Here is a 57,671-nt window from a genome sequence, read left to right on the forward strand (position 1 = left end):
CGGTCCCGACGGTGACGGGAGAGATCCACGACTGCGACAGCGGAAGGCTGTCCGGGCTGCTGTCGTTCGCGAGGTACCCCGGCGCAGCGACCACGAGGTCTTCGCCGGCGGTGGCTGTGTACCTGTCGGGCGCTGTCACCAGCGCACGCTCCGCGGGCCGGACCAGCACCGTGACGGTCGAGGGGCCGCTGGGCCGCTCGTGGTACCAGTCGTCGGTGGAGAAGGTGGAGTAGGTGAAGGTGTCGACGCCGTTGAACCCCAGGTCCGGGGTGTAGACGATGTGTCCGTTCGTGCTCCCGTCCTCGACCAGCTCGACCGTGCCGTGCGTCGGTTCGCTCACGACGGTGTCGTAGACGGCCCCGTACTTGCTGTCGTTGTCGAGCAGGGTGTGCCCGGTCCGCCGGCTGTCGAGCTGGACGTCCTGGTCGGTGACGTACATGTCGCCGACAGACCACGGCGGTTGCGGCCCCTCGCCGTAGTCAGACGCGCTCGCTGGTCCCGCGAGGACGAGGACGGGTGCCAGGCCGAGAGCTACGGCGAGCAACGCTCTCAGGCCGGTGGTCGTGAAGGTCGTCGCGCGCACGTGGTTCTCCCCTGCTGGTTCAGCCACGCCCCCCGTGCGCTGGGCTCAAGCGTGACACCGGCATCCGCAGGAAACCAGCACGAACAGCGCACTTCACCCGTCGGCAGGTGACCACCGGTGCCTGCTGTCAGGTCCGCGGGGCGCACGAGGTCATCGTGCTGTCGTCACGAACGCATCCAGCCACGGGATCGACGACGGCATCCACCAGCTGCGCCGGAGGTCGACCGTCACCCGCGCCGAGTCGCACAGACCGTCCGGGTCGCACACCGTGACGACGAACGAGTCGTCCCCCGTCGACCACCAGGCTGGGGTGTAGACGAACGTCCTCGCCGCGGGGTCGACGGCGACCTTCCCTCGCTGGGGTGCGCTGGTCACGGCGAAGGTCAGCGTCGGGCTGTCGACGTCGCTCACGGTGAAGGTGCCCTTCACCGCCTTGCCCCACGTGGTCACCACGGTCTGGTCGGCGGCCACCGGCGCGTCGGCGACGCTGCTCACCGTGAGGTCCAGCCTCTGGGTGGCGCACGGCCCGTCCGGGGCACAGACCTCGACGTCGACCTGCGCGAGCCCGACGAAGTCCTGGTCCGGCGTGAACGTGTATGCACCTGTCGACGCGTCCATGACGACCGAGCCGCCCGGTGTCCCGACGCTGACCGCGGTGTAGGTCAACGTCAGCCCGTCGGGGTTGATCGCTGTCACCTCACCCGTCGTCGGCGTGTCCTCCACGGCGGCCACCGCCAGCGTCGGGACCGCGAACGACGGAGGCTTGTCGACCGCACGGACACTCATCGAGACTCCTGTCGGGATGCTCGAGGTCGTGCCGTCGCTCGCCACGTACGAGAAGGCGTCCATGCCGTGGAAGCCTGGATCGGGCGTGTAGGTGAACGTTCCGTCCGGTGCGAGAGAGACCACGCCGTACGACGGTCCGTTCACCAGCGTCGCGCTGAGCGGGGTGCCTGCCGAGCTGACGTCGTTCGCCAAGATGCTCCCCGCGACGAGGGTCGTGTCCTCGTCGAGCTCGTAGGTGTCGAAGTGCGTCACGATCACCTGGGCGGCTGGGGTGACGGTGATCCTCAGCCCCTGCTTGACACACCGGCCGAGGTAGGTGTCGCAGGCCTCGGTCTCGACGTATGTCGCTCCGACGAAGTCCCACACGGGTGTGAAGGTCCACTCGCCCGTGGCGTCGTCCATGACGACAGACCCGCCCGGTGGGTGCCGGTTGATGTACCCGCGGTACTCCAGCGTCAGGTTGTCAGGGTTGATCACCGTCATGCGTCCCGTCAACGGCGTGCCCTGCACGGTCGTCAGGTTGCGGACCGGGACGGCGACGGTCGGGGCCTCGTCGTCCGGGCGGACGGTCAGCATGACGGTCGCCGGGGCGCTCGACGTGGTGCCGTCGCTCGCCAGGTACGTGAACGAGTCGGTCCCGTTGAAGTCCTTGTCCGGGACGTACGTGAAGATGCCGTCCGGCGCGACGGTGACTGTGCCGTGCGCCGGGTCGCTCACCTTGAGGGCAGTGAGCGGCCTTCCGTCCGAGCTGATGTCGTTGTGCAGGATGCCCCAGGTCGCCACGTAGGTGTTGTCCTCCAAGAGCGAGTGGGAGTCGTCGACGGCCACCGGGCTCGGACCGACCATCCGGACCGACATCTGCACCCGCTTCTGCACCAACCCGTCGGTGAGGGTGTAAGCGAACCAGTCGAGCCCTTGGAAACCAGGCGACGGCACGTAGCGGAACGCACCGTCGGCGTCGAGGACGATCGATCCGTGGTCCGGCTGCTCCGCGATCGTGACCGAGAGGGGCAGTCCGTCCGGGCTGCTGTCGTTCACCAGCACGCCCGGCGCAGCGACGGCGAGCTCGACGCCGATCGGCGTCTGGTAGGAGTCCGACGACCCGACCAGCGCACGGTCGGCGGCCCGGACCGTCAGCGTGACCGTCGCGACGTCGCTGTCCGAGCCCGTCCTCGTGAGGTAGGTGAAGCTGTCGGTGCCGTGGAAGCCCGAATCGGGCTGATACACGAACATCCCGTCGGGATGCATGTAGGTCGTCCCGTGCACGGAGCCTGTGACGAGCACCGCGACGGCGGCCACGTCCGTGACGTCGTTGTCGAGGATGCTGAGCCCGAGGTTGCGGATGTTGATCGTCGTGTCCTGCTCGATGGTGTATGCGTCGTCGACCGCGACCGGGGGGAAGTCCTCGACCGGGTCGACCGTCAGCGTCACGGTTCCCGGCGGGCTCGCGCTCGTGCCGTCGCTCGCCGCGTACGTGAAGGTGTCCGTGCCCTCGAAGTCCGGCTCAGGGGTGTAGGTGAAGGTGCCGTCCGGCGCGAGGTCGAGCCCACCGTGCGACGGAGCCGTCACCGTCGCCGCCGTGAGGACGGAGCCGACCGGTCCCACGTCGTTCGCCAAGACGCTCTCGGCGACGAGGGTCGTGTCCTCGTCGAGGACGTAGGCGTCGTCGGTGGCCTCGGGGGTAGCGCCGACCACGCGCACGGTCACCGTCTGCGGGAGCGCGTGCACCGCACCGTCCGTCGCGACGTACGTGAACGATGCGCTCCCCTGGAATCCCGGCGACGGCGTGTAGACGAACGCGCCGTCGGCGGAGTGCACCGCGCTCCCGGCAGCAGCTGGCACCACCGGCGTGACCGACGCCTGCGTCACGGGCAGACCGCCCGGGCTCACGTCGTTGCCGAGGTACCCCGGTGCGGCGACCACGAGCTCGACTCCGGCGGGGGTCTCGAACACGTCCGGCGCCGTCGTCAGCGCCTGGTCTGCGGGGCGGACCGTCACCGTGATGGTCGCCGGCTCGTAGCTCTCCTGCCCGTAGTCGTCGAGCGCCACGTACGTAAAGCTGTCGGTGCCCTGGAAGCCCGGAGCAGGAACGTAGACGAAGTGCCCGTCCTCGACCATCTCCACCGTGCCGTGCGCCGGCTCGCTCCTGACGAACGCGTCGATCTTCTCGAACTGGCTGTCGTTGTCGAGGATGCTGCGCCCGGTCCGCAGGCTCTCCAGCGGGACGTCTTGTTCGGTGACGTACGCGTCGTCCAGGACCCACGGTGGGGGCGGTCGCACGTCGTAGCAGCACGCCTCGACCTGGACCTCGTCGTCTGTCTCGTCGTCCGCCGCGCTCGCGGTCCCCGGGAAGACGAGGACAGGTGCCAGGCTGAGGACCGTGGCGAGCAACGTTCTCAGGCCGGTGGTCGTGAAGGTCGTCGCGCGCACGTGGTTCTCCCCTGCTGGTTCAGCCACGCCCCCCGCGTGCTGGGCTCAAGCGTGACACCGGCATCCGCACGAACCCACCACGAACAGCACACTTCACCCGTCTACGGCATCTCCGGACGTTCCACGAGCAGACCGCCGAGCCGACCTCACCTGCACCGACCCCCGGGAGCTGCTCCGAGAGGCGCGAAGACTTCACCCCTCGTCCGTCACCGACCCGCCGCCGAGCGCCCCGACCAGGTGCTGCGCGCGCTTCGCCCGGTACTGGTGGATCGTCAGCGTCTGTAGCCGCGAGCTGCGTCCCGTCGGGTTGTCGACGTATCCGACCGCGGAGATGAACGGTTCGATGACGTGGATCTTCTGCAGCGGCGTGACGATGAGGAGCTGGAGCCCGAGGTTGCGGAAGAGCTGGAGAGCGAACCGCGTCGACTCGTCAGACCCACGCCCGAACGCCTCGTCGATGACGACGAAGCGGAACGCCTTCGAGCGCACCGCACCCCAGTCGAGCTTGAACTGGTACGCGAGCGACGCCGCGAGGATCGTGTAGGCGAGCTTTTCCTTCTGCCCACCGGACTTGCCGCCGGAGTCGGAGTAGTGCTCGTGCTCGTGGTCGTCGGTGCGGTCGCGCTCCGAGGCGGAGAGCACGAACCAGTTGCGCACGTCCGTCACGCGTCGGGTCCATGCCTGGTCGGCCTCCGACTGCCCCTCGCGGCCACGGAACCGCTCGATGATCTCCTTCACGCGCAGGAAGCGCTGCTCGGAGTACTGCTCGCCGTCCTCCGCGTCGAGCGTGTCGCCCGTGCAGTCGCGCAGCTGGCTCCGGAAGTCGCGGACCTCCGTGTTCGGGGTCGACTGCATCTCCAGGCGGATGTAGCGCCCCGGGTTGTAGTCGATCGCGCGCAGGGAGTCGTTGATGACGTCGATGCGGTCGCGGATGAGCTCGGACTGCTTCTGCAGCTCGGCGCTGAACTGGGCGATGTCCCGGATCGTGTTCGTGTTGAGGTAGTCCTTGAACTTCTCCTCGAACCTAGGCAGGTCGTCCCGGTCGAGCCGGCGCAGCAGGTCCCGGTACTCGTCTGCGGCGCGCACGTCGTCGTCCATCTCGGACGTCTCGACCGGGAACTGGTTGCTGAACCCGTGCATCTGGCGGGCGATGCTCGTCGCGAGCCGCGTCTGCTCGCTGTGGAGCGCGTCGATCGTCGCAGTGAGCGTCGCGCGGACGCGGTGCTCGGCCGCGTCGTGGTCGTCTGGCACCCCCGCCGCACGAGATGCCGCGAACGCTTCCTCGAACGCCTCGCCGATCGCGTCGAAGTGCGTCTGCACGACGCCGCGTCGCGCCTCCGCGAGCACCGACTGCGCGGCGGCGCGCTGGCTCCTCGCCTCGTCGAGCGCATGCTTCTCCCCACCGTTGCGCACGAGGAGCTCGTCGCGCTCGCGCGTCAGGTCGGCGACCTTGCGCGCCACGTCGTCGAGCGTCCGGGCGATCTCGGCGAGCTCGACGGAGTCGTTCTCGACCCGGTGCTTCTCGGCAGTGAGCTCGGCGATGTCGTTGACGACGCTCTGCCAGTCGAGCTCGTTCCAGTCGCGGAACATCTCGAGCCGGTTGAGAGCGTGCGTCCGGTCGACCAGCCCGTCCTTGCGGGCGATGAGCGCGTCGCGTCGCCCGCCGAGGTCGGCGAGGCGTGCGGTGACGCCTGCTGCCTGCGCGAGGAGCGCGTCGACCTTGGCACTGTTGGACCAGCCGAGCACGAACCGGCTGCGGTCGTCGATGCGGTCGCGGTCGTTCTTCTCGTGGTGCGTCGCCGAGTGCTTGATCTGTCCCTGGCGGGTCAGCGCGCGGGTGGCGAGGTGGAAGTCCGCCATCGTCTCGACGCAGTCGAAGGACGCGCGGCGCGCGAGCTCGCGCTCGAGCCACGGGTAGAACGCCGACTGCTTGATCTCGAGCATCTCGACGAGCATCGGCCACCGGTCGCGCTCGGTGCGGTCGAAGCGCCCGCTCACGTGGGCGGGCACACGGTGGTAGACGAGCCGCTGGCCTACGTTGTTGTCGTTGATCCACGTGGAGACGGCCGGGTAGTGCTCGACCGGGACGAGCAGGGAGAGCGCGAAGCTGCGCAGCACGCGTTCGGCTGCGCCCTCCCACGCGTCGTGCTCCGGGCGGACGGCGATGAGCTCGCCGGCGAACGGCAGCTCCTCCTCCGACAGCCCGACGTCGGCGCACAGGCGGGCCCGGACGGAGAGGCTGCCCTGCGGCAGGCTCGTCGTGCGGCCGCGCAGGCTGCTGATCTCGTCCGAGAGCTCCCGGCTGTCGAGCTTGACGTCACGGAGCGTGAAGTCGAGGTCGCCGATGGCCGACTCGACCTCCGCGAGCTCGGTGCGGGCCGTGCCGTGCGCCACGTGGGCTTCTGTACGGCGCAGCTCGAACTCGTGGGCGTCGGTCACCGACTCCAGACCCGCCGTGGCGAGGTAGCCCGCGTGCTCGCTGGCGCGACGCTCCCGGTCCGAACGAGCGTGAGCGAGCCGCTCGGTCGCTGTCTCGATCTGGGCAAGACGGTCCCCGCCCTGGCCGGCCCGCTCCAGCTCGAGCCGGCGACGCTCCCACTCCAGCGAGCTGACCTCGGCACCGAGGATCGTCAGACGCGCGTCTCGCGCGGTGACAGCGGTCTCGAGCTCGGCGATGCGGGCGGTGTGGAGCGCGTCCTTGCGGTGCGCCGTGTAGAAGCGCAGCGCGTCGCGCTGGGCGGTGGCGCGCGCGATCCGGTCCCGCAGGTCGGCGTACGTGTCGCAGTCCGCGACGATCGGCGTGAGGTGGAGGATCTGGGTGCGCGCCCTCGCGACGGCGTCGTGCGCACGCGTGAGGTCGTCGAAGTGGGCGACGAGCTGGTCGGTCCACCGTGCTGCGTCGAACGGCTCGAGCATGTGGTGCCGGACGAACTCGTTGAGGTCTCCGACCGACTTCATCGAGACCGTCTGGTGGAACAGGTCCATGGCCTGGTCGGACTCGATGCCGAGGATGCGGCGGAAGTCCTTGCCGTAGTCGGCGAACGTGTCACGGACCTGCGCACCGGACTCCCGCAGGCGCCGCCGCAGCGTGCTGATGTCACCGTCGAAGTTGGCGAAGTGCTCAGCGATGGTCATGCGCGACGTCGCGGTCACGTAGAACCTGTTGGGCTGGCCCTGGTCGCCGTCTTTGAGCCAGAAGACCTGCGCGAGCACCCCGAGGCCGTCGTAGCCGCGGTTCGCGAACTCCCCGAGGACCACAGAGTAGGTGCTGCCCTCCCGCAGGCCGACCGGACGGGACGTGCCGGTCGCCTCGTTGCGCTCCGACTTGTAGTACCCGGCGACGTACGAGCGCAGGGTGCGCTCGCGCGCCTCGGCGCCCGCAGCCTTGTTGTAGCTGATGCGGTTGGCCGGCAGCAGGAGCGTCGTGATCGCGTCGACGATGGTCGACTTGCCGGAGCCGATGTCCCCCGTGAGCAGGGCGTTGCGGCCCTCGAGGTCGAAGCCCCACGTCCGCTGGTCGAACGTGCCCCAGTTGAGCACCTCGAGCCGCTCGAGCCGGAAGCCTGCCCGACGGTCGACGTCCGCGTCCGCGTCGTACAGCTCGACCGCGCTGAAGAGTCCCTGCATCAGTCGTCCGTCCCTGCGTCAGGTGTGCTGCGGGTGTGAGCGGCGGAGCCGGCCGGCGCCGCGCCGGTCGCGTGCTCGAGGTACTCCCCGAGGCGCGCGTCGAGCTCGGAGAGCCACTGGGCGTCGACGAACGCCTTGAGGATGCGACGCACCTCGAACGCCCCGCCCTCGACCTCGCGGAGGAAGCCGAGCTGGGTCGCACGCCGGACGTGCACGTCGACCTTGTCGACGAGACGCGCCTCGTTCGACGTTGACGGCAGGAACACGCGGAGCATCTCGACGATCTCGTCGCGCTCGAGGACCAGGCGTGTGTCGCCGCCCTCGGAGTCGAACTGCGCGAGCCGCTTGCGCAGCAGCGCGAGGAGGAGGCTCACCTCGAACGGCAGGCTGCGCCGCGCGACGAGGCGCAGGGTCCCCTCGCGGTCCTCGTCGTCGTCCGGCAGCGCCTGGAGGTAGCCGTAGCCCTCGGTCTCGTCGATGACGACGGTCAGCCCGATGGTCGCCACGTAGTCCCGCGCCTGGCTCTGCAGCTGCAGGAGGTCGCGCCACTGCCGCTCGTGAGTGTCCCGGTAGACGACACCCTTCATGAGCGCAGTCACGACGTACGACAGCTCCGGCTCGGAGCGGACGGACTGCTCACTCATCGTTCCTCCTGCGGGTCGGGGTCGGTGTCGGGGTCGGTGTCAGGGGCTGCCAGAGCCGGTGCGGATCCCGCCCGGGCGAAGGTGATCCGCGGGACCGTGGCGACGCGCTCGGTGCCGTCGGTGGTCCACCGGACCTCGTCGGTGCGCTCGGCGTCGAGCACCACGTCGAAGCGCGGGTCCTCGAGCGAGAGGTACGTGACGAGCTCGGCGAGCCCCTGCTCGAGCGGCCGGTCCGCGACGACCTCGACCAAGGACACCTGGCCCTCGTGCTGGAGACGCTCGCGGACCCCGCGGGCGAGGCGCTCGGGGTCGACGTGCACCTGCTCGAAGAGCAGGCTCGTGTCGAAGTCGACGGCGCCGGGCTCGACGTGCTCGGAGTCGATGCGCTCGATGGTGTGGGGCCGGAAGAGCGGGCGCTCCATGGGCAGCACGATGTCGAGGTCCACGCCGTCGATCTCCGTGGCGAGCGCCACGTCGACGTCCGTGCCCGGCGGCGGCACGTGGTCCCGGACCGCGAGGGCGCGGGACTCGATGCTGCGCAGGATATCCATGACCCGGCGGTTCTCGGCCCACACCTGGTCGTCGAGGAACCGGCGCAGGTGCTCGGACAGGACCCGGACGGTGGCCTGCGTCTGCTCCCCCGCGTCGAGCCAGTCGTAGTGGATGCGGCGCAGCCGCCTGTCCGGGCCGCCCGTCGCGCCGGGGGCGGCGACCGCGCTGATCGCGTCGAGCGACTGCACCTTGGCGACGAGGTCGGTGAACTCCTCCTGCCGCTCGCGCGAGAGGAGGAAGTCGTAGAAGGCGTGGAAGCTGCGCCCCTGGTCGGAGTCGGCGATGGAGGTCCGCGAACCGACGACCTGCTCGAGCAGCTCGCCCTTCGAGCCGTCCCAGCCGGTGATGCGCTCGCGCATGTCGCGGTCGAGCGCCCGGAAGTTCGCCTCGACCTCGCGGAAGTCGGAGAGCAGCTCGGCGGCCATGGCCGCGAACTGCTGGTAGCGGTCTCGCTGGGAGGCCGGGTCGAGGACGGTGACCCGCCCGTCGCGGACCTGGGCGATCTCGGCGTCGATCTGCGCGCGACGCGCCTCGAGCTCGGCGAGCCGGACCGCGGGGTCGGACTCGGTGCCGTGCGCGAGCTGGCGCAAGAGGTCGAAGACGGTGTTGAGGCGGGACTCGGTCCCGACGAACGACCTCCCGGCGAGCGACGCGACCCAGCCGACAGCCTTCTCGACGGCAGGCGTCGCGTCGTAGTGCGGCTCGTCCGTCCCAGGGCGGTAGTACTTGCGCAGCCAGCCGGCGTCGCGGTGCGCCCACGCGTCGAGGTAGGCCTTGGGATGACGCGGGTAGAGGGGTGTGTCCGCGTCGGTGTTGAGGGCGTAGAGCTCGTCGTCGAGGAGCGAGACGAGCTCGGTCTCGCCGATGGACCGGATGTTCTGCTCGATGAAGACTCGTCCGAGGAACGTCAGCACGAGTGCGGCGTTGTCAGCGCGAAGGAGCCGCCAGGCGGCGCTGTCGCGGCGCAGCGCCTCGACGTCGTCGTGGTTCATCGTTCTCTTCCGTCTGCGGTGCACCGACCGGTCCCGGCGGCGACATCAGGGTACGCGCTCGGGGTCGCCACCTCGGGGAAGACAGGCCACACTCGAAGGAAGGTGGCCGCACCGCGGTGGCCGCCCGGTGACTGGGGGTAGTCATGAGCAGGTATGTGTACGACTTCAGCGAAGGCAACAAGGACCTCAAGGACCTGCTCGGTGGCAAGGGGGCGAACCTCGCCGAGATGACACGGCTGGGGCTCCCTGTGCCGCCAGGCTTCACCATCACCACCGAGGCGTGTCGCTCCTACCTGTCGACCGGTCTGCTGCCGCCCGAGCTGCGCGTCGAGGTGACGATGGCGCTCCGCCGCCTCGAGGACACCCTCGGCCGCAGCCTCGGCGACTTCCACGAGCCGCTCCTCGTCTCCGTGCGCTCAGGAGCCAAGTTCTCCATGCCGGGCATGATGGAGACGGTCCTCAACATCGGTCTCAACGACGCGTCCGTGCAGGGCCTCGCCGAGTTCTCCGGCGATCCCCGGTTCGCGTGGGACTCCTACCGCCGCCTCGTCCAGATGTTCGGCAAGACCGTCCTCGGCATCGACGGCGACCTCTTCGCCCAGGCTCTCGACGACCTCAAGACGGCGCGCGGCGTCGTCTCGGACGTCGACCTGACCGCCGAGGACCTCGAACAGCTCGTCGACACGTTCAAGGCGATCGTCCGTGACCACTCTGGCCGCGACTTCCCCCAGCACCCCCGCGAGCAGCTCGACCTCACGATCGCCGCGATCTTCACGTCCTGGAACACCGACCGCGCCCGGCTGTACCGTCGCCGCGAGCGCATCCCCGACGACCTGGGCACGGCGGTCACGGTCATGTCGATGGTGTTCGGGAACCTCGGCGACACGTCCGGCACCGGTGTGTGCTTCACGCGCGACCCGTCCACCGGGGTCGTGGGCACGTACGGCGACTACCTCGTCAACGCCCAGGGCGAGGACGTGGTCTCGGGCATCCGCAACACGTTGTCGCTGCAGGACTTCGCGGAGCTCGACCATGCGGCGCACAACGAGCTCCAGGTCGCGATGCGGCGCCTGGAGACGCACTACCGGGACCTGTGCGACATCGAGTTCACAGTCGAGCGCGGCAAGCTGTGGATGCTCCAGACCCGCGTGGGCAAGCGCACGGCGGCGGCGGCGTTCCGGATCGCGATCCAGCTGGTCGACGAGAACCTCATCACGATGGACGAGGCGCTCAGCCGGGTCAGCGGTGCGCAGCTCGACAAGCTCTTGTTCCCGCAGTTCGGTCCGCACTCGAACGAGCTGCTGACGACCGCGATGCCCGCCTCGCCGGGGGCTGCGGTCGGTTCGGTCGTCTTCGACTCCCCCACCGCCGAGGCGTGGGCTGCGGAGGGCAAGGACGTCATCCTCGTGCGGCGCGAGACCAACCCAGACGACCTCTCGGGCATGATCGCGGCGGTCGGCGTCATCACGTCGCGCGGCGGCAAGACGTCCCACGCCGCCGTGGTGGCGCGCGGCATGGGGCTCACGTGCGTGGTGGGGGCGCACGAGGTGAGCGTCGACCCGGTCGCTCGCACGTTCACGGTGGGAGACCGCACGGTGCACGAGGGCGACCGCATCGCGATCGACGGCGGGACGGGCGAGATGTTCCTCGGCGACGTGCCGGTGGATGCGTCGCCGGTGGTGCGCTACCTGAGGGACGGGCTCGAGGCCACGCTGGAGACGACGAAGGACGACCAGGACGTCACCGACCTCGTCAAGGCCGTCCACCTCGTCCTCACGCACGCGGACGAGGTGCGCCGCCTGCACGTGCACGCGAACGCGGACACCCCCGAGGACGCCCACCGGGCCCGCTCTCTCGGTGCCGAGGGCATCGGGCTGTGCCGGACGGAGCACATGTTCCTCGGCGAGCGGCGCGTGCTCATCGAGCGCATCGTCCTCGCCGACGAGGACGCCGAGCGCCAGGCGGCGATGGATGCGCTCGTCCCGTTGCAGCGGACCGACTTCTTGGGGCTCCTCACGGAGATGGACGGGCTGCCGTGCACCATCCGGCTCATCGATCCGCCGCTGCACGAGTTCCTCCCGGACTACACCGACCTCGCGGTGAAGGTCGCGCTCGCTGAGGCTGCGGGAACGCCGAACGCGCACGACGTCACGGTGCTCGCTGCCGTCGCACGGATGCACGAGTCCAACCCGATGCTCGGGCTGCGCGGCGTGCGGCTCGGTCTGCTCCTGCCGGGGCTCTTCGCCCTGCAGGTGCGAGCGCTCGCCGAGGCTGCGGTGGAGCGCATCAAGGCGGGCGGGGACCCGCACCCCGAGATCATGGTTCCGCTCGTCGCGTCGGTCATGGAGCTGCACCTCGTGCGGGACCAGGCGGAAGCGATCGTCGCGGAGGTCGCGGAGCGGGAGGGCGTGACGCTCAGGATCCCGGTCGGCGCGATGATCGAGCTGCCCCGTGCGGCGCTCACGGCGGGGCGCATCGCCACGGCGGCGGACTTCTTCTCGTTCGGGACGAACGACCTCACGCAGACCACGTGGGGGTTCTCGCGGGACGACGTCGAGGCGGCGTTCTTCTCGACGTACCGGGCCAACGGCGTCCTCACGGTGTCCCCGTTCGAGACGATCGACGCGCTGGGTGTCGGTGAGCTCGTCCGCATCGGGGTCGAGCAAGCACGCTCGACCCGGCCGGACATCACTCTCGGTGTCTGCGGGGAGCACGGCGGGGACCCGGAGTCGATCGCGTTCTTCCACCGGGTGGGCCTGGACTACATCTCGTGCTCGCCGTTCCGCGTGCCGGTCGCGCGGCTCGAGGCGGGCAGGGCTGCAGTGGCGCCGCCGGACGGTGAGACGTCGTGAGGGTGACGCTCAGGTCCAGGAGCCGCTGACCCAGGAGAACGTGACGAGCGCGACGACGACGACGACCTCGAGGACGAACAGGACCGCGGTCCACCGCCGGACCTTGCGCGGGGCACGACCGATCGCGCTCTCCTGGGTCTGCGTCTCGTGCTGCATACCCCTCCATCGGCACCCCCCGACCGAACATGAGTCGAGGCTCGTGAGATCGCCCGGTGGTCACCCAGCGGGCGTCGGGAGCGCCCCAGGTAATGTTCAGCCATGACCACCGACGCTCTCGACGGGAACGTGCTGGACCGTGCGTCTGGCGTGCTCCTCGGCCAGGCGTGCGGAGACGCGCTGGGCGTTCCGTACGAGTTCGCGTGGCCGCCGGAGGGCGACGCGCAGATGAGCGGTGGCGGCCTCGGCCCCTATGCGCCGGGAGAGTGGAGCGACGACACGCAGATGGCCGTCTGCATCGCGCGCGTGAGCGAGCGCGGCGGCGGCCTGACGAGCACGGACGAGCTCGACGAGGTCGCGGCGGCCTTCGAGGCGTGGCTCGCCGAGGGTGCGACCGACGTCGGCACCCAGACGGCCAGCGTGCTGCGCGCGGCAGCGACGCTCTCGGGCGGGGCTGCGGAGCGTCTGGCGACAGCGTCGTCCGTGCTCCACGAACGGACGCAGAAGACTGCTGGGAACGGTGCCCTCATGCGCACGGGCGTCGTCGGGCTCGTGGCGCTCGACGACCGCGAGCGCACGGCGCGCGCTGCCCGTGCGGTCGCTGAGCTGACGCACGCGGACCCGTTGGCGGCGGAGTCGTGCGTCTTGTGGTCGGAGGCGATCCGTGCGGCGGTCACGCGCTCGGTGCTCGACGTCCGGGCAGGGCTGGACCTCTTGCCGGTGGACCGGCAGTCGGTGTGGGAGGCGTGGATCGCGGATGCTGAGCGTGCGCGGCCAGAGGCTGACCTGCGGACCAACGGTTTCACGGTGACGGCGTTCCAGGCGGCGTGGCACGCGATCCGGCACTCGCCGTTCTTCTCGGCGGGCGAGTTCACGGAGTACGACGCGACGGTGTCGCACCTGCCTGACGCGTTGCACCGGGCGGTGCGCATCGGCGGCGACACGGACACGGTCGCGGCGATCGCCGGTGCGCTGCTCGGCGCTCGGCACGGGACGCGGTTCATCCCGCGCGAGTGGTCGCTCGCGGTCCACGGGTGGCCGGGGATGCGTGGCATCGACCTCTCGCGGCTCGGCAGGCTCACGGCCCAGCGCGGCCTGGGACTGTTCGAGGGCGCGACGCGGTGCCCTGTCTGCGGCACGGTGGGCAACGCGAGCGCGCGCTATCCCGACCGGGTGTGCACGTGGTGCGCTGCGTGGGTGACGGACGAGCAGGGGGTCCCGGTGTCGTTGTACAACGTGAGCTTCTCGGGTGGCTTCACCGCCCAGTACGACGACGGGCGGGCTGCTGAGCAGGTCACGCGCGCGGGCCGTGTCCTCATCGGGGGCACGGAGTTCGCTGCGGGCGAGGCGCACATGGGCGGCACGGTCGTGCATCCTCTGCGGGAGGGCACCCCGGCGTGACGTGACGCGCTCCTCGACTGCTGTCCGCTCCTCGAGATGCGGGGTGGTCCTCGACGAGGCACGGTAGTTCTCTCGGTGCAGTTCTCTGGAGGACATCATGAGCAGCACGTCGCACGCCGGGAGCACCAGCTCCATCGACATACCCCAGGGGCTCGAAGACGCGCCCCTGATGAGTGACCTGGACGAGATCGCTGCCCTTCAACGGGCGGTCGGTCCCCTCTATCTGCGGTACAGCCCCGGGCCGGTGGTCGACGCCCGCACGGGGAGCCACGACCAGGAGAGCGGGTGCGACCTGCCTGGTCTCGCGGCCGCTCCCCTGACCCCTGAGCCGTGGTGGGACCGGCCCGAGGAGGAGTGGATCGCACGTCAGCTGTGCCAGTACACCCACATGTGGGTGCGTCCTCGCAACGCGGGCTGGCTCTTGACGGGAGACGTCATCGGGCGGGGGTGCAACTCCGAGCCTCTGCTCGCGAACGCCCGGCCGGTCGCGCTGGTGACCCAGCGGTGCGTCGAGCACGCGGCCTCTGTCTACGAACGAGCCTTTCACCCTGGTCGATCCTGACCGGTACGGAACATCTCCCCCCCCTACACACGAAGCAGGTGCACGCATGACCGAGCACACGACCTCTGACGCGACGACCGTGAACCCGTCCGAGCTGCCGTACGACCCGGCGACCGACCCGGACGCCCAGCCCGAGAGCCTCAGCTCGAAGGCTCCGACGCAGCCGAACCAGGCCGAGGGTGCCGACGTCGACGAGGCGCCAGAAGAGCTCGAGGGGGCCTGACCCTCGAGCTCGTGGGACAGGTCGCCGACGCTCGGGGATTCAGCCCGTCGGGAGCGACTCGCGCAGGTGGCGGGCGTACCCTCCGGGGGTACGCCCGTCCGTCCGCCCTGAGGTGAGCACCCAGCAGGCGTCGGTCGCCACCTCGCGGGCTCCGACGGCGCGCGCTGCCGCCACGAGCTCGACGTCCTCGTGCTCGGCGATCGCCGGGTATCCCCCGACCGCGCGGTACACCGACGCGCGGATCCCGAGGTTGGTCCCGTGCACGTGACCGTTCGCGACGCCGGGCGTGTGGGTCGCTGACCAGGCGGCCTGCTGCGCGGGCGTGAGGTCGCGGGCGTCGGGTCGGACCGTCCCGACGAGGAGGTCGACGCCGCTGCGGGCGACCGCTGCGTGCTCGGTGACCCAGTGCGCCGGGACCTGCGAGTCGGCGTCCGTGCTCGCCACCCACACCGACGAGAGACCGACGCCTGGACGACGGGCCGCGAGGTCGGCCAGGGCGGCCTCGACACCCGCTGAGCGGGCTGCCCCGACGGTGTGCTGCGCGACGCGCACGATCCGGAACCCGTACCGCTCGGCGATCTCGGCCGAGCCGTCCGTGCAGCTGTCGAGGACGACGGTCACGGCGACGTCGACGATGCCCTCGGCCGCACGGGCGGCGACCTCGAGCGCGCGCAGGCTGGCATCGAGGAGGGCTTCTTCGTCGTGGACCGGCACGACGACGAGGACGGCATCGACCGTGTCGACCACCGCCGGCTGCGGTGGTTCCCACGACTCGGGCGCGTCGGGCACGCACGCGGTGCTCATGCCAGCCCTGCCCGGGTTGCGACAGACACGGCGGGCGGGCGGACGAGCACGTCGAGCAGGAAGTCCTCCTCGACGTGCCGGGCGAGACGGGCCAGGTCGGTGCGTGACTCGAGCGCGGCGTGCACGGTGTCGCCGCTCGCCGGGTACTCCGCCACGGGGTGACGCCAGTGGCAGGCGACGACGACGCCGTCGGGCGTGAGAGAAGCCACGACCCTGTCGATGAGCGCAGCGAGGTCCGCGGGGCCGTAGTAGTAGCCGACCTCGGAGAGGACCACGAGGTCGAAGGAGCCGGGCGGCCACTCGTGCGGGGTCGCAAGCTGGAGGAACGTCGCCCGGTCGCCCACCCGGGCGCGCGCGGCCTCGAGCGGCGCGGCCGCGATGTCCACAGCGACGAGCGTGTCGCACCGCTCGGCGAGCTCAGCCGTGAGGACGCCGGTGGAGCATCCGACCTCGAGACCGGACCCGAACCGCGGACGAGGCAGCGACGCGAGCGTCACCGCGCGCTTGCGCTCCTCGTACCAGCGCGTCTCGAAGCCCCACGGGTCGGAGCGTCCCGTGTAGAAGTCGTCGAAGAAGCTCTGCGGGAGCGTCGCGCGGTCGGGTGCTTGGGCGCGGGTCTGGGTCTGGGTCTGGGCCACGACGAACACCTCGACCGGCCGGTCGAAGTGACGGAGCATCTCGGGGCCGAGCATCGCCTCGTCGCCGGGCGCCGAGGACAGGGGCGCGGTCTGGGAGGCGTGCTCCCCCAGCGCTGCGGCCTTCGCGGCCCGTTCAGGTCCGCCGAGGTCGAGGTGGGCGAGCCGGTCCCACGGGACCGCCGCGTCGTCGGGCGCTGCCCAGTGCCACATCCACACCGGATACTCCACGAGACCGACACCGCGGCTCGCGGCGACCTCGCGGGCCACCTCGCCTGCGGCACGGTGGTCGCGGTGCCGGTCCCCGGACCACGGCGCGGCGAGCAGGACGCCACCGACCCCGCCGACCCCGCCGACCGCGCCGTCGCGGGCGGAGTCGCGGGCGGAGTCGAGCACCGCGCCGAGGGCGTCGCGCAGGCGGTGCGCGTTCTCGCGCAGCCCACCGTCGGGGAGCGCGAGGAGGTGGACCGCGGCGCCGGGGGCGACCGTGCCGAGCGCGCGGAGCAGCTCCGCGCGGCGCACCCGCACGAGGTCGGCCGGCGTGTGCGTGGGTGACCCGGGGTGCGACGCGTCGCCGTCCGTCGCGACGACGACCGTGACTTTCACGCCCCGCCGGGACAGGTGCGCGACGAGGCCCGCGGCCCCGAGCGTCTCGTCGTCGGGGTGGGCGGCGAGCACCACGAGGTGCGTCACGTCCTCGACGTCGAGAGCGGGCAGCGCCGCGTCGTGCAGGGCGCTCGCCCAGAGAGCCTCGCTCGTTCCCGCGTCGCGGTGGTCGAACACGGCGCGGCCGTCGCTGGCACCGCCCGCCTCGTTCACCACGGGAGCGTCCCGCCGGCGACGAGGTCACGCCCCAGAGCTGCGTCGTCCCGCTCGCCGTGGTGCTGGCGCACGTAGAGCGCGAGGTCCGCGACGCGCCGTGCGTAGGTCTCGTCGTGGGCCATCGGCCCGGGCCCGAGGGCGTGCGCCGCCCGCCCGAGCGTCTCCTCGACCGCACGGGCGACGACGGTGCGCGTGCGCCGCGCGAGGACGCCTGGAGGTAGCTCGACGCCGTGGGACGTGCGCGCGTCGACGGCCGCGCTCGCGTCGAGCAGGGCTGTGCGGGCTCCGGTGAGCGCGGTGTCGACCGCGCCGAGGTGGGCGAGCGCGATCTGGTCCGGCTCGCGTGCGGTGCACGCCGCGAAGACGTCCCGCGCGACGCCGACGGCGCCTCCCCACCAGCACGCTGCGACACCGATCCCGCCCCACGCGAAGCCGGGCCGTGCCAGGTACCAGCCGGTGTCGCCGACAGGGACGGCGGGTGCGCGGTCGAAGCGGACGGGTGCGCTGACCACCTGCGAGAGCCCGCGGGCGACCCACGGACCAGCATCTGCGGTGACGGCAGGATCGCGGAGGTCGACGGCGAAGAGCCTGCGGCCGTCGTCGGTCCAGGCCGTGACGAGAGCGTGCGAGACCGACTGTGCGAGGGAGCACCACGGCTTCACGCCGTCGAGGATCCAGCGGGCGCCGTGCTGCGTCGCGGTCACCCGGACGCCCGGGCCCTCCGCCGCGTACACGCCCCACGTGCTCGCGGGGCCGGCTCCGAGGTGTTCGAGGTCGACCTCGCCGGCGGCTGCGAGGATCGCGAGCGCGTCGAGGTGCGGCTCGAGGATCCGCGCGACACCGACGTCGAGGGCAGCCGTCGACGCGAGCGTCTCCCACAGCAGGGCCGTCCGGCCTGCTCCTGGGAGCGGTGCGTGGCGCCCGACCTCGACCGCCCAGGCGAGCGCCTGCTCGACGTCGCCGTCGAACGACGCGACCGGGTCGACGAGCCCGAGGAGGTCTGCGTCCTCGACGGGCTCGCTCCCGTGGGTGGCATGGAGCCGCACAGTTGGTGCGCCACCGCTTCTCGTCGCCTGCATGTCCGCCTCCTGTGCCACCTGCTCGAACCTCGGGCGAGACTATGGGAGAGACCGCGACCTCGCACCCGATCGCGCACCAGGCCGTGCGGGCTGTCGTGCGCACGTGCGTGCGGACGGCCGCCCAGGTGCGATCTCAGATCCGGGTGTTGACTGGTCGCATGACGAAACAGAACATCGGAACACGCATCCTCGGAACGGCCTCGCCCCTGACCGTGTCCACCCTCGGGCTCGGCTGCATGGGCATGTCGGAGTTCTACGGCACGAGCGACGAGGCGGGTGCGATCGAGACGATCCACCGGGCGCTCGACCTCGGCGTGACGTTCATCGACACCGCTGACATGTACGGGCCGTTCACGAACGAAAAGCTCGTCGGCCGGGCGATCGCCGGGCGCCGCGACGAGGTCCAGCTGGCGACGAAGTTCGGCAACGAGCGGCTGCCCGACGGCACGCGCCTCGGCATCAACGGACGTCCGGAGTACGTGCGGGCGGCGTGCGACGCGTCGCTCGAGCGCCTGGGCGTCGACCACATCGACCTGTACTACCAGCACCGCGTGGACAAGACGGTCCCGATCGAGGAGACGGTCGGCGCGATGGCCGAGCTCGTCGCGGCGGGCAAGGTGCGCCACCTCGGGCTGTCGGAGGCGTCCGCGTCGACGATTCGCCGGGCGCACGCGACGCACACGATCACGGCCCTGCAGACGGAGTACTCGCTCTTCACGCGTGACATCGAGGACGAGATCCTGCCGACGCTGCGCGAGCTCGGGATCGGCCTCGTGCCCTACTCGCCGCTGGGCCGCGGGCTGCTCACGGGTGCGGTGGCTCCTGAGTCGCTCGACCCGAGCGACTCCCGCCTCTCTCCGTACTTCCCGCGTTTCCACGGCGACGCGTACGACGCGAACATGGCGCTCGTCGCGAAGATCACGGCGATCGCCGAGTCGAAGGGGCTCACTCCCGGACAGCTGGCGCTGGCCTGGGTCCTCGCGCAGGGCGACGAGGTGGTGCCGATCCCCGGCACGCGTCGGGTGCGCTACGTCGAGGAGAACGCGGCGGCCGCCGCGGTGACGCTGACTCCTGAGGACCTGGCCACGCTCGAGGTAGCGGTCCCCCGCGATGCGGTCGCGGGGGCCCGCTACGGCGACATGACGTCGATCGACGCCTAGCTCGCCAGCCCGGTTCGCTAGCCCACCAGGGCCGGGCTGTCCGCCTCGTCGGGGGTGCGCCGCGTGCGGCGCCCCTCGACGAGGCGGTAGAGCACCGGGACGAGGACGAGCGTCAGGGCGGTCGAGGAGACGAGCCCGCCGATGACGACGATCGCGAGGTCCTGGGAGATGAACCCGGCCGAGCCCATGATCCCGAGCGCCATGGGGATGAGCGCGAAGATCGTGGCGAGCGCGGTCATGACGATGGGCCGCAGACGTTGGCGGGCACCGTTGAACACGGCGTCCTCGACGCTCTGCCCTTGTGCCCGGTACTGGTTGACGAGGTCGATAAGCACGATCGCGTTGGTCACGACGATCCCGATGAGCATGAGCATCCCGATGAGCGCGGAGACGCCGAGCGGGGTGCCTGAGGCCAGGAGGAGCAGGATCGCCCCGGTGGCTGCGAACGGGATGGACACGAGCAGGATGAGCGGCTGCACGAGCGACCGGAACGTCCCGACCATGAGCAGGTAGACGATCGCGATCGCGACGAGCATCGCGAGGCCCAGCTGCCGGAACGAGTCGCCCTGGAGCTCGGCGACGCCTCCGAGGGAGGCGCTCGCCCCGCTCGGCAGGTCGAGGGCGTCGAGTCGTTCTTGGACGTCTGCGGTGAGCGCCCCGAGCTCGCCCTCGACGGGTGTCAGGGAGATGGTCGCGACGAGCTCGCCACCCTGGCGGGCGATGGTCGTGGGGACCTCGACGCGCTCGACGGACGCGACGTCGGAGAGGGCGAGCATGCCGGCCGCGCTGGGCAGGACCATCTGCTCGATCTCGGCCGTCGTGGTCGGCGTCGCGCCGGTGTCGACGAAGATCTGGTACTCGGTGTTCTCGATCCGCAGGTCTCCGACGCTCTGCGGCGACAGGGTGCCGGCGACGATCCCGACGACCTGCATCTCGGTGAGTCCGCGCTCGAGGGCTGCGGTCCGGTCGACGACGATCTGCAGCGTGGGCTGCTCGGCGGCGCGGTCGGAGCCGACCTCGGTGGCGTCGTCGACGTCCTGGACGGCGGTGAGGACCTGGTCGGCGGCCTCGGCGAGGGACGCGTCGTCCCCGGCCTCGACGATGATGTCGACGGTCGAGGAGAACCCGCCGCCGTTGTCGGGCAACGTGATGGTCCCGGCGTCGGTGAGCGCGGCCATGGCGTCACGGACGGTGTCCTTGAGCGCGACCTGGTCGGCGTCCTCGTCGGTCGTGACGATGAACGACGCGGTGCCGCCGCCTCCGCCGAGCATCGCGGCGAGGCCGTCGCCGCCGGAGCCTGCCGTCATCATGACGGCGTCGATCCCGTCGATGTCCGCGAGGGCGTCCTCGACCTTCGTGGCGCCCTCGCTCACGGCGTCGAGGTCGGTGCCGGGCTCGAACTCCTGCGTGATCGAGAGCGAGTTCTGCCCGGTGCTGCCGAGGAAGTCGACCTTGAGGAGCGGCACGAGGGAGACGGTGACGACGAGGAGGAGCACCGAGGCGACGAGCGTGATGACCGGGTGGCGCTGGGTGGAGCGCAGCACGGGCTTGTACGCGCGCTGCAGCGGACCGTTGTGCTCTTTCTCCTCGGCGTCGGCGCGCGCCTGCGCGGCCAGCGCGGCGGCGGCCGGGTCGGCGGTGGTCGTCGCGGTGGCGTTGGCCGTCGTCCCGAGGAACCAGTAGGAGAGCACGGGGACGATCGTCAGTGCCACGACGAGCGAGGAGAGCATGGCGATCGCGACGGTGATCGCGAAGGGCCGGAAGAGCTCGCCGACGGTGCCGCTCACCAGAGCGATGGGCAGGAAGACGGCGATGGTGGTGAGCGTGGAGGCGGTGATGGCGCCGGCGACCTCGCGGACACCGGTGAGGATCGAGGCCGTCTTGGGCTCGCCGTAGCTGAGGTGTCGCTTGATGTTCTCGATGACGACGATGGAGTCGTCGACGACGCGTCCGATGGCGATGGTCAGCGCACCGAGCGTGAGCATGTTGAGCGTGTAGCCGCCGAGGTACAGGCCGACGAACGTCACGAGCACGGACAGCGGGATGGAGATGGCGGTCACGAGCGTCGAGCGCACGGACATGAGGAAGACGAGGATGACGACGACGGCGAAGACGAGGCCGAGCAACCCCTCGATGGCGAGGTGGTTGATGGACTCTTCGATGAACGGCGCCTGGCTGAACAGGACGTTGAGCTCGACGTCGTCGAGCTCGGTCGCGAGCGACGCGAGGACGTCGTCGACGCCGTGGGAGACGGTCACGAGGTCGGCGTCGGTCGTGGCGGTGATGGAGAGCGAGAGGCTCTCGACGCCGTTCGTGCGCGTGATCGAGGTGATCTCGGAGGGGACGAGCGAGACGTCGGCGATGCTGCCGAGCGCGACGACGGCGCCGGGCGTCGTGGCCGACGCGAGCGGGAGGGCCGCGAGGTCGTCGAGCGTCGTGAGCGGGGAGCCTGCCTGGACGGAGAGCTCTTCGCCGTCCTCGGCGATGCTCCCGACCGGGAGCGTGAGCCCGTTGGCGTCGAGCGCGGCGCTGATGTCCGTGACGGAGACGCCTGCGGCAGCGAGGTCGGCCATCCGCGGGGAGATGACGATGCGTTCGGTCTGCGCGCCGGAGACGGTCGCGGCGCGGACGCCGTCGACGGCTTCGAGCTGCGGGACGGCCACGGCGGCGAGCCGGGCGGAGAGGTCGGTCGTCGAGCCGCCGGAGGATGCGGTGATGAACATGATGGGGAACTCGGAGAAGCCGCCGGAGAGGACCTCGGGGGTGGCGTCGGCCGGGAGCGACGTGACGGAGTCGAGAGCGGACTCCAGCGCTCGCGTGAACTCGACGGAGTCGGTGCCGAACGCGTAGTTGACCGTGATCATCGAGAGGGACCCGGAGGAGCTGGCGACGACCTGCTCGACGTCCGGGACGGCCGTGATCGCCTGGGAGAGCGGGGCGCTGATCTGCTCGTCGATCACCTCGGGGCTGCCGCCTGGCAGCGTGGTGATCACCGTGGCCTGGGGAAGGTCGATCGAGGGGATGAGCTCTTGCTTGAGGCTCGTCATCGAGTAGAGACCGAGCCCGGCGATCATGAGCGTGACCAGGGCGACGAGCGCCCTGTTGGCCAGGCTCAGTCGGGTGAGGCGAAACATGGGGACCACCAGGGGTGTAGGGGCTGCTAGCGTAAGTACTTAGCGTCACACAAACGTTAGTGTGAGGCTAAGTAACCTGTCAACGCGGATCGCCGACAGGTCGACCCGAACCGGGAGAACAGACGCATGGCACCCGTGGACACCGCCGCCCGCGACGACGATCACGCCGACGAGCGCGCCGACATCATCAAGCAGCTCTTCGAGGCCCAGTGTGAGCTGGAGACCACCGTCATGCCCCGGATGGCCGAAGAGCTCATGACGATCCCGCTGACGATGCAGCAGCTCAAGGTCCTCGCAGTCCTCGTCACCGAGACCGACGACAACACCGTCCACGGGCTGGCCACCACGCTCAACGTCTCCCTCGCCACGATGTCCGGGATCCTCGACCGCCTCACGACGCACGGCATGGCGACCCGCACCGAGGACCCCACAGACCACCGGGTGCGGCGCATCCTCGCGACGACGGAGGGCCGGAACATCATCCGACGCCTGCTCGTCGCCCAGCCCCAGGTCGACCACGCCCCCGTCGCGCTCCTCGCGCTCGACGACCTCAGGGCCCTCAACCAGGGCGTCCAAGCACTCGTGCACGCGACCCGGGCAGCAACACGCGACGAGACGTCAGAGACTCCCTCCTGACCCGTCCGACGCGCGCGACCTGCCCGTTCGTCGCAGACTGGGAGACGCCCACCGCCATCGCACCCAAGGACGTGACACCGTGAAGCACCTCGCCTCCAGGCTCCGCTCGATCATCGTCGTGAGCGTCGTCGCCTGCATCGCGCGCGCCATCGGCCGACGCATCTCCGACCAGTCCGTGAAGAACAACCACGGCCAGGCGACGAGCCTCTCGCAGACGCTCGACTCTCTCACGGCGAAGCGTGGGGCGACCGCGAAGCACTGACGCTGGTCCGCCACCTCACCCCCGACGCGCGGCCATCTTCTCGTAGCGCCACGCGAGCAGCTCCCGGTCTGGCCGGTCGGCGGAGCGTTGCGACGTCGAGATGGTGCGCCCGTGCATCTCCTGGAGACCGTGCTTGAGCACGGGGCCGTCGGTCTCAGCAGGAAGGTCGCTGTCGATCTCGACGCCACAGTCGGGCGTGATGCCCATCATGTTCTGGTCAGAGGCCCGGTACTGGACCCCGTCGATGATGCGCAGCCGCAGGGCCGCCTCGACCAGGGTGTCCATGGGCTGCACTCACCTCCACGACACGCCGAGCGCAGTATCTGAGCGTCTGCGGGCACTTCTCCCCATGGCGGCAGGGCGACCTCGTCGTCAGAGTAGGTGGAGCATCTGCCAACCCGACAACGGAGCCCCCATGTCCAGGCGCCGCCGTTTCACCTCCGTTCCCCGCCGTATCGTCCGAGCAGCGGTGCGCGTGCTCAAGGCCTTCCTCGAGCTGAACGGCTGAGAACGGCGCAGCCGAACGCGTGCTGAGCCCTGACCTGCGTGGCTGGGACGACTTCGTCACGGAAGCCGAGCTGATGGAGCCCGCTCGTGAGTCCGCGGAGGACGTGCGGGCACTTCTCCCCATGGCGGCAAGGCTGCGCCGGGGTCACAGTGGGTGAAGTTTTTTCACCCGCCCGACTACGGAGCCTCCTATGCCCACGCGCCACCGTCCTGCCTCTGCTCCACGCCGCGCGACCCAGGCCGCGGTGCTCGCGCTCACAGCGCTCCTCTCGCTGAGCGCCTGAGACCGCGAGTCCTCCTCGGAGGGCGCCTCTCGAGGCCTCTACGCTGATGGGGTCCTGGCCGTCGTCGAGAGGCGTCGCATGTCTGATCGCCCCGCGTTCCTGCCTGCCGCCTCGGTGGGTGCGCCTGGATCTGAGGTGGCGTCGGCCCCGGTGCGCCGACGCCCCCGGAGCCGGCCGTGGTTGATCGGCATCGTCGCGGCGCTCGTCGTCGTGCTCGCTGCGGGTGCGGTGGTCGTCGGGTTGTTCCTGGTCACCGAGGCACGCAGGTCGGTGGCGGCGCGGGACATCGACGACATCCTGGGTGCGGCTCCCGGGGTGAGCGTCGTGGACGTCTCGTACTCCTCCAGCCCCTTCTCGTCGGGGCGGACCTTTCTCGTCACTGTCCGCGTGGACACTGGGACGAGCACCTCGGACCTCTCAGCAGCACTGGTCGCCTGTCAGCAGCGCTGGCGCGACTCACCTCTCGGGGACGACGCGGTCCAGACGGGTATCGAGATCGTCGCGGCCGACGATGCTGAGGTCGATGCTGAGGTCGATGCGTCGGACGCGCAGGCGTCTCTCTCCTTCAGCGGCTGGCACCTCGCCGAGGAGCAGACCGCCGCCCACGTCGCGTACTGGGCGATGCTCCGCGAGGTGCTCGGCCCTGTCACGGTCGGGGTCTCCTCCTACGTCGACGAGACGACGAGCTCGCTGTTCGTCGACGTTCCGCGGGCGACCGTCGCGACGCCGACGGACCTGGCCGACCGGATCGACGAAGCCGCTTCGGCAACGCCTCCCGCTGGCCGGTGGACGTGGTCGGTCAGCACCGTCGGCTCCCCTGGTGACGACACGTCGCGGTATGCGCTCGATACGCTCGGGAGCCGCCCCGATGCTCGGGTTCTCGAGCTGTGGCGAGGTGCCGCCGCGCTCGCGTCGAGCAGCCCTCGCACGCCGGGGCTGTGGCTTCGGACCGGGACGGGGGTCGATCCCGCAGCCACGCTCCTCGTCACGTTCCCGGCCGGAGAGGGCCTCGACGGCCCGGACGGCTCCGACGCCGCGAGCGACGCCTTCGTCGGCGGCCCCTCCTGGGACGACGCCGTCGGGTTCGCCGAGCTCGTCGCCGCCTCGGAGCACGGCACCCGGCTGTGGATCCAGGTCGAGGGGACGTTCGTCGCGGAGATCTCGTCAGGCTCGTGCGCCGCAGCCCCGGCGCAGCAGGTCGTCACGCAAGCGCTCCTGGAGCACCTGAGAACGGCTCGGCCGGACGACTGCTGAGACCCGACCCGCGACGCCGCCGAACTCGCCGTCGACCTCAGGCGAGGTAGCGTCCGGGCCGGTGGTTCATGGCGAGGATGACGTTGAGCACGACCACCCCGAGCACCGAGGCGAGCACCACCTGGGCGTCGACGACGAGGAGTGCGGCAAGCACGATGACTGCGTCGAAGCAGAGCTGGACGAGCCCGGCGCTGAGCCCGAACCGTTCTTGGACGAAGAGGACGAAGATGCCGAGGCCGCCGGCGCTGGCGCGGTGACGGAAGAGCACGATGAAGGCCAGGCCCATGAACATCCCGCCCATCGCGCACGCATAGAACGGCGTGATGAACGTGATGGTGATGTTGGCTGCGTGCGCCTCGGTGAGCACGGAGATGAGACCGACGACGGTGAACGTCTTGAGCGTGAACACCCACCCCATCCGCACCACGGCCAGGACGTAGAACGGCAGGTTGATGAGGAAGAAGACGATGCTGAAGCTCCAGCCCGTCGAGTAGGTGATGAGGAAGGCGATCCCGGCGAGACCACCGGAGACACCACCGACGTCTTTGAGGAGCATGAGCCCGAAAGACAGCGCCGTCGCACCGACGAGGAGCGCCACGACGTCCTCGCTCGGACGGTGCGGTCGCGCGGGGACGGGTGGTGCGGCTGGCCGCGCGGGGCTGGTAGTTGTCACCGGTGTAGCGTGCGGCCAGACGCTCGCCATGCACAACAGAGCGGCCGTCGGTTGCGCATAGTGCGCACTCAGATCACCGCGCGGGCGTAACGTGCTCAGCATGACACCGATCGACGCCCTCGACGCCCGTATCCTTCTCGCGCTCGACGACGACCCGGACGCGACGACGCTCGGCCTCTCGCGGGAGCTGGGAGCAGCCCGCAACACGGTGCACGCGCGGCTGCGACGGCTCGAGGAGTCCGGGGCGCTGCGCGCGCCGAGCCGGCGTCTCGACCCGCGTGCGCTCGGGTACGAGCTCCTCGCGTTCGTCACGCTGTCGATCAGCCAGGCGTCGCGCGAGGACGCCGTCGCGGGGCTGGCCCGCATCCCGGAGATCGTGGAGATGCACGCGATCTCCGGCGAGGGCGACCTCATCGCACGCGTCGTCGCGCGCGACACCCAGCACCTCTACACGGTGACGAGCGCGATGCTCACGATCGACGGGATCGCCCGCTCCAGCACGACGATCGTGCTCGCCGAGGAGCTCCCGTCACGGATGGGACCGTTGCTGCGCTCGCTCGTGTGAGGTGCGTCCGCGGCCCTGCGGGTTGACATGGGAGCGGTTACGTTCGGGTGGTGGCCCACGACCCGAACGACTCCTTCGTCCATGTCCGCGGAGCCAGCGAGCACAACCTCAAGACGATCGACGTCGACCTGCCCCGGGACGCGATGGTCGCGTTCACCGGCGTCTCCGGCTCTGGCAAGTCGTCGCTGGCCTTCGGCACGCTCTACGCCGAGGCGCAGCGCCGCTACTTCGAGTCGGTCGCTCCGTACGCACGTCGGTTGTTGCAGCAGGTGGGTGCTCCGCACGTCCAGGAGATCACCGGCCTGCCGCCGGCGGTGGCGTTGCAGCAGCGCCGCGGCGCACCGACCTCTCGCTCGAGCGTCGGCACGCTGACGACGCTGTCGAACCTCGTGCGGATGCTCTACTCGCGCGCCGGAACCTACCCGGACGGTGCAGCGCGGCTGGGGGCGGAGGCGTTCTCGCCGAACACTGCGGCCGGCGCGTGCCCGCGCTGCCAGGGCCTGGGCGAGGAGCACGACGTCAGCGAGGACCTGCTGGTGCCGGACACGTCGCTGAGCATCCGCGAGGGTGCGATCGCGGCGTGGCCGGGCGCCTGGCAGGGCGCCAACCTGCGCAGCATCGTCGCGGGCCTGGGCATCGACGTCGATGCTCCGTGGCGCTCGCTCACGCCCGAGGACCGCACGTGGCTGCTGTTCACCGACGAGCAGCCGAAGGTCCTCATCAAACCGGAGCGCGACCGCATCGACTACGGGTACTACGGGCTCTTCTGGAGCGCCCGCGCGCACGTCCACCATGTTCTGGCGACCTCGAAGAGCCAGATGATGCGTGACAAGGCGATGCGCTTCGTCCGCACCGCCGAGTGCTCGGTCTGCCGAGGCACCGGGCTGCAGCCGGACTCGCTGACGGTCACCTTCCGCGGGCTGGACATCGCGGAGGTCAACGCGTTGTCGTTCACCGAGCTGGTCACGCTGCTGCGCCCGGTGGCTGAGCTCACCGAGGCGGGCGCCGCGACGTCGTCGGCTGCTTCCGGCGAGGCGACCGAGGTCGCGGTCCGCCTCTGCGCCGATCTCGTCGCGCGGGTCGAGGTGCTGCTCCGGCTGGGGCTGGGCTATCTCTCGCTCGGGCGCAGCTCGACGACGCTCTCGCCCGGGGAGGCGCAGCGCCTGCGGATCGCCACCCAGCTGCGCTCGGGCCTCTTCGGGGTCGTCTACGTGCTCGACGAGCCGTCCGCGGGCCTGCACCCTGCAGACGCCGCGCCGTTGCTCGACGTGCTCGAGTCGCTCAAGGGCGCGGGGAACTCGCTGTTCGTCGTGGAGCACGACCTCGACATCGTGCGGCGGGCCGACTGGGTCGTCGACATCGGTCCAGGTGCCGGAGAGCACGGTGGGCAGGTGCTCTACTCCGGGCCGGTCGCGGGGCTCGAGCACGCTGAGGGGTCGGTCACGGGACAGTATCTCTTCGGTCGTGCAGAGCCTCTCGAACGGCCCCTGCGCACGCCTCACGGCTGGTTGCACCTGCACGGGGTCAGCCGGCACAACCTCGACGACGTCTCGGTCGACGTGCCGCTGTGCGTGCTGACGGCGGTGACCGGGGTGTCGGGGTCGGGCAAGTCGACGCTCGTCACGCAGGTGCTCGCGGAGCTGGTGCGACGCCACCTCGGCCAGGCGCCTGACGACGCGGAGGACGACGACCTGGAGATCGATGTCGACGACGCCACCGGGCTGGAGGCCTTCGACCGGCTCGTGCGCGTGGACCAGCGCCCGATCGGCCGCACGCCCCGGTCCAACCTGGCGACCTACACGGGCTTGTTCGACGCGGTCCGCAAGCTCTACGCCGCAACCCCTGAGGCGCGCGAGCGCGGCTACGGCGCCGGCCGCTTCTCGTTCAACGTCGCGGAGGGACGCTGCGAGACGTGCCAGGGCGAGGGGTCGGTCTCGGTCGAGCTGCTCTTCCTGCCCGGGACGTACGCGCCGTGCCCCACGTGCCACGGGGCGCGCTACAACGCGGAGACCCTCGAGATCGAGCACCGTGGCAAGACGATCGCTGACGTGCTCGCGCTCTCGGTCGACGAGGCTGCCGACTTCCTCGCCGAGGTGCCGTCCGCGGCACGCAGCCTGGCCACGTTGCGCGACGTCGGGCTGGGCTATCTCCGCCTGGGCCAGCCCGCCACGGAGCTGAGCGGCGGCGAGGCGCAGCGGATCAAGCTGGCGACCGAGCTGCAACGGGCCCACCGCGGTCACGCGCTCTACCTGCTCGACGAACCGACCGCCGGCCTCCACCCCGCCGACATCGCCCTGCTCCTGCGTCAGCTGCACCGCCTGGTCGACGCGGGCAACACCGTGGTGCTCGTGGAGCACGACCTCGACACGATCGTCAGTGCGGACTGGGTCATCGACCTGGGGCCCGGCGGCGGGGACCAGGGTGGTCGCGTGGTCGCTACCGGCACGCCGGAGGAGGTCGCCGGGGCGGTAGGGAGCGTCACGGGGCCGTACCTGGCGGCGCGGCTGGCGGGTCGTGGGGCTGACGGCGACGATGCTGAGCGCGCTGTGGGCGGCTAGCCTCGCCGGTCATCTCGCGTGTTCTCTGACCCGCCGCTGGATGTCCTGCCGGTGCTCTTCCCAGTGGATCGCCAACCATCCGACCTGTTCCTCCCGGAGCCGCAGAGTCATCGGTTGGTCGTGGAGCCGCGCGTACTGGGGATAGTCGGCAAGACTCGGCGCAACGTCGATGCGGTGGGTCGAGGGCTCCACCGCGAGCAGCCCGTCGTCGAACAACCGATGAATGTCCCGCCGCAGCATCAGGCCGCCATGGTTGAAGTGCGTACCCAGCTGCGCGTAGCTGTACAGGTGCCCCGCTTCCAAGACTCGTGGAGGAGCACCACCCGTGAAAGCGCACATGTTCCCCTGCGCTGCGAGGATCTGTTCACGAAACTGTTGTTGTCCTCTGCGCACGCGAACGAGCGCATGGTTGAAACCCTGCGGAGAATCGACAAGAGAGATTGCCTTGTCCTGCCAGCCGAAGTCGATGCGCGCGGCCACACGATCACCTGCGCGGCCAGCTCCTTTCATGGCAAGCGCCTCACGGAACGGAACCCAATCGAGCGGACGCATGGCATTGATGTCTCCTGCGTTGACCGCGAAGGACCGGGTCTCGCTCTCGTCCAGGATCCCGTCGAGCGATGTCCATGCCGCGTCGTACCGGGCCTTGTAGTGCTGCACCTCGATGGTCTCGGCACGCGGGACCTCAAACTCGTGATGGCATTTCATGCAACGGAACTGCGGTGTGGCCCTCTTACGTCGAGAGATCCGAGTCGTGGCGCAGTGTGGGCAGCGACTGAGCGTCTTCTGACCACGCGACGTCTCAATCTCCTCGATGACCGAGACGCCGAGCAATCGCGTCTTGTCCCACAGGGCGATCGGATCCCCGACGGCCAGCTTCTTGTGGTTCGGAACGTTGCTGTCCCAGGAGTAATAAGCGTCGACCTGGTCGTCATACCCAGAGTTGCCACCGTGTCCGCGGTTGTCCCCAGCCGCCATCAACAACCATGCGTGCTCGGGACGACTGCTCTCCATAGGAGACAGCTTGGCACGGTGTCTCAAGGAACGACAGCGAACACGGCAGGATGGGAGCCGATGGCCTGAGGCTGGACAGGGTGCGCGCTATCGGTTGTTCCGCGCCTGCCCTGGAAGCTGACCGAAGCCCCCGCGCGACGTCGTGTCCGCCCTCGGCTGCTGGACCGTCGGACGGCTGCCTGCCCGAGACAGCGCCAGACGCGCCCGTGCAAGGCCATCGTCTGCTCCGGACACTGCTCCGAGGATCCTCGGAGTCTGCGCCAGTGTGCTGAGCGCCGTATCGAGGTAGCGAAGGTCGCGCGCCGTCGCGTCTTGGAGCCGGTCGGCCGGTACGACGAGCGTCAGGAGAACAGCCAGGTCCGCGAGGTGACGATCCCTTCCTGTGTCGAGTGGGATCGTGAATGCAGCAGACTTCGCCACGAGGCTGCCCAGCAAGGAGGGGCGACGCACCGTGCCGGTGCGTCCCGCAACCTCGACTACGACATCCTCGGTGCGATCCAAGGCTTGTTGAGCGGCCTTGGTCTCGAGCGTCGTGCCGCCGCCGACCCCACGTCGAGAGCTCGCCCGCTCGCCGAGATGGCGCGGGATGAGTATGTCGATGACCGCCTCTCCGCTCACCCAACGTTGCTGATGCCCCTGCCAGCTCTCTCCTGCCGAAGTGAACCCCAACCCAGCCAGCATGCTGGTGACGTTCCACAGCACCTGCGGCTCAGCACGAACGTCAAGAACCGTGTCGATGTCGTCGGTGGGTCTCGTCGGACTGGCTCCCCGCTCGGCGCAGTGCAGGTGCACCATCTGCCCGCCGACGAGAGTCCATCCCGTCGGCTTGCGGTCGTAGAGGTCAAGTACAGCGTGCCAGCCGACGGTCTGGGCATCAGTCATGACCGGCATGACGACGCTCATGCGCCGCCGTCGTTCTGGTGCGCCGCGAGCCATGCACGGAGGAGCTCGCGCGCGCGACCCTCCTCGCGAGGACCGTCCGCGTCAGCCAGGTCAGCGATCACCAGCAGCTCGGGCACCGGGGCCGGCGGAAGGACGAGGGCGACGTGGAGCCTGACGTTCGCACGAGCACGTGGCACCGGCACGAGGAGATGATCGACCAGAAGGTCGTCGGCATCGTCCGCGTGCACGTATACCTCGGCGAACGAGGCCGCCGACATCCCCGAGCGGGGGTCAGACACCCCGGAGGGAACAACCCGCCCGTCTGCCAGCAGGCCCGGGATGTCTTGCGCCTGCAGATGACGCACCTCTGACCTGCCCGGCACCCATGCCCGCACCACCGCGAGCGCGTCAGGCACGAGGCGGAGCCTGTCCATGCGACGTCGTATCCGGTAGGCCTCGTCGGCACGCAACCATCCGGAGGGCTCGCGGTCAGGTCCGAGCAGGAGCCCCCAGGCGATCCGTGCGCTCATCGGTCGGCCGGGCAGCGGTGCACTGCGGCGCAGCGAACCAGGATCGACCACCCAGCGGCCCGCGACCTGCTGCGCATCGAGGTTCCCGGCAAGGATCATCTGGCGTACTCGAGCCGGGCTGACGCGCATCGCGACGGCAGCTTCGGCGACAGAGAGCAAAGACATAGGCACAATGCTACGCGCGGAGCAAGGATTGTGTCTATCGAGCCGCGTGCGGCTGTTGTCCTCTCGCGCGCGAGATCACGCGAGGCCTCCCCGAGCCAGTGCCGCGATGAAGCCACCGACGAACGTGTCTCCCAGCCCGACCGTCGTCGGGAGGTCGACGTCAAGGACGAGTGCGGGCACGCACACCAGCGCCGGCACGGCACCGCCCCGTGGACCTGCGGACTCGAGCGTCTCGGCGACGCGGGCGCCACCGGGATGCACGGGCAAGGTCGCGACCCGGGCGTAGTCGTCGGCCGTGAACCCGTCGCCGACGACGTACCGGGTGCTGGCCATGGTGATGCCGCCGACGAGCCCCGCGCGGACCTCGTCCGCCCGGACCCCGCGCGCCAAGGACCAGTACTTCGTGTGGACCACGGTGGTCGACGCCGGGACGATCGCCGCCAGCTCGTCGAGCGCACGGAGCACGTCGTCGGCGTCGAGCAGGTCGACCGGGCGCTCGACGTAGGCCTGGAGCTCGTCCTCGTTCATGCTGAACACGTCGATGACGTCAACGAGCCGGTCTCGCACGCGCAGGTTGAGCCCGGGCACGTGGAAGCCGGAGTCTTCGTAGAAGACGAGCGCGCCGGCGGGGAGCTCGGCGATGTCGGTGCGGATGCGCGCGAGGCGATCCTCGAGGACTTCCTCGTCCTGGATGACGTTGAATCCCGCGACCATGAACACGCTCGCCCGGCGCAGCGCCGGGCCGAGCTCGTCGCTGATGACGAGCTCACGGTTGGGCGGGTCGTTGGCGTAGATGATCCGGTTCGGGTGCGGCGAGCGCAGGTCGATGTCCCCCGCCTGGACGCGCACGCCTTCGGCGAATTGGACGATGAGGTGCGGGTCGGTCGTGTCCTGCTCGGCCGAGCACATGTACGCGCAGCCCTCGGGCAGGAGTCGCCGGACGTGGTCGTCGATGCTCACCAGGTGCAGCGTGCACACGACGCCGAGGGCACGCATGGCGATGGCCGCGCGCACGCACGTCCCCCGAGGGTGATGGCTCGCGTGAAGCGGGCGGCAAAGGTCTCGACGATCTCGGAGGAGACGACGAACCGCTCTCCCCCGACGCCGTCGCGCACGAACGCCAGCAGCGTCACGACGAGGTCCCGCTCGGTCGAGACGGCGACCGCCGTGGAGAGCTCCGCCGCACGGATGTCGTACTCACGGACGAGTCCTTCGAGGACCGCGGAGTCCCAGACGATCTCGTAGTCGACGGTCCCGCCCAGGCCCAGCACCAGCGAGTCGTTCATGGTCGTCCTCCCATCCAGGGTTGGTCTGTCGTTCATGAGCGGTGCGCTCCGGTGACGGTCCGGGGACACCGCGCTGCCCGGGCCGGAACTGCTCCGGCCCGGGCCTGTGCGGATCAGTACAGCGAAGCCTTGCCTGCTGCGTTGAACAGGTCGATCTTCTGCGCAGCGACGACCTTCATCGCCGCGATGGACGGCGGCTGGATCGTGTTGGGCTCGCGAGCACCGGCGTCGGTGAGCACCTCACGCATCTTCTGGTGGTAGGCCGCCTTGATGTCGCTCGAGATGTTGATCTTGTTGATGCCGATCGTCACAGCCTGACCGATCTCGTCGTCAGGGTTGTTCGACCCGCCGTGCAGGACGAGCGGGATCTCGACCTTGGCCTTGATCTGCTCGAGCAGGTCCAGGCGAAGCTTGGGCTTGAGCGTCGAGGGGTAGAGGCCGTGGCTCGTGCCGATCGCGATGGCGAGCGAGTCGACGCCGGTCTCGGCGACGAACCGGACCGCCTCGTCGGGCTTCGTGTAGATGATCTCTCCGCCGGCCTCGGCCTCCTCGTCGAGCTTGCCGATGGTGCCGAGCTCGCCCTCGACCGAGAGACCGACGGCGTGCGCCGTCTCGACGACCCGCTTGGTGAGGGCGATGTTCTCCTCGAGAGGGAGCATGGACCCGTCGATCATCACCGACGTGAACCCCGCCTGGATCGCTGTGAGCACCTGCTCGTAGCTCGCGCCGTGGTCGAGGTGGATCGTCACCGGGACGGTGGAGCGGTGGGCGCGGGCGATGATCGAGTGGAGCATGTCCGTGCCGATGTGACTGAGCTCGTCAGGGTGGATCGCGATGATGACCGGGGACTTCTTCTCCTCGCTGATCTCGAAGATGCCGTTCATCATCGCGTAGTCGCTGATGTTGAAGGCGGGGACCGCGAAGTCGTTGGCGTTCGCGACGTCGAGCAGGGCCTGACCATTGATCAACATGCGGGAGTTCTCCTTCTGGGTGTGCGGACAGGATCGAGGGGACGACGACACAGGCGTCGCCAGGGATAGGGGTTTGCGGTGCGCCGGAAGCGGCGCCTGGGGCCTGCCTGGTCGGGCGGCGTCAGCTCTTCACGGAGCCGGAGGTGAGCCCGCCGATGAAGTAGCGCTGGAAGAAGAGGAAGAGCACGAGCACCGGGATGCACCCGAGGATGCTCATCGCCATCATCTCGTTCCACTCGTACGAGTGCTGGCCCATGAGCAGCTGGATGCCGATCGGGACCGTGCGCATGTCGTCCGTGCGCGTGAGGGTGAGCGCGAAGAGGTACTCGTTCCAGGCGATCATGAACGTGTAGATGCCCACCGAGACGATCGCCGGGATCGAGATCGGCACGAGGATGCGCCACAGCGCGGTCATCGGGCCTGCGCCGTCCACCTTGACGGCCTCGTCGAGCTCTTTCGGCAGGGTGTTGAAGTACCCCGTCATCATGATGATCGCGTACGGCAGCGTGAACACCATGTACGTGAGGATGAGGCCCTGGTACGTGTTGTAGAGCTTGAGCGTGACCATGAGACCGAAGAACGGGATGAGCAACGTGATCGGCGGGACCGCCTGGATGCTCACGATGAGCATGTTCAACGGCCGCTTTCCCTTGAACTGGTACCGGCTGAAGCCGTACGCCGCGAGGAGCGCGACGACCAGCGTCAGGGCCGTGACCGACAGCGACACGATGTAGCTGTTGATGAAGAACCGGACCTTGGTGGGGTCGGTGAGGATCGTCGTGTACGCGTCGAACGAGAAGTTGTCCGTGAGGATCCGGGGCGGGAACTCGAAGATCTCCGAGTTGGCCTTGAAGGAGCTCGCGAGCATCCAGAAGACGGGGAACCCCGCGAAGACCGCTCCGGCGAGGAGCGCGACGACGACGCCTGACGTCTGGAGGCGACGGTTACGGATCTGCTGTGTGGTGGTCATGTCAGTCCCGCGCATTCTGGTGACGGGCGTAGAAGAACGCCAGGACCATCGAGGCGACCAGGACGATGACCGCGCTCGCTGAGGCGAGCGAGAACTCGTACCGGCTGAACGCCAGCTTGTAGGTGTAGGTGCTGACCATCTCGGTGACGTCGAGCGGGCCACCACCGGTCGTCATCCAGATGAGCGCGAACTGCTGCGACGTCCAGATGATGTCGAGCATCGCCATCGAGACGATGATCGGCTTGATCTGAGGCAGCGTGACGTTGAGGAACTGCTTGAAGGCCCCCGCACCGTCGACCGTCGCGGCCTCGTAGAGGTCCTTGGGGACGCCCTGGAGCCCGGCGAGCAGGCTGATCATGAAGAACGGGTAGCCGGCCCAGATGTTGATGAACGTCACGGCCAGCAGCGCGGTCGACGGCGAGGAGAGCCACTGGACCTGCTGGTCGATGATCCCGGCAGCCTGCAGGAGGTAGTTGATGACGCCGTTGGGGTTGAGCAGCAGGCGCCACAGGACCGCGATGATCGCGACCGTGAAGAGCCACGGCATCACGTAGATCACGCGGAAGATCGCCTTGATGCGGTTCGCCAGGAGCTTCGTGTTGAGCAGCATGGCGAAACAGAGACCGATGAGCAGGTGCGCGACGACGCTGGTGATCGTGAACACGAGGGTGTTGCGGACCGCGACATGGAAGGTGGGGTCGGTGAGGATCTCCACGTAGTTGGCGAGGCCCACGAACACGGGGTTCTTGTTCGTGATGACGTTGTCCATGGTCGAGTAGCCGATGACCATGACGACGGGGACCACGAGCAGCACGAGCATCAAGACGCCCGTGGGCGACAGGAACCCGTAGGGGACGAGCTTGTACCGCAAGGACGACTTGCGCCGAGACTTGCGCACTTCGGGGTGAGGGGCCACGTCGTGGCCGGTCGGTGCGGCGCGCTCTGCGAGGGCAGGCTTCATCGCGCTCTCCTCTGGGGGTAGCGGTCGCGCCACGACGGGGGTCGTGGCGCGACCTGGCAGACCATGCTGGGTGGCTAGAACTCAGCCATCCACGCGTCCTGCGACGCCTGGAGCATCTCCGGGACGGACTGCTCACCGGTGAGAGTCATCTGGAGCTGCTCATCGAACAGACGCATGAGCTGCTCCGCCACGGGGAGGCCGACGAACTCGTTGGCCGGGTATCCCGACGTGTAGATGTCGAACGCGTCCTGGAAGAGCTCGTCGCCCTCGACGAAGTCCGGCACCGCGGAGGTGTTCCCAGGGAAGGCGTTGGCGAGGGAGGAGAGCTCCGAGTTGGTCTCCTCGCTCATGAGGAACTCGACGAGCTTGAAGGCCTCGGCCTGGTGCTCCGAGTTCTCGGCGACGCCGATGCCCCAGGAGGCGTAGGGGATGCCGCGCTCACCGGTGAAGGAGTCCTCGGCCGGGATCGAGGAGACCGAGAAGCTGAGGTCCGGGTTGCTCTCGCGGATGAGGTTGATGTGGGCGAGGGAGTCGATCATCATGGCCGCACGGCCGTTGGTGAACTCCTCGACCTTGTCCTGCTCTTTCATGGTGAGGGATCCCGGTGCGACGACTCCGGCGTCCCACAGGCTCTGGACGTAGTCGACGGCGCTGGTGACGTCGTCGTTGGTGAGGTCCGGCTGACCGTCGTCGAGCATCGTTCCGCCGGAGGCCCACGCCCAGGACATGACGTCGTTCTGGATGCCGTTGGGCGCTTCCATCGACAACGGGAGGATCCAGCCGTACGTGTTGTCGCCCTGCGCTGTCACGGCCTCGGCCGCGTCGAAGAACTCGCTGCGGGTCGACGGCGGCGCGGTGACGCCGGCGTCGGCGAGCAGTCCGTCGTTGGTGAAGAGGGGGTAGACGAAGTTGATGACGGGGACCATGTAGGTCGATCCGTCGATCTGGATCTGGCTGGCGAGCTGGTCCTCGTCGTAGCCGGCGTCCGTCATGAGCGCGGACATGTCGGCGAGGGATCCTTGCTTGGCGAAGTCGCTCACCCAGGCGCCGTCGAGGCCGACGACGTCGGACATGGTGCCGGTCGCGGAGCCTGCGACGACCTGTTCCTTGGTCGAGGCGTAGGGCCCGCTGAGGAGCTCGACAGTGATGCCGGGGTTCTCGGCCTCGAAGGTGTCCATGAGTGCGCGGAGCGCGCCGTCGGGCAGCTCTGGCTCCCACCACTGCGTGAACTCGAGCGTCACGTCGCCGTCCGCGGTGGAGTCGTCGCCACCGCCGCTGCAGCCCGCGACGAGGAGTACTGCTGTCGTCGCGCCTACGAGGGCGGACCACTTCTTGTTTCGAGCGTCGTTGCTCATCGTTCTCCCATCAGACACATGCTGGATTGCGCCGACTTCTGCGTCTTAGTGCGCGAATAGTGGCATCGTAGCCACGGCGGAACGCAGCCGTCAAGCGTCGATCTGGACACGAGGACGGCGAGAACTGGGCACTTTCAGCCGGAAAGTCGCCCTTGAGGGCAGTGCGGGACACTGCACATGTCGCATCTCTCGATACGCGCTACGCTGTTCTAACCAGCACTAGCGCGCAGATCTGCGTCAGAAGAGGCACAAATATGCTAGAAAGTTCCCATGCTTGAGACGCCAGCCCCCGGCACCGACCGCGCGAGCACCGCCCGCAGGTTCCCCGCCGGCCGCAAGGCCGAGCTCGCGGCCTACGTCTCGGAGGCTGGGCAGGTCACGGTCGCCGAGATCGCCGAGCGCTTCGACGTCTCGACCGACACGATCCGCCGCGACCTGGACCACCTCGCCGCCGAGGGCGTGCTCGTGCGCACGCACGGGGGCGCGATGAGCAAGAGCGCGCTCCCCCAGATCAACACCGGCTTCGACACGCGCCTCGGCTACCAGGCCCACGCGAAAGAGAAGATCGGGAGCCTCGCCGCGACGCTCGTCGACGACAACTCTGTCGTCATGATCAACGCCGGCACGACGACCGTCGCCCTCGCGCGCGCCCTCAAGGACCACCACGGGCTGACGATCGCGACGAACAGCCTGCGGCTGCCGCCCGAGCTGTCGACCGACTGCTTCCGCGGGCTCTATGTCTTCGGCGGAGCCGTCCACATCGCCGACCAGAAGACCATCGGGCCGGTCAGCTTCCATTCCTCGAGCGGGCACCACGACCTCGACGTCCAGTGCGACCTCGCCCTGCTGGGCGTGGGAGCGGTCTCAGCCGAGACCGGGTACTCGACGAGCAACCTCGAGGAGGCGGCCATGATGAGCGAGATGATGGCTCGCGCCTCGCGGGTCGCGATCCTCGCGGACTCGTCGAAGTTCGGGAGGCGGCTGTTCGCGCAGATCGCGAGCCTGGGGCGGGCGGACTACTTCGTGACGGACGCCGAGCCCCCGGAGGAGCTGGCAGGGATGATGCGGGAGAACGGGGTCGAGATTCTCGTCTCGGGAGCCTGAGACGCGGTCGGCAGACCGCCCCGGACCCCGTTCCCGCAGGTCGTCCTGCTAGTCGATGAGCTTGTGCTCCGTGAGCAGCACCCCGATCTGGGACTTCTTGAGCTTGCGCTCGATGCGCTTGCTCATGAACGACGGGCCCGGCACCTTGAGCTTCTGGCCGTCACGCATCCGGCTCATGGCTGCGAGCATCTTGCGGACGTCGTACGTCGAGCTGAACACCTCGGGGACACCGCGGTCGATGCCGACGAGCTGGTAGACAGCCTCCATCGGGGTGCGCACGGAGTACTCGGTGGTGAAGATGCAGTCACGACCGGTCTCGGCGAACTGCCCGATGAACGCGAAGTTCACCGCGCCTGCCGGGACCACCTGAGGCCGGTCGCCTGCCTGGCGGGGCATGAAGAACGACGTCACGTACGGCATCATCACCGGGACGCACGTGGCGCCGTTCGCAGCGAGGTCGGGGATCTCCTCGACGGGAACGCCCATGTGGAAGAGCCACTCGGCGGTGATCTCCTCGCCCGTGCACTCCTGCATGGGCTTCTTGATGTAGTCACCGGGACGGTCGACGAACAGCGAGTAGACCCAGACGACGATCTGGTCCGCGGACTGCTCCTTGAAGTGGGGCTGACGGTTCACGGTCCAGCTGAGGAGCCAGCTGGAGTCCTTGACGGTCACGATGCCGCCGGTGACGACCTTGCCGCTGAACGGGTCGCGCTTGCAGATCTTCTCGATGTAGGCCGGGATGCGCTTGTCGAGCGTCGTGACCGTCGCCGACTCCCACTTCGTCTTGGCGATGTGCGCGCCGAAGACGTCAGGCCGCCCGAACGACGGGTCCTTCGCAGCGATGCGGCGCCACAGGTCCCAGGCGGGTGCGGGGCCTTCGTCGAGCCGGGCGGGCGTGTGCTGGTCGCCGCTGTTCGAGTTCTCCGTGAGCGACCCGATGGTCATGAACAGGAGGTCGTCCGGGCCGAGGTCGGTGCTGCCCGCTGCGCCTTCCGCGAGCCAGTGCAGACGGGTGGCCTGCTTGCGGTCTGCGGCGATGTCGAAGTCGACGTCGGTCACCTCGGTGCCGAAGCGGAAGGTGACGCCCTGGTCGAGCAGCCAGCGGTACAGCGGGAGCACGAGGGACTCGTACTGGTTGTACTTGGTGAACTTCAGCGCGGAGAAGTCGGGGAGACCACCGATGTGGTGGATGAACCGGTGCAGGTAGAGCTTCATCTCGAGGGCGCTGTGCCACTCCTCGAAGGCGAACATCGTCCGCCAGTAGAGCCAGAAGTTGCTCGAGAGCACCTCGCTGGTGAAGACCTCGTCGATCCGCTTGTTCTCCATCTCCTCGCGGGTGGCGAGGAAGATCTTGACGAGCTCTTTCTGCCCCTTCTTGCTCAGGGTGAAGAGACCGTCGGTGTGCCCGTCCTGCCCCTGCTCGACCGTGGCGCGCTGGAGCGAGTAGTTCGGGTCTTCTTTGTCGAGCCAGTAGAACTCGTCGAGCACGCTCGCACCCTCGACCTCGATCGAGGGGATCGACCGGAAGAGGTCCCACAGGCACTCGAAGTGGTCCTCCATCTCACGACCACCGCGGATGACGAAGCCCTTCTTGGGCTCCTTGATGCCGTCGAGGGCTCCACCCGGAAGCGCGAGCCGCTCGAGGATCGTGATCTTCTCCCCCGGCATCTGCCCGTCACGGATGAGAAAAGCGGCGCCTGCAAGCGAGGCCAGGCCTGAACCGACGAACCATGCGGTCTTCTCGTCCACGCCCGCGGGCTTTCGCGGCCGGGCGAACGCCTCATAGTTGCCGTTGCTGTAGTACATCGTGCCTCCATGTGTCCTGCTGGTGGGTGTGGAGAGAACGGCGTCCTGGGTCCGACGTCAGGGCCGCTCGTCGACCGTCACGAGCAGGCCTCGGACGATCTGGGCCGTCTGCTCGCGGAGCTCTTCGCGCACGTCGCTGCCGGGGTGCGCGCTCGTGCACGGCTGGACGAGGAGGAGGTTGAGGACGGCGAAGACGCTCCGGGCCGCCCGCATGGCAGCCTGTCGAAGCATCGGGTCGACGGTCTCCGTCCCGCGCGCCGTGAGGACGGCGACGACGAGCCGGTCCGCGACCGCGTCCTCGAGCCCGGCGACGAGAGCGAGGCCCTCCGCCCGGTACTGCTCGTCAGGAGAACCGAAGAGCAGCTCCCGCTGGTAGACCACTGCGCTGTCGCGGCCTGTCGCCGCGACCATGATCGGCTCGACGAGCGCGCACACCGCGTGCGAGACGTCGGTCTCGCGCCGGGCACGGTGGGCACCGTCGGCGATCGCTGAGCGCAGCTGCTCGTTGTAGACCATGAGGAACAGCTCGCTCTTGGACGAGGCGTACCGGAAGAGAGTGCCTGCTGCGACGTCTGCCCGGTCTGAGATCTCCTGGGTGGTCACGCCCTCGAAGCCGTGCTCGTGGAACAGGTCGGTCGCGGCCGCGAGGATCCGCTCGCGCTTGTCCTGCATGCTCCGAGCACGTCGCCCTACGGTCTCGCCTACGGCGTCATCACGCATGTCAGCCTCCCAGCCGGAGTGTACTCATTACTGAGGCTACTCAGTTGTGGGCGATGTGCAACTATTTGTACTACAAAGGCACTGGTCAACGGCGTGACGGCATCTTCACCCACCCCAGCAGGAGCGCGACACCTGCGCCGTGCCGATGAAACAGGTGCAACCTCATCGAAGGGACCCGACCATATGGCGAACGCATCTCACAAGCTCGTCACCCATGACCGCTCCAGGGCGGCAGTGCGCACCGGAGTGCTCGCAACGCTGACGGTCGCACTCGTGTGGACGTCGACGTCCGGTTCAGCGCTCGCCGACGTGGACACCGACGTGACCACGACGACGGTCGCCGGCGACCACGAGACAAGCTCCGCAGCCTCACGTTCGCTCGAGCGCACACCTCTGCCGGTCACGGCCGCACCCGAGGGAACCTGGGACACGCAGGAGCCAGAAGACAGCATCACCGTCGTGTCTCGCGCCGAGCGCGAGGCGGCAGAGAAGGCTGTAGCCGACGCGATCGCCGCAGAGGAGGCGGAACGCGCTGCCGAGGCACAGGCGATCCTGGACGCTGAGGCGAAGGCCAAGGCCGACGCGGAAGAAGCAGCACGCCCCGCCGTCGTCGCGAGCACCTCGTACGAGATCAGCGAGATCAAGGCGTACGCATCCGGCCTCGTCGGCGGCGGCGACCAGTTCGCGTGCCTCGACGCCCTCTGGACCAAGGAGTCCGGATGGAACTACACCGCTGACAACCCGTCGTCGAGCGCCTATGGGATCCCCCAGGCGCTCCCAGGGTCGAAGATGGCATCAGCTGGCGCCGACTGGGCGACGAACCCCCAGACGCAGGTCCGCTGGGGCGTCTCCTACATCGCCGGCCGGTACGGGACGGCGTGCGCCGCGTGGGCGCACTCGCAAGAAGTGAACTGGTACTGACGGTCGATCCTCGTCCGCCGCCCGCCGCGCCCCAGCCGGGGCACCTACGCCGACGGGGCCGCCCGGCGGCCCCCGCGCGACGGCGGGTCGTGGCGGTGGACGAGGAGCCCGCAGGCCCGCTCTGGCGTGAATGTGCGCCAGAGTCAGCACCCCCAGCGCTCCGGCGTCGAGTCGGGCGATCCACGAGTCCCGCGCCTCGACGCCGTCGAGCCGCGCCGGTGTCGGGTGCTGCAGATCGACGGCCACTGCGCGCAACGCTCAGGGAGCACGCAGGCCCTTGATAGGACGACCTGAAGGTTGACAGACTTAGCCCAGAGACACCCTTCCAGGTTGATCCAAGTGCACATTCCATGAACCTCTAGGTTGTCAATCTAGGGATATCTGACAACCTGCACGTTGTGACTACACCCGTTCTCCGCGCACAAAGGGCCCGTCGCTCTCGACAAGCGGCTGGATCACCTACGTCCAGTCGCCACGTCGGCCTCCGTTCCGTTCCGGTCGGGGATGGGTGCGAGCGATCCGCGACGCCCTCGGATGAGCGCCGCCGATCTCGCCGCACGGATGGGCACCTCGGCGGCCGCAGTCAGCAAGCTGGAGGCCTCGGAGCGGAGGCAGACCGCGCGGCTAGAGACGCTCCAGCTCGAGAGATGTTCAGGGACATGGTGAACGACCTCCTCGACCAACGGGGCCTGTGGCGTGACGGATCACCTGTTCAGCGACTCCGACGGGGCGCCCCCTCTAGATCGCGGTCGAAGTCTCCGGTCTGGTCGCAGACGCGGCCTGCTGGCTCGCACCTGGCGTGGCGTGGATCTCGCGTGACCAAGCCGTCGCCAAGGTCCACCATCGACTCGTCGCCATCTATCCCTTCCCGAACGGCAACGGGCGGCACGCTCGCGCCTGCTGCGATCTCTTGATGAAGGCGCTGGGTGGCCCACCGTTGACCTGGGGCGGTTCGACCGACCCGCCAGATCATCGACGGCGGCAGCCCATCGCCCGAAGCGCCTCGACCCCGCCCGTCGTCACTGTGCACACGCCACGTACCCCTGCGAAACACGCCGGGGCTACGCGTACAGCGTTCCCCGGAAGCCCTCGTACGGCTCGACCAGGTCGTCGCCGTCACGCCTGACAGCGACAACGGCGGACAGCCCCTCGCCCGCCACGTAGTACCGTCCCTTCGTCTCCCCCACGGGGCGTAGCAGCCCGACGTCGGTCAGGCGTCTGAAGCCGCGCGTCGCTGTGCGTTCGTCCACCGCCGCGGAGCGCACGTACGACGAGCGCCGGAGCCGGAAGCCGACGACGGCCGAGAACAGCAGGTCGAGCGTGCGATCGGGCAGTCCGTGCTGGTCTTCCAGATCGTCGAGCTAGATCATGAGTGTCTCGATGTCTCTATTCTTGGGACAGGAGCTCTAGCTGTTGTAGGTCATGACGTTGTTGACACGCCGGGGAGTGTGGGCGTGAGGAAGGGGTAGGTCCCCGAGTGCAGGATGGAAGTACCTCTACATCCGCCTGCGAGAAGGACCTACCCCTCATGACACACGCTAACGCCCCGTTGACCCCAGCCGGAAGACTGCGCGTTGTCCAGCGCTGCCAATCTCGTCCGATTGCTCACGTCGCGGCCGAGGCTGGGGTTGCTCGTGCGACGGTGACGAAGTGGGTGCGCCGCTACGCCGAGCACGGCGAGCTGGCCTTGGTCGACGTCTCCAGCGCCCCGCGGTCTCAGCCGACCCGCACCGCGCAAGAGGTGGTGGAGCGGATCGAGGACCTGCGCCGGACCCACAAGTGGACCGCCCGTCAGATCCACCTCGAACTGGTCCGCGAGGGCCACCAGATCTCCCCGGTCACGGTCTCGCTGTGGCTGCGCCGGTTGGGGATCTCCCGCCGCCGCGACATCGACCCGTCCGGCGCGACGAACCGAGTCGTCAGGAAGATCGTGGCCCGGTATCCCGGGCATATGGTCCACCTGGACGTGAAGAAGGTCGGGCGCATCCCTGACGGCGGCGGCTGGCGCACCCACGGGCGCGGCTCCGACCAAGCCAAAGCAGTCGAACGGGCCAAGACCAAGGGCTCCCGGGCCGGCTACATCTACCTGCACTCAGCCATCGACGGCTACTCCCGCCTCGCCTACACCGAAGCCCTGCCCAACGAGACCGCCGCAACCACGATCGCCTTCTGGGCCCGCGCGAGGGCGTTCTTCACCGCCCACGGAATCACCCGGTTCACCCGCGTCGTGACCGACAACGGGTCGAACTACCGCGCCCGCGACTTCCACCGCACCATCGCGGGCACCGCCGCCCGCCACCAGCGCATCCGCCCCCACACGCCCAAGCACAACGGCAAGGTCGAACGTTACAACCGCACGCTCGCCGAAGAGCTCCTCTACGCCACCGAATGGACCTCAGAGACACAGCGGGCCAACGCGATCACCGTCTGGAACATCCACTACAACTACCATCGACCCCATACTGCAATCGGTGACCGACCCCCAGCCTCACGCATGCCAGCACGTGTCACCAACGTCATGACACAGAACATCTAGCCTGCCAGGCCTGTCGCAAGAATCGGGACATCGAGATACCTCGGCTTCGCGCCGTTCCACGGAGGGCGATCTGCTCTGCACTCCCTACAAGGCACGGTCAGATGTCACGCATCCGCGCCCCGCGCCGAACTGCGAGCAGCCGAGCCCGTCCAGCTCGAGCAAGCTGAACAAGTCGCCGCACGACTGCTGCGTGCGTCGGCATTACGCTGGTTGGTGTGTCATGACCAACTTGGCATTTCTCATTCGTTTTCGATGACAGCGCTCGCACCGAGCGGCGCTCATAAAGCAAGAGATTCCGAGAAGCACTTCCGGTCGAACCGGATCGCAATGACGATGTGACCGAACCTTCCCGCTCTCGGTACTTCTCAATGGCGGCCGCCGCCCGGATACCGTCCTCGTGCGCTCGCCGCATGTCGCACGCGGGTCGACGAGCGGGATACAGCGATGCCGTCCGAGTTCGAATCACCGTTTGCCCTCCGCGAACCGAAACGCCCTGAACCCCGCTATCGCCCGCGGAGCCGAGGCGGAAAGCCTTTGCTCGACTCCCTCAGGTACCGCTCCGGCGAAGAGTTGACGATGACGCCGACGTGCGCGTGCTCGCCTTGGCTCAATACGGTGGTGCAGCAGGATGGTCGTCGTGCTGGGCCGCTCAGACCTGCAGCGAACAACCTCTCGAAGCGAATCCAGCAGTCTGGCCTCGGGCTCCTGAGAAGAACTCGGCGCTCACCCCGGAAAGAGTGCAGCTCCCGGAAACTCCTGGCTTCCAACTACGCAGACCCTGTCGAGGAAGACGTTCCGGTTCTCGCAGCTCGTCTCTGGCAGCAGGACGCATGCGTGGCAGGCCGCCAGGTTGAGGTTGTCGGCACCAGACCCACGCGACTCCGCGCACACTGGGTCCGAGGAACACCACCGGCCGCGCTCGATCGCTGCCAGAAAGATCTCCTGGAAGAGTTCCTCCTGCGCCAGGGCAGACAGTCCCCCAAGGCTCCCGGCCGAGTCGGAGGATGCCGTGTAGATCAGGATCCCCGCTTGGCCGGGCGCCGTGTAGGTGCGTTCGCGCAACGACGCAGCCGGATAGCCCGCATGCAGGCTCAGTTCGTCGAGCAGCATGTGCGAAAAGGTGTGCAGCGCAAGCGTGCGCGGCGAGACCGGCGACGCGGGCGGTCGATCGAAGTCGGCGTCCCGTCGTTCTTGGGCGGCGTTGATGGACCCCGCTCGCCTCGACGGCTCCGGCCGATCCTCCTCCCACTCCGCCACCAGTTCCTCACGAAGGCGTACGAATATGCCCTCGCCGTGCACCTCGATGGCAGGCAGCCATCCAGGAGTGCCTTCGCTGAGCGGGGCCAGCGGTCGCAGGTCGTCCGGAACGTGTGGAGTCACGCGAGAGAACCCCTCGAGGGCGCGCACTTCCCGGAGGCGTCCGACGGCCGAGACCTGTTCGACGAGGTCGGCGATGCCCGAGCCGATTCGCTCCGGCTCACAGATGAACGTGTCCAGGGCGGAGCCCTGGCCAGTGCCAGTACACAATGCCGTGTACTCGTCAGCTCGTAGTTCCGCGTCGGTCGGCACGCTGCGACCCGCAAGACCACGCCGTTGTGCCATCACTGCCTGAACCGCCTGGGCAGTGACCCCGCGATGGTTCTCAACCATCGGGCCCAGCACATCCGCCAGTGCGGCATCTGCAATGTGCTCCAGCACGACCCAGTGCTTCTCGACGAATGAGGACGCTGCAGTGGACCACGGGGGGATCGAGATGGTCGAGCGCATCGAGCCGAACCAGACGTTGGACGAGCCGCGCTGAAGGGTTCTCAGGGGACGGTCACACTCCGGGGAGTCCGTCTCGAGCCACGGCCGATGTCCGCTGCAGGACCTGATGCCCATGAGCGCTGCTTTACCGAACGAGCCGTTCAACGACTTGGGCTTCACGCCGCACGAGCAGCCGATGACGATGTCGGAGAGAGAGGACGACCGCCCCCGGATCCGGAGCGACAGCTCGTGGGACTTGGCGTCGCGGCCATCCTCGTCGCGAGCGTGGACCCACTGCCAGTAGGGGAAGTCCTCGATGTGCCCGGCGTCGCAGCACGCCACGAAACGCGATGGAACCAGGCGGGTCCCCGGGCACCGCTTGCAGAACATCGTCTGCTGGTCCTGGAGCTTCTGGATCGCTCCGAGGCGATGGCAGTTGGGGCAGTAGTGCGTGAGGGGGAACCTCATCACTGGCATGTCCCCCGCGTCACGACCGACGGACGGCGTCCTGAAGTGGTGAACGCCGAGCGCCCGGGCAAGGCGCGGTTCATCGAGCTGAGGGGAGGTCCTGGGCCAGTAATCCGTGCCCATGACCATGAAGCTCTGGTCCACCGACGGAAAGAGGCTTCCGACCCCGTAGGTCGTGACGAGCTGGCTCTGGCGCGCTTCGCCGATCTTCTTAGCGGACACGGTTCTTCCTCCTTACTTGGAAGAGCGAGCTCGTGGCGTCGACGTTCCGCAGGCTCGTCAGGGTCGGCCAAGGTGGTTCCGAGACCGGGAACTGGTCGAGCGGGCTCTCGTGCCCGTCGACCCTGCTCCCCGCCGGGACCACGAGGGCGCCGGCGGGAGCGCGCCACGCGACGTAGTGATCGACGCGGTTGTCGTCCACCGCGTCGCGCCAGTACTCGACCAGAGCATCGAAGGCTTCGAGGACCCGCTCCGTCTCGCGGGGCGCGACCGCGACGACCCGTCGGTGGATGATCTCCCGGACCGTTTCGATCCCGGCGTCGCCCGCAACGGATGCCACGGCGTTGGCCCCCGCGGCTCGGGGTACAAGAAGCCGCACCAACGACACGAGCACGCCGTGCAGCCCTCGGTCCACCGCGCGCGGGGCGAAGGGGGTGGCCCCCGTCGCCTCGACCTGCCGATAGAGCGCCCGGTGGTAGGGAAGGAAGGTCTCGTAGTGCGAGAGATCTCGCGTCCGGGCCGAGTTGTAGAGCGTCACGACGAGCCCCGGATGCCGTCGGCCGACGCGGCTGGTTGCTTGGATGTACTCGGACGTCGTCTGTGGCTGCCCCATGACGACCATGAGGCCGAGCCGGTCGACGTCCACACCTACCGAGATCATGTTGGTGGCCAGCATCACGTCCTGGCAGTCCTCCCCGCCAAGGGCCGTCGCAAGTTCCTCGAGGCGCCTCGGGACCTCGTCAGAGGGGACACGTGAAGTCAGCTCCTTCGGTTCCTTGATCTCTCGCACCTGCGACCCGAAGCGGCGAGCAATGACCGGGAGCCGTGCGGGGACGTCATCGATGGTCTGCATGAAGGCCGCTCCGAGAACACGGAGACTGTTGAAGTACCCGAGGAGCGTCCAATACGCGTCCTTGACCTCGTCGGGCGCGTCGAGGTCCTTGCCTGCCTGGAGCAGAGCGGCGTACGTGCGGACGAGCAACGTGGCGTGGCTGGTCCCTGGAGCCATAACACCGACGTACTGGCGCGACGGCAGTTCCTCGGCCGGCGCTTGCACGGCAAAGAAGCTGTCCCCTGGGTCGATGCCCGGGGGCGGAAACTGGCGAGACGCCCGGTCAAAAACCGCCTTCACCTGTCCTTCGGCCCGCCGGATCGTCGCGGTCGAAGCCACCACCTTTGGGCGGGCGACGCCGGTGGACGCAGCGTCCACCGCGGTCTCGTACAGACCGACCAGGGTGCCGAGCGGACCGGAGATGAGGTGCAGCTCGTCCTGGACGATGAGGTCGGGTGGCGTGACCGCGCCGTCGGCGCCGAAGAGCCGCCGCGCCTCCTCGCGCCAGGCCATCATCGCGAACTTGTCGACCGTTCCGATGAGCAGCGAAGGACGCTGCTCGTACACGTCGGCATCAACGAGCAGGACCGGCAGACCTTCCCTGAACTCGCAGGTCGCTTCCGGGCAGCGCACGACCAGGCGCTCCGGCCGCCTCTCGACGCTGTAAGCCGACACCGGCAGGCGGGCGCCGCACCACGGGCACCTGAGGAGCTGCTGAGGGTTGCCCGAGGCCCCTGGGGACTGCTGGTTCTCGAGCGCCCGCAGGGCCGTACGGGCTTGGTCGTGGGTGTTGGGCGTTGCCGACTGTCCGACCCAGAGCCCGACCGTGACGGGAGCTGCCGATGGCAGGTGCCTTCGTCTCCATGACTCGAGCGCGCAGACGAGGCCTGCCGCGCGTTCGAACTGCTGCAGCGTCAGGAGCCGCAGTGTGTAGCGCATGATCACGCCGACGCCACCTCCGTCGCCCGTGGCGCCGCGCAGCCGCCGCAGCACGAGAGTGAAGGCGATGAGGCCCAGATACGCCTCGGTCTTGCCACCGCCGGTGGGGAACCAGAGAAGGTCGGCGATCTCCCTTTCGTCAGATTGGGGGTCGGCCAACCCATCGAGATTGAGCAACACGAACGCTATCTGGAACGGGCGCCACTGCTGCTCGACGTCCGAGGGCTCGGGAGCCTGGGAGCGGATCATCTCCTGGCGTGCACGCTGCTCCTGCATGACCTCGTTCATCACCCGGAACGCCTGCGCCGCCTGTGGATCACGGTCGAGTACAGCGATGCCGCCGCGAATCCTCTCCGCCGCGGCACGGGCGGCGACGAGGTGGTCCTCCGCGGTGCCGCGGACGCCCTCCGCCAGATCGCCCAGGAGGCCCTCCTGGTCCGAGATCCACTTCTCGTACTCTTCGGCCAGTGCTATGAGCACGCCACGATCGTCGGTGCCAGCGAGCGTCGACATCCCAAAGCGCCCGCTGAGTTCCTTACGTTCCGCGCGGGAGACGAGAACGTCTTGGCTTGGCAAAAAAGTGGTCTCGAGGCGGCGCGTAGGCACTGTGTCCCAGGTGGCGGCGCACCCGTGGCCCGCCGCGATACTCACGGCCTCGCGGTACAACAGTTCCGAGCTCGCCTCGTCCGTGCCTCGGGCGGATCGGGCGCCGGACGGGCGCTCGCTGAAGGTGCCCTCCACAGTTTCCACCGCGATGACCGGGCGGAACCAACAGAACTCGTCGGAACCGTTCGGTGTCTCACGCCGGAATGTGTTGACCAGGGCGATGGTGATCGCCGCTGTCCCGTCCACCGGGGGCCGAACCACGATCCGCAGATCGAGTCCCTCCACGATCGGGATCGGTTCGCGTTGACGGGCGGTGGTAGGGACCGTGATCTCGAAGGTCAGGCCTTCGACGATGCTCCAGATCTTCGGCCTCTTGCTGACTACACGCTCCACCACGCGCGCGTCGTCCTCGGCGTCACCATCGGTCGGGCCCTCGAGCGTCTCGTCGGCGAGCTGTCCATCAATCTGCGGGACGTACCGATCGGCGCGGACCGAGACCGTGATCTGCGACGTCACGACAGGATCCACGGCGAACGTCAGGCCCATGGACGAAGGCCGACGCATGTGCGACAGACTCACGCCGGGGTCGTATTCCGAGTCCGCCTGCGTGCCCGTCTCAATATCAGGCCGGTCCGTGACGTCCTCGACAGGATCCTCGCTCGGCGGATGCAGGATTCCCACCACAAAGCGGTCTAGGGGTGGCTCGTCAAGGCGCACGTCCTCCGAGGACCCCATCAGATCCCGTGCCAGAGCGCGCACCATCGCATCGCGGGCCTCGTACCAAGGGCTTAGGTCGTTCATTCCTCTGCCTTCCATTCGCGGCATGCGAATCCCACCGGTCGCACGCCCAGCCACAGCCCATAGCGACCGATGCCGCCGGGAAGATCTTCTGTCGGTTCACCTCCGACAGTCTCGATGCACTCCACATGCACGTCCTTGAGGTCAAGGTCGATACGACCCCACAGAAGACGCTTCGCATCCTGCCCGAACCCCTCCGTCGTGCGGCCCACCGTGACGCCCTCGTGTTGCAGCCGCCAGTACGGGACTTCACCGCTCGTCCAGTCGTACTCAAGGTGCAGCCGGTCACCCGTCGTCACGGCCGTTCGCAGATGGTGTTGGACCGCCAGCAAGTCGTCGTCGCCCGGCGGACGGCTGCGGTCGACGTCGTCACCGGAGATCTCCAGGGCCTTGACCCTGTTCTTCTTCACATAGCTCCGCAGCCAGCGGCGCGACTTATGGTCTCGATGAAGAATGTGAGGATAACGGTTCCGCTCGATCCGGCTGAGGCGGAACCGTGCGCGCGTCAGCCCGACGTAGATGATCCGAGTCACCTCGGCAGGCTCGCGATCACCGTCGACCGGCGGGGGATACTGGGCCATCACGACCGTATCGAACTCAAGGCCCTTCGCCCGATGAATTGTCGAGACCACAGGCACATCAGGATCGGAACCGACGAGCTCTGCAGGAATAGCCGCCCGCTGCAGCCGACGAGAGATGTCCCTCGTGGCGAGCGACCGAGAGCCGGCCGGCAACCAGGACCGGAGTCCACGCCACCGGTCGGTCGCCAACGCACGATCGCCGACTGAGGCAAGCAGATCCTCGAACGACCAGTTCGGCCGATCAGCCAGGACCTCAGCGACCCATCGGTCCACCACCGGTGCGGTTGCGGGGCGCCGAACGATTGCGGGGACCCTCGCGCGCCACAGGTCCTGCACCTCCATCAGCGCCTCCCCGTTGGTCGCGGTCAGGATGGCGAACGTCCGCCCGTGCGAGCGCGCGAGAGCGGCCAGGTCCTCGTCGACGATCGGGGTCAGCTCACTGACGAAGTCGGCCACCTCATCGACCGCGTTCTCGAGGCTCGAACCGGCGCCGTCACGCAGAGCCACCGCGGCACGGGCCTCCCGCGTCCCGGCGCGGTAGGAGCCTGTGAGATCCCGCCGCACGACGCCGGCGCCTGCGCCAAGTCGTGCGAGGACTTCCGCACTAGTGGTCGGGTGCTCAGGGGAGAGCTGAAAGTCGTAGATCGCCTGTGCAAGGTCACCGAGCAGGGTGAAGCCGGCGCCCTCCGGGAGCGACTCGATGAGGGCCTCCAGGAACTCGGCACGCAGACCCACGACATCCTGCACCTCGTCGACGACAAGGTGGGCAACATCGTCGACGGCGTCCCACGCACCAGCCCGGAGCGCCTGGATCGCACGTTCAATTCGCCGATCGAACACGCGGTAGCTGGTAATCTCCTCGCCGAACGCCTCACGAGTGACCTGCTGCGCCAGAGAGTCGAGCGTCCGGACGGCTGCAGATGCTTGGATGTCGCCCGCCTGGAGGCGGCGGTTCACGGCGTGAACCGCCGCCCGGGAGAAGCTGACGACGAGCAGCTCGAACTCGGGATCGAGCCCCTCGTCCTGCACGAGCCGAGCTACCAGCCCGGAGACGACCTCCGTCTTGCCCGACCCCGGACCGGAGACGACGACCTGCCGCGACGACGGCTCGATCTCGACCGCCGCTCGCTGGCTCGCGTCCAGTTCCGGCGAACTCACTGCTTCCACAACCGCTCGAAGCCGCGGAAGGCCAGCTGATCGCCGTACTTGCTGAGGTTGTCCTCGACATCGACGATCAGGACTTCTTCCGAACCCCCGTTGAGCTTTCCGCGCAGCCCCCGGCCCACCATCTGCTGATACACGTTGGGACTGAAGGTCGGCCGGCAGACGTAGACCGCCTTGACCGCGGGCGCATCGAAGCCCTGGGTGAGCACCTGGTAGTTGGTCAGGACACGAATACCACCCTTGCGGAATTGATCGATGTAGTGCCGACGCGCGGAGGATTCGGTGCCGCCCGAGATCGACACCGAAGGCGCCCCCCGATGCGAGAGCAGTGCTGCAATCGAGCGAGCGTTCTCGACGGACGGAGCGAACAGCAGAACCGGCCAGTCGTCCGGTAGGTCGAGGATTGACTGCACGATGCGTTGGTTCCGGTCGTGATCGTCGCCGAGCGCCTGCTCACGACGTTGCGGGAACCGCCCCATCTGATCGATCTCCGCGAGCTCCTGATCCGTGAAGTCGACGGTCGCACCGTCGAGCCTGCGCTTCTCCACATTGGCCAGGACACCCATCTCCTGAAGCGTCCGGTACGGGTCGGGGCCCAGCACGCCTTCGTCGAGCAAGTTGCTGTCATAGCGCTTGACCAGGCGCTTCGTCTCCTCGTCCGACGTCCCTCGGAACGGCGTCGCGGTGAGCCCGATGAGGGGACGCGCCTTCTCCGCCTGCGCGCCACGACCAAGCCACTCGAAGATCGCCGTGTACCGCGGGCTGACGGACGTGTGCGCCTCGTCCACGATCACAACGGTCGGCTCCCGGAGCCAGGCGTAATCCTCCGATCGCGACGAGATGATCGAGTCGAGCTTGGCGTCGGTGGCGACGACGACCTGGGTTCCGTCGGGCTCTTCCTCGATCTCGTTCGATCCCCACAGCCGCCCGAGGATCAGCTGGCCGGCCGGGCCCAGCGAGCGCCAGACGTAGGTCCAGCTCTCGGCCGCCTGCTCGCAGAGTTCGTCCGACTGAGCGATCCAGACGATCGGACCCGTCAACCGGCCCCGGGCGATCTCCTCGACGAGCGCCTGGACCGTCACTCGAGTCTTCCCGGCCCCCGTGGGCAGCGAGACGATGCCGCGCTGACGTCCGATCCCGACGAGAAGCGCCCTGATTTTCTCGGTGACGCGGATCTGGTAGTCATGCAGTGGCGACAGCTCGATCGGGCCATCGACGACTTCACGCGCTGGCGACTGCCGCGACGGAAAGCCTGCCCACTCAGCTGGCAAGCTAAGATCCGCGACCCACTTGCGTTCTTTCTGCCGCCCGGAGAACTCCCGGGGCGGCTCGAGCCCACGCTCGTTGAGCACCGACCGGAGCGACTTGAGGACACCGACACCGTGCACCGAGAGCACCAGCCGGGCCAGGTCCAAGTCTCCGATCTCCCCGTCGCGTGAGAGCAGCTCGAATGCCTGACGCGGCACCTGAGCACGCAGGCTATCCACACCGACGGCCGCAACGAGACCGGCCTCAGCACTGACCCTCGCCGCTTTTCGAACGTCGTTCTTGAGCTGAGACGCCCGCTGGTCCTCCATCGACTGCAGGACGCGATTTATTTCGGCCGACGTCAGACCCAGTTTCAGGGCGTCGGACACTTGAGTGAGCACCTTGGCGGGTTCAGTGGCCGTGACGAGAATCTGGCCCGGCTCGCGCCCGTACGGCAGGGTCCGCTCAACTTGTCCCTTCGGTGTGGCGACCAAGCGACCGATTCGGCTGCACAGCTGCAGGCGCAGGTCGAAATCGTCGGGCGTCATGGCCGGGTGGTTCTTCAGAGGTGGGAACTCGTCGGTCAGGAAGACTGACTCGCCGACACGCTCCGGGATGACCTCTTCGCACAGGAACTCCTTGCCGTCTCGCATCTCCCAGCTCTCGATGAAGAAGACGAGGTCCGCCTCGTCAACAAGCATCGCCGGAACCTGAGCCTCAAGCATCGCCTCGTACACCGAATCGGAACTCGTGACCCCGACGTTGACGGCGGGGACCCGCTCGGATCGCTGTCCCACCCGCACCACGAGGTCGGTGGCCGGGATCCGGCCGGGCAGGTACGTATAGAACTCGAACCTCAGCGGGTCGTCCGTCCATGCGTCGGCAAGCGTCTTGAGCCGCTGCCACTGCTCCGGAGTGAAATTGTCGGTGCTCTCCAGGACCGCCAGCCTCGCACAGACCTCTGTGGACAGGTCCAGCGCAACCGGGAAGAGATCCGGTCTCTGGTCCTCGCCCGGGATGAGCGCGTCCCGCGGTCGCATCGGTCCCATAGACGTGTCGATCAACCCATGTTGACGAACCAGCCACACCTCGGGAGCCAATACCGAGATCGGTTTCGACCGACTGTCCGTGGCGCGAAGAACTCGCCAAGCTGGCATTGCACCCTTGTTCAGCAGGAGGCGCGACAGCTCGAGCCGACCTTCGTCGGACAGATCCGCGAAGAACCCAAGTGGCCACATAACCGGGCGCTCTTCGATCCGCAGGTCGACGGAGGTCGCTTCGCTCTCCATTTGTTGGCGGACGTGATCCATCATCGCATTGCGATATGTAGAAAGCCATGGCTCGGGAGCCGCTACGCCTCGCAACTGCGGCTCGCTGACGGCGCCGAGCTCGCGCAGAAGCTCAAGATCCGTGGCATGGAACTGTGGGTCGATGAGCCTGCCAGCATCACGCCGAGCATGGGTGGGAATAACCGTGCCGCCGAGGAATGCCTCACTGAGGCCAACCCAATTACCGCGAGCTGTCCGTACCCGGACGAAATCAACAGCCCTCTTTCGCGTCCCGGTCTCGAGGACGTCGAACGCAACGTCCTTCGGCAGCTCGCGCGCCGCAGCCCAGACGCTGCCCCAAACATCCTTGCCCTCGCTCGCCTGGAGGACCAGCCCTTCGAGTTCCGCGCGCTTGTCTAGCACCGTCACGCCAAGCTCTGAGAGTGCATCGATGACGCCCGGAAGAGCGACGATCCTCGGGTCGACGAACACTCCACTCGAGTCCTGAGGGCCCGAGCGGATGAAGACTCGGCCCTTGACGGCTTTGGCAAGGGCGCCATCCTCGAGCGGGATGATCCGGGCTGTCTTAGCCGAGTCGAGTACCTGCTGCTTCAACGGATTCCCTGGTGCGAGGCGCACCGACTCACGTTTGATCCGGGCCGAAAGCTTGATGGCGGCAGCGCATGCCTCGATATCGCCGGGATGTACGAGCGCCTCGAGCCAGTCCTTGACCGTGGCTGTGGAACCAGCCCTCGGATCAACGAGCCTACGCACCTTGAGGCGCCGTTCCGGGGTCGAGAACGCCTGCGGGTGAACCCATTCGTCCTTCGGCGCGCCTGGGGCCTGCGACCACTCACTGATCCATGTCGACTCTATGCCTTCCGGTGCGGAGTTCAGCTCGGATGCCTTGCGGAGCACCCCCCGTACGTCAGGCAGGCAAGCGATCGTGCGCAGGACGCGGAAGACAGGTTCGTTGATGGTGTCGTCCGCCCAGCCGCGGCCTTCACGTCCACGTGCAGGCAAGAGATCGAGTAGCGATGCCGGGTCATCGTCTCTCACGAATAGTCGCACATTGGACGCAAGCAGTTGAGGAAAGACGTCTTCAAGGATGCCCTCATTGAAGGCACCCTGAAGAAGGTTTGCTCGGTCGTCGCTCAAACGCCATGGCGCGTTGATCAACCCCGCCATCGTGGTTCGAGCTGCAGTAGGGAAGTACGCCCAGAACTCGCCGATCTTCAATCGGTCCCTGCCTGCCAGTGGGACTGCCCAGTCGAGCCGCACGGACGAACGATCGGCCATGCGTCCGCCGTCGAGACGTGCGGCGGGGCCAGGTTTCCAGTTCGAAGAGAGGACTCTCCAAGTCGACTCGGCGGCTCCTTCCATGAGTGCAACGGTGCCGTCAGCTCGGGTCGTCGTCGAGATGTGGTGGTCGATACCGTCGTCGACCGTGAGTCGGACGGACTTCACATGTGGAGAGAAGAGCAGGAACTCTCCACGGAAGCCGACAAGGTCGCGCAACAACGACCCGCGGGAAGTGAGGTCCGGCAGGACGATCACTGTACTCGCCCAGGACATCAGACCATCGAGGATCGGGTCCTCCATCGCGGCCCGTTGTGGGTCTACCGCTCGCGCAAGCCGCATCGTCGGGTATCTGAGAGCAGAGAAACCCGCATCGCTGATCGCCCGTTCGGCCCACTCGCTCTCGAAGACCAAGGAGATCGAGCGGCTGAAGATGCGCGGCTCGGCGGTGACAGCCAGGACAGACTTGAACCCGATGCCAAAGCGACCGATCCGGTCGTCCGTCTTCCCCGAAAGATCGGAAGCCATCACCGCCTTGATCCCGGTCTCGTTAAAAGGCTCACCATCGTTGGCGACGTACAGCGTGTCGGCTGTGAGACGTATTTCTATCCGACTACCGCCGAGACTCGCGGCGTCAACTGCATTTTGGAGCAGTTCGTGGAGCTGCCGATCGCGGTACCCACCCTCAGCGATCCGGCGCTCGTTGTTGGCGTCTTCCTCGATCCGCTTCGGATCGCGTCCGTACACTTCCAGACACGCCTGTGTCTGCTCTCTCACGACGCTCGCGAGGATTCCGTCCCCCGCCTCCCACGTGTTCACTTCGCCGCTCCAATGCCCACGTGCGCAGAACCGAGGAGGCGTGGAGCCCACCGCAGGTGAGGCGTGGACGGGTGACCGTAGCGGATCGACTTCCCCCGAGCGGACCCGCGGGTGATGTCCTCCCGAGGGAGCGAATCCTCGGTGAGCTTGCGACGGGGAATCGCTGGAGGGTCGATCGATGCTGCCGACGGATCTAGGACATTCATGAACGCGCTCCAACTCGCGAAGGCCGGCCTGATGAGCGTCGGAGCTTTCCGCGAACGGGCTGACGCCTTGAGTGTCGCTGTCGTCCACAGGTGCACCGGCCCGGACCGAACGGGTAGTTGCATGGTAGCGGCGCGGCCTCACCCTTTGTGGGCACCTGACCAGGTCAGCGGGTGAATTCAGCGCGTCGTGTGAGCCACGCGTCCGTGACCTCGACGGCAGTGCTCGTCATATTTTTGTGCGCCCAGAACCACAGCACGGTCCACTGCAGAGTGTGGAGGTGTGCATCGGTGTCGTGGTCACGAGCGACGTCCTTCGTCAGCTTCTCCTGCCTCCACGCTCCGTTATTGACCGGGGTCGTGCCATGAAGAGCGCACGAGTGCTAGAAGCAACCGTCCACGAAGACGGCAATGCGGGCGCGAGTCATCGGACGTCGGCTCGTCGTCACGCCATTCCCGGGAGCGGTGCGTCAACTCAGTAGCGGAGCCCGAGCCGGTGGAACTCACGGCGCGGGAGCGGTTCCGGCACTGCATCCCGTCCACGCTGCCGCGCCATCCGGGCAGACGTCACCCCCGCGACTAAGTCCGTCGGAGGCTTCGCCCGCGTGCCAGTAGGCCGACGTGCCACCAGCCGGCTATCCTCATGTACTGTGACCATCCCGCGAGTGTCTACCCACGACGTGCCACGCGTCCGACGCTCGCGGGCCGCGATCCGCACGCTCGATCTCTTCGCAGGCGCAGGGGGGCTGACGACCGGGCTGCGAACAGCGTCCAAGCGATTCCGGCCGGTCACGGCCGTTGAATGGGACGTCGCGGCAGCAGGTACATACGCTCTCAACCACGGGGGTGCCCTCGTCGAGGGTGCACTGAGCAGCGACATTGTCTACGCGGGGGGCATCGCCGACTGGCTGGAGCTAGGCGAAGTGCCATCGGTGGACCTCGTCGTCGGCGGGCCTCCCTGCCAAGGTTTCTCTACGCTCGGAAAGCGCGATGTGGACGACGCACGCAACCTCATGTGGCACGAGTACGCCAAGACCGTAAACAAGGCTGAGCCGAAGTACTTCGTCCTCGAGAAC

The 57,671-nt window shown here is 68.4% G+C and carries 43 protein-coding genes (2 of these 43 running past the window's edge); 15 read left to right on the top strand and 28 right to left on the bottom strand.

Annotated features, from left to right (window positions below; genetic code table 11):
- From ATL42_RS11740 to ATL42_RS11760, 5 genes are all read right to left on the bottom strand, one after another.
- Positions 1 to 610 carry the start of an Ig-like domain-containing protein gene (locus tag ATL42_RS11740; protein ID WP_098455503.1) on the bottom strand. 1,943 nt of this gene lie to the left of the window's left edge, so the window shows 610 of its 2,553 coding nt (coding positions 1-610); its start codon is at positions 608 to 610; its stop codon lies beyond the left edge, outside the window.
- Between the two features lie 123 nt (positions 611 to 733).
- The gene (locus tag ATL42_RS11745; protein ID WP_098455504.1) at positions 734 to 3,826 is read right to left on the bottom strand and encodes an Ig-like domain-containing protein; all 3,093 of its coding nucleotides are present in this window, start codon (positions 3,824 to 3,826) and stop codon (positions 734 to 736) included.
- A gap of 165 nt (positions 3,827 to 3,991) precedes the next feature.
- A complete protein-coding gene (locus ATL42_RS11750) occupies positions 3,992 to 7,426 on the bottom strand; it encodes an ATP-binding protein (protein WP_098455505.1) in 3,435 nt (1,144 codons plus the stop codon).
- The gene (locus ATL42_RS11755) at positions 7,426 to 8,070 is read right to left on the bottom strand and encodes a DUF4194 domain-containing protein (RefSeq protein ID WP_098455506.1); all 645 of its coding nucleotides are present in this window, start codon (positions 8,068 to 8,070) and stop codon (positions 7,426 to 7,428) included. The genes ATL42_RS11750 and ATL42_RS11755 overlap by 1 nt, the downstream gene beginning before the upstream one ends.
- Positions 8,067 to 9,614 (bottom strand): DUF3375 domain-containing protein, encoded by a 1,548-nt coding sequence (locus ATL42_RS11760; protein ID WP_098455507.1) that lies wholly within the window; start codon positions 9,612 to 9,614, stop codon positions 8,067 to 8,069. The genes ATL42_RS11755 and ATL42_RS11760 overlap by 4 nt, the downstream gene beginning before the upstream one ends.
- 143 nt (positions 9,615 to 9,757) lie before the next feature.
- Between ATL42_RS11760 and ppdK the strand changes: the two genes are divergently transcribed.
- On the top strand, positions 9,758 to 12,466 hold the full coding sequence (gene ppdK, locus ATL42_RS11765; protein ID WP_098455508.1) for a pyruvate, phosphate dikinase: 2,709 nt from the start codon (positions 9,758 to 9,760) through the stop codon (positions 12,464 to 12,466).
- Between the two features lie 9 nt (positions 12,467 to 12,475).
- Here the strand turns inward: ppdK and ATL42_RS16445 are convergent, their stop codons facing one another.
- Positions 12,476 to 12,622, bottom strand: a complete 147-nt coding sequence (locus ATL42_RS16445) for a hypothetical protein (RefSeq protein ID WP_169925412.1) — start codon at positions 12,620 to 12,622, stop codon at positions 12,476 to 12,478.
- A gap of 102 nt (positions 12,623 to 12,724) precedes the next feature.
- On the opposite strand from ATL42_RS16445, the gene ATL42_RS11770 reads away from it, so the two are divergent.
- The 3 genes from ATL42_RS11770 to ATL42_RS16455 all read left to right on the top strand — a co-directional run bounded on the left by ATL42_RS11770 (position 12,725) and on the right by ATL42_RS16455 (position 14,808).
- Positions 12,725 to 14,023 (top strand): ADP-ribosylglycohydrolase family protein, encoded by a 1,299-nt coding sequence (locus ATL42_RS11770; RefSeq protein ID WP_098455509.1) that lies wholly within the window; start codon positions 12,725 to 12,727, stop codon positions 14,021 to 14,023.
- Between the two features lie 97 nt (positions 14,024 to 14,120).
- Positions 14,121 to 14,585, top strand: coding sequence for a DUF6098 family protein (locus ATL42_RS11775; RefSeq protein WP_098455510.1), 465 nt, complete (start codon positions 14,121 to 14,123; stop codon positions 14,583 to 14,585).
- 46 nt (positions 14,586 to 14,631) lie between these two features.
- On the top strand, positions 14,632 to 14,808 hold the full coding sequence (locus tag ATL42_RS16455; RefSeq protein WP_169925413.1) for a hypothetical protein: 177 nt from the start codon (positions 14,632 to 14,634) through the stop codon (positions 14,806 to 14,808).
- A 39-nt stretch (positions 14,809 to 14,847) separates the two neighbouring features.
- Here the strand turns inward: ATL42_RS16455 and ATL42_RS11780 are convergent, their stop codons facing one another.
- From ATL42_RS11780 to ATL42_RS11790, 3 genes are read right to left on the bottom strand one after another with little or no spacing between them, the layout of a single operon-like run.
- A complete protein-coding gene (locus tag ATL42_RS11780; protein WP_098455511.1) occupies positions 14,848 to 15,612 on the bottom strand; it encodes a glycosyltransferase family 2 protein in 765 nt (254 codons plus the stop codon).
- Complete coding sequence (locus ATL42_RS11785) at positions 15,609 to 17,066, bottom strand: bifunctional PIG-L family deacetylase/class I SAM-dependent methyltransferase (protein ID WP_245862480.1); 1,458 nt, start codon at positions 17,064 to 17,066, stop codon at positions 15,609 to 15,611. Before ATL42_RS11785 ends, ATL42_RS11780 begins: the two co-directional genes overlap by 4 nt.
- Entirely contained in the window at positions 17,063 to 18,148 is a 1,086-nt protein-coding gene (locus ATL42_RS11790) for an acyl-CoA dehydrogenase family protein (RefSeq protein WP_245862482.1), read from the bottom strand. The genes ATL42_RS11785 and ATL42_RS11790 overlap by 4 nt, the downstream gene beginning before the upstream one ends.
- Before the next feature lie 158 nt (positions 18,149 to 18,306).
- Here ATL42_RS11790 and ATL42_RS11795 point away from each other — a divergent pair, with 158 nt between their 5' ends.
- Positions 18,307 to 19,308: an aldo/keto reductase gene (locus tag ATL42_RS11795; protein ID WP_098456537.1), complete on the top strand. Its 1,002-nt coding sequence runs from the start codon at positions 18,307 to 18,309 to the stop codon at positions 19,306 to 19,308.
- A gap of 17 nt (positions 19,309 to 19,325) precedes the next feature.
- Here ATL42_RS11795 and ATL42_RS11800 read toward each other — a convergent pair whose 3' ends face one another.
- Positions 19,326 to 22,442: an efflux RND transporter permease subunit gene (locus ATL42_RS11800; protein ID WP_098455513.1), complete on the bottom strand. Its 3,117-nt coding sequence runs from the start codon at positions 22,440 to 22,442 to the stop codon at positions 19,326 to 19,328.
- A 126-nt stretch (positions 22,443 to 22,568) separates the two neighbouring features.
- Here ATL42_RS11800 and ATL42_RS11805 point away from each other — a divergent pair, with 126 nt between their 5' ends.
- The gene (locus ATL42_RS11805) at positions 22,569 to 23,078 is read left to right on the top strand and encodes a MarR family transcriptional regulator (RefSeq protein WP_098455514.1); all 510 of its coding nucleotides are present in this window, start codon (positions 22,569 to 22,571) and stop codon (positions 23,076 to 23,078) included.
- Between the two features lie 79 nt (positions 23,079 to 23,157).
- The gene (locus tag ATL42_RS11810) at positions 23,158 to 23,340 is read left to right on the top strand and encodes a hypothetical protein (RefSeq protein ID WP_098455515.1); all 183 of its coding nucleotides are present in this window, start codon (positions 23,158 to 23,160) and stop codon (positions 23,338 to 23,340) included.
- Between the two features lie 15 nt (positions 23,341 to 23,355).
- On the opposite strand, the gene ATL42_RS11815 is transcribed toward ATL42_RS11810, so the two are convergent.
- Positions 23,356 to 23,625: a hypothetical protein gene (locus ATL42_RS11815; protein ID WP_098455516.1), complete on the bottom strand. Its 270-nt coding sequence runs from the start codon at positions 23,623 to 23,625 to the stop codon at positions 23,356 to 23,358.
- A gap of 584 nt (positions 23,626 to 24,209) precedes the next feature.
- On the opposite strand from ATL42_RS11815, the gene ATL42_RS11820 reads away from it, so the two are divergent.
- The gene (locus tag ATL42_RS11820) at positions 24,210 to 25,385 is read left to right on the top strand and encodes a hypothetical protein (RefSeq protein ID WP_098455517.1); all 1,176 of its coding nucleotides are present in this window, start codon (positions 24,210 to 24,212) and stop codon (positions 25,383 to 25,385) included.
- A 37-nt stretch (positions 25,386 to 25,422) separates the two neighbouring features.
- On the opposite strand, the gene ATL42_RS11825 is transcribed toward ATL42_RS11820, so the two are convergent.
- A complete protein-coding gene (locus ATL42_RS11825) occupies positions 25,423 to 26,058 on the bottom strand; it encodes a YitT family protein (RefSeq protein WP_245862484.1) in 636 nt (211 codons plus the stop codon).
- Positions 26,059 to 26,158: 100 nt separating this feature from the next.
- Here ATL42_RS11825 and ATL42_RS11830 point away from each other — a divergent pair, with 100 nt between their 5' ends.
- A complete protein-coding gene (locus ATL42_RS11830) occupies positions 26,159 to 26,623 on the top strand; it encodes an Lrp/AsnC family transcriptional regulator (protein ID WP_098455519.1) in 465 nt (154 codons plus the stop codon).
- Positions 26,624 to 26,673: 50 nt separating this feature from the next.
- A complete protein-coding gene (uvrA, locus tag ATL42_RS11835) occupies positions 26,674 to 29,181 on the top strand; it encodes an excinuclease ABC subunit UvrA (RefSeq protein ID WP_098455520.1) in 2,508 nt (835 codons plus the stop codon).
- 9 nt (positions 29,182 to 29,190) lie between these two features.
- Here uvrA and ATL42_RS11840 read toward each other — a convergent pair whose 3' ends face one another.
- The 9 genes from ATL42_RS11840 to ATL42_RS11875 all read right to left on the bottom strand — a co-directional run bounded on the left by ATL42_RS11840 (position 29,191) and on the right by ATL42_RS11875 (position 37,315).
- On the bottom strand, positions 29,191 to 30,195 hold the full coding sequence (locus ATL42_RS11840; protein ID WP_098455521.1) for an HNH endonuclease signature motif containing protein: 1,005 nt from the start codon (positions 30,193 to 30,195) through the stop codon (positions 29,191 to 29,193).
- A gap of 87 nt (positions 30,196 to 30,282) precedes the next feature.
- Positions 30,283 to 31,098 carry a hypothetical protein gene (locus tag ATL42_RS11845; RefSeq protein WP_098455522.1) on the bottom strand — a complete coding sequence of 272 codons (816 nt, stop codon included), beginning with the start codon at positions 31,096 to 31,098 and terminating at the stop codon, positions 30,283 to 30,285.
- Positions 31,095 to 31,772, bottom strand: a complete 678-nt coding sequence (locus ATL42_RS11850; protein WP_098455523.1) for a helix-turn-helix domain-containing protein — start codon at positions 31,770 to 31,772, stop codon at positions 31,095 to 31,097. The genes ATL42_RS11845 and ATL42_RS11850 overlap by 4 nt, the downstream gene beginning before the upstream one ends.
- A gap of 75 nt (positions 31,773 to 31,847) precedes the next feature.
- Entirely contained in the window at positions 31,848 to 32,732 is an 885-nt protein-coding gene (locus ATL42_RS11855) for an ADP-dependent glucokinase/phosphofructokinase (protein WP_245862485.1), read from the bottom strand.
- Entirely contained in the window at positions 32,729 to 33,058 is a 330-nt protein-coding gene (locus ATL42_RS16730; RefSeq protein ID WP_245862488.1) for an ADP-dependent glucokinase/phosphofructokinase, read from the bottom strand. The genes ATL42_RS11855 and ATL42_RS16730 overlap by 4 nt, the downstream gene beginning before the upstream one ends.
- A 113-nt stretch (positions 33,059 to 33,171) precedes the next feature.
- Positions 33,172 to 34,029, bottom strand: coding sequence for a ketose-bisphosphate aldolase (locus ATL42_RS11860; protein ID WP_098455524.1), 858 nt, complete (start codon positions 34,027 to 34,029; stop codon positions 33,172 to 33,174).
- Between the two features lie 121 nt (positions 34,030 to 34,150).
- Positions 34,151 to 34,999 (bottom strand): carbohydrate ABC transporter permease, encoded by an 849-nt coding sequence (locus ATL42_RS11865; RefSeq protein ID WP_098456538.1) that lies wholly within the window; start codon positions 34,997 to 34,999, stop codon positions 34,151 to 34,153.
- A 1-nt stretch (position 35,000) separates the two neighbouring features.
- Positions 35,001 to 35,960: a carbohydrate ABC transporter permease gene (locus ATL42_RS11870; protein WP_098455525.1), complete on the bottom strand. Its 960-nt coding sequence runs from the start codon at positions 35,958 to 35,960 to the stop codon at positions 35,001 to 35,003.
- A 74-nt stretch (positions 35,961 to 36,034) separates the two neighbouring features.
- Entirely contained in the window at positions 36,035 to 37,315 is a 1,281-nt protein-coding gene (locus ATL42_RS11875; protein WP_098455526.1) for an ABC transporter substrate-binding protein, read from the bottom strand.
- Positions 37,316 to 37,585: 270 nt separating this feature from the next.
- On the opposite strand from ATL42_RS11875, the gene ATL42_RS11880 reads away from it, so the two are divergent.
- Entirely contained in the window at positions 37,586 to 38,419 is an 834-nt protein-coding gene (locus tag ATL42_RS11880) for a DeoR/GlpR family DNA-binding transcription regulator (RefSeq protein ID WP_098455527.1), read from the top strand.
- Positions 38,420 to 38,467: 48 nt separating this feature from the next.
- Here ATL42_RS11880 and ATL42_RS11885 read toward each other — a convergent pair whose 3' ends face one another.
- Positions 38,468 to 40,228: an oleate hydratase gene (locus tag ATL42_RS11885; protein ID WP_098455528.1), complete on the bottom strand. Its 1,761-nt coding sequence runs from the start codon at positions 40,226 to 40,228 to the stop codon at positions 38,468 to 38,470.
- Positions 40,229 to 40,285: 57 nt separating this feature from the next.
- On the bottom strand, positions 40,286 to 40,900 hold the full coding sequence (locus ATL42_RS11890; RefSeq protein ID WP_211281811.1) for a TetR/AcrR family transcriptional regulator: 615 nt from the start codon (positions 40,898 to 40,900) through the stop codon (positions 40,286 to 40,288).
- A gap of 231 nt (positions 40,901 to 41,131) precedes the next feature.
- Here ATL42_RS11890 and ATL42_RS16560 point away from each other — a divergent pair, with 231 nt between their 5' ends.
- Both ATL42_RS16560 and ATL42_RS16975 read left to right on the top strand, forming a co-directional pair.
- A complete protein-coding gene (locus ATL42_RS16560) occupies positions 41,132 to 41,869 on the top strand; it encodes an aggregation-promoting factor C-terminal-like domain-containing protein (protein ID WP_098455530.1) in 738 nt (245 codons plus the stop codon).
- 799 nt (positions 41,870 to 42,668) lie between these two features.
- A complete protein-coding gene (locus ATL42_RS16975; RefSeq protein ID WP_211281812.1) occupies positions 42,669 to 42,995 on the top strand; it encodes a Fic family protein in 327 nt (108 codons plus the stop codon).
- Here ATL42_RS16975 and ATL42_RS16240 read toward each other — a convergent pair.
- Entirely contained in the window at positions 42,931 to 43,119 is a 189-nt protein-coding gene (locus tag ATL42_RS16240) for a hypothetical protein (protein WP_143556753.1), read from the bottom strand. The genes ATL42_RS16975 and ATL42_RS16240 overlap by 65 nt on opposite strands.
- Before the next feature lie 278 nt (positions 43,120 to 43,397).
- Here ATL42_RS16240 and ATL42_RS11905 point away from each other — a divergent pair, with 278 nt between their 5' ends.
- Entirely contained in the window at positions 43,398 to 44,405 is a 1,008-nt protein-coding gene (locus tag ATL42_RS11905; RefSeq protein ID WP_098455532.1) for an IS481 family transposase, read from the top strand.
- A gap of 723 nt (positions 44,406 to 45,128) precedes the next feature.
- On the opposite strand, the gene drmB is transcribed toward ATL42_RS11905, so the two are convergent.
- From drmB to ATL42_RS11925, 4 genes are read right to left on the bottom strand one after another with little or no spacing between them, the layout of a single operon-like run.
- Positions 45,129 to 46,841, bottom strand: a complete 1,713-nt coding sequence (drmB, locus tag ATL42_RS11910) for a DUF1998 domain-containing protein (protein ID WP_098455533.1) — start codon at positions 46,839 to 46,841, stop codon at positions 45,129 to 45,131.
- Entirely contained in the window at positions 46,831 to 50,070 is a 3,240-nt protein-coding gene (locus tag ATL42_RS11915; RefSeq protein WP_245862491.1) for a helicase-related protein, read from the bottom strand. The genes drmB and ATL42_RS11915 overlap by 11 nt, the downstream gene beginning before the upstream one ends.
- Complete coding sequence (locus ATL42_RS11920; protein ID WP_098455535.1) at positions 50,013 to 51,761, bottom strand: UvrD-helicase domain-containing protein; 1,749 nt, start codon at positions 51,759 to 51,761, stop codon at positions 50,013 to 50,015. Before ATL42_RS11920 ends, ATL42_RS11915 begins: the two co-directional genes overlap by 58 nt.
- Positions 51,749 to 56,392, bottom strand: coding sequence for a DEAD/DEAH box helicase (locus ATL42_RS11925; RefSeq protein ID WP_098455536.1), 4,644 nt, complete (start codon positions 56,390 to 56,392; stop codon positions 51,749 to 51,751). Before ATL42_RS11925 ends, ATL42_RS11920 begins: the two co-directional genes overlap by 13 nt.
- An 868-nt stretch (positions 56,393 to 57,260) precedes the next feature.
- Here ATL42_RS11925 and ATL42_RS11935 point away from each other — a divergent pair.
- Positions 57,261 to 57,671, top strand: the 5' portion of a protein-coding gene (locus ATL42_RS11935; RefSeq protein WP_245862494.1) for a DNA cytosine methyltransferase. 765 nt of this gene lie beyond the right edge of the window; only the first 411 of its 1,176 coding nucleotides appear in the window; it begins with the start codon at positions 57,261 to 57,263; its stop codon lies off the right edge, out of view.

The sequence above is a fragment of the Sanguibacter antarcticus genome (genome assembly GCF_002564005.1).
Lineage (GTDB): Bacteria > Actinomycetota > Actinomycetes > Actinomycetales > Cellulomonadaceae > Sanguibacter > Sanguibacter antarcticus.

Excerpts from the sequence above, each read along its gene's own strand:
- ATL42_RS11750 (WP_098455505.1), bottom strand. The coding sequence starts at position 7,426 with ATGCAGGGACTCTTCAGCGCGGTCGAGCTGTACGACGCGGACGCGGAC.
- ATL42_RS11755 (WP_098455506.1), bottom strand. The coding sequence starts at position 8,070 with ATGAGTGAGCAGTCCGTCCGCTCCGAGCCGGAGCTGTCGTACGTCGTG.
- ATL42_RS11760 (WP_098455507.1), bottom strand. The coding sequence starts at position 9,614 with ATGAACCACGACGACGTCGAGGCGCTGCGCCGCGACAGCGCCGCCTGG.
- ppdK (WP_098455508.1), top strand. The coding sequence starts at position 9,758 with ATGAGCAGGTATGTGTACGACTTCAGCGAAGGCAACAAGGACCTCAAG.
- ATL42_RS16445 (WP_169925412.1), bottom strand. The coding sequence starts at position 12,622 with ATGCAGCACGAGACGCAGACCCAGGAGAGCGCGATCGGTCGTGCCCCG.
- ATL42_RS11770 (WP_098455509.1), top strand. The coding sequence starts at position 12,725 with ATGACCACCGACGCTCTCGACGGGAACGTGCTGGACCGTGCGTCTGGC.
- ATL42_RS11775 (WP_098455510.1), top strand. The coding sequence starts at position 14,121 with ATGAGCAGCACGTCGCACGCCGGGAGCACCAGCTCCATCGACATACCC.
- ATL42_RS16455 (WP_169925413.1), top strand. The coding sequence starts at position 14,632 with ATGACCGAGCACACGACCTCTGACGCGACGACCGTGAACCCGTCCGAG.
- ATL42_RS11780 (WP_098455511.1), bottom strand. The coding sequence starts at position 15,612 with ATGAGCACCGCGTGCGTGCCCGACGCGCCCGAGTCGTGGGAACCACCG.
- ATL42_RS11790 (WP_245862482.1), bottom strand. The coding sequence starts at position 18,148 with ATGCAGGCGACGAGAAGCGGTGGCGCACCAACTGTGCGGCTCCATGCC.
- ATL42_RS11795 (WP_098456537.1), top strand. The coding sequence starts at position 18,307 with ATGACGAAACAGAACATCGGAACACGCATCCTCGGAACGGCCTCGCCC.
- ATL42_RS11800 (WP_098455513.1), bottom strand. The coding sequence starts at position 22,442 with ATGTTTCGCCTCACCCGACTGAGCCTGGCCAACAGGGCGCTCGTCGCC.
- ATL42_RS11805 (WP_098455514.1), top strand. The coding sequence starts at position 22,569 with ATGGCACCCGTGGACACCGCCGCCCGCGACGACGATCACGCCGACGAG.
- ATL42_RS11815 (WP_098455516.1), bottom strand. The coding sequence starts at position 23,625 with ATGGACACCCTGGTCGAGGCGGCCCTGCGGCTGCGCATCATCGACGGG.
- ATL42_RS11820 (WP_098455517.1), top strand. The coding sequence starts at position 24,210 with ATGTCTGATCGCCCCGCGTTCCTGCCTGCCGCCTCGGTGGGTGCGCCT.
- ATL42_RS11830 (WP_098455519.1), top strand. The coding sequence starts at position 26,159 with ATGACACCGATCGACGCCCTCGACGCCCGTATCCTTCTCGCGCTCGAC.
- ATL42_RS11840 (WP_098455521.1), bottom strand. The coding sequence starts at position 30,195 with ATGGAGAGCAGTCGTCCCGAGCACGCATGGTTGTTGATGGCGGCTGGG.
- ATL42_RS11845 (WP_098455522.1), bottom strand. The coding sequence starts at position 31,098 with ATGAGCGTCGTCATGCCGGTCATGACTGATGCCCAGACCGTCGGCTGG.
- ATL42_RS11850 (WP_098455523.1), bottom strand. The coding sequence starts at position 31,772 with ATGTCTTTGCTCTCTGTCGCCGAAGCTGCCGTCGCGATGCGCGTCAGC.
- ATL42_RS16730 (WP_245862488.1), bottom strand. The coding sequence starts at position 33,058 with ATGAACGACTCGCTGGTGCTGGGCCTGGGCGGGACCGTCGACTACGAG.
- ATL42_RS11860 (WP_098455524.1), bottom strand. The coding sequence starts at position 34,029 with ATGTTGATCAATGGTCAGGCCCTGCTCGACGTCGCGAACGCCAACGAC.
- ATL42_RS11865 (WP_098456538.1), bottom strand. The coding sequence starts at position 34,999 with ATGACCACCACACAGCAGATCCGTAACCGTCGCCTCCAGACGTCAGGC.
- ATL42_RS11870 (WP_098455525.1), bottom strand. The coding sequence starts at position 35,960 with ATGAAGCCTGCCCTCGCAGAGCGCGCCGCACCGACCGGCCACGACGTG.
- ATL42_RS11875 (WP_098455526.1), bottom strand. The coding sequence starts at position 37,315 with ATGAGCAACGACGCTCGAAACAAGAAGTGGTCCGCCCTCGTAGGCGCG.
- ATL42_RS11880 (WP_098455527.1), top strand. The coding sequence starts at position 37,586 with ATGCTTGAGACGCCAGCCCCCGGCACCGACCGCGCGAGCACCGCCCGC.
- ATL42_RS11885 (WP_098455528.1), bottom strand. The coding sequence starts at position 40,228 with ATGTACTACAGCAACGGCAACTATGAGGCGTTCGCCCGGCCGCGAAAG.
- ATL42_RS11890 (WP_211281811.1), bottom strand. The coding sequence starts at position 40,900 with ATGCAGGACAAGCGCGAGCGGATCCTCGCGGCCGCGACCGACCTGTTC.
- ATL42_RS16560 (WP_098455530.1), top strand. The coding sequence starts at position 41,132 with ATGGCGAACGCATCTCACAAGCTCGTCACCCATGACCGCTCCAGGGCG.
- ATL42_RS11905 (WP_098455532.1), top strand. The coding sequence starts at position 43,398 with ATGACACACGCTAACGCCCCGTTGACCCCAGCCGGAAGACTGCGCGTT.